This is a genomic window from Amycolatopsis bartoniae, from assembly GCF_014191255.1.
GTDB lineage: Bacteria > Actinomycetota > Actinomycetes > Mycobacteriales > Pseudonocardiaceae > Amycolatopsis_E > Amycolatopsis_E bartoniae.
The window spans coordinates 1-57671 of record NZ_JACHWH010000017.1 but is presented as its reverse complement, the minus strand read 5'-3'; the positions used below and the strand labels follow the sequence as shown (position 1 = coordinate 57671).

Annotated in this window: 21 protein-coding genes (1 of these 21 running past the window's edge); 11 read left to right on the top strand and 10 right to left on the bottom strand. The window is 72.9% G+C overall.

From position 1 onward, the window contains the following. The 4 genes from FHX82_RS35405 to FHX82_RS35390 all read left to right on the top strand — a co-directional run. Positions 1 to 1104: the 3' portion of an ABC transporter substrate-binding protein gene (locus tag FHX82_RS35405; protein ID WP_145933943.1), read on the top strand. It extends 126 nt beyond the left edge of the window; 1104 of the gene's 1230 nt are visible here — the last part of the coding sequence; its start codon lies beyond the left edge, outside the window; it ends in the stop codon at positions 1102 to 1104. Further along, positions 1101 to 2042: a carbohydrate ABC transporter permease gene (locus FHX82_RS35400; protein ID WP_229880675.1), complete on the top strand. Its 942-nt coding sequence runs from the start codon at positions 1101 to 1103 to the stop codon at positions 2040 to 2042. The genes FHX82_RS35405 and FHX82_RS35400 overlap by 4 nt, the downstream gene beginning before the upstream one ends. After that, positions 2039 to 2842 (top strand): carbohydrate ABC transporter permease, encoded by an 804-nt coding sequence (locus FHX82_RS35395; protein WP_145933945.1) that lies wholly within the window; start codon positions 2039 to 2041, stop codon positions 2840 to 2842. The genes FHX82_RS35400 and FHX82_RS35395 overlap by 4 nt, the downstream gene beginning before the upstream one ends. 186 nt (positions 2843 to 3028) lie before the next feature. Continuing rightward, positions 3029 to 5026: a glycoside hydrolase family 31 protein gene (locus tag FHX82_RS35390; protein ID WP_145933947.1), complete on the top strand. Its 1998-nt coding sequence runs from the start codon at positions 3029 to 3031 to the stop codon at positions 5024 to 5026. Between the two features lie 57 nt (positions 5027 to 5083). Here the strand turns inward: FHX82_RS35390 and FHX82_RS35385 are convergent, their stop codons facing one another. The 9 genes from FHX82_RS35385 to FHX82_RS35345 form a co-directional block, all read right to left on the bottom strand. After that, the gene (locus FHX82_RS35385; protein WP_145933948.1) at positions 5084 to 5290 is read right to left on the bottom strand and encodes an MbtH family protein; all 207 of its coding nucleotides are present in this window, start codon (positions 5288 to 5290) and stop codon (positions 5084 to 5086) included. Continuing rightward, positions 5283 to 6533 carry an MFS transporter gene (locus FHX82_RS35380; RefSeq protein WP_145933950.1) on the bottom strand — a complete coding sequence of 417 codons (1251 nt, stop codon included), beginning with the start codon at positions 6531 to 6533 and terminating at the stop codon, positions 5283 to 5285. Before FHX82_RS35380 ends, FHX82_RS35385 begins: the two co-directional genes overlap by 8 nt. Next, positions 6530 to 21439 (bottom strand): non-ribosomal peptide synthase/polyketide synthase, encoded by a 14910-nt coding sequence (locus FHX82_RS35375; RefSeq protein ID WP_145933952.1) that lies wholly within the window; start codon positions 21437 to 21439, stop codon positions 6530 to 6532. Before FHX82_RS35375 ends, FHX82_RS35380 begins: the two co-directional genes overlap by 4 nt. 11 nt (positions 21440 to 21450) lie before the next feature. After that, the gene (locus tag FHX82_RS35370) at positions 21451 to 39219 is read right to left on the bottom strand and encodes a non-ribosomal peptide synthetase (RefSeq protein ID WP_145933954.1); all 17769 of its coding nucleotides are present in this window, start codon (positions 39217 to 39219) and stop codon (positions 21451 to 21453) included. Between the two features lie 83 nt (positions 39220 to 39302). Continuing rightward, complete coding sequence (locus FHX82_RS35365; protein ID WP_221216943.1) at positions 39303 to 40547, bottom strand: serine hydrolase domain-containing protein; 1245 nt, start codon at positions 40545 to 40547, stop codon at positions 39303 to 39305. Positions 40548 to 41047: 500 nt separating this feature from the next. Next, positions 41048 to 41665, bottom strand: a complete 618-nt coding sequence (locus FHX82_RS35360; RefSeq protein WP_145933956.1) for an energy-coupling factor transporter transmembrane component T family protein — start codon at positions 41663 to 41665, stop codon at positions 41048 to 41050. Beyond that, positions 41662 to 42360 carry an energy-coupling factor ABC transporter ATP-binding protein gene (locus FHX82_RS35355; RefSeq protein WP_145933958.1) on the bottom strand — a complete coding sequence of 233 codons (699 nt, stop codon included), beginning with the start codon at positions 42358 to 42360 and terminating at the stop codon, positions 41662 to 41664. The genes FHX82_RS35360 and FHX82_RS35355 overlap by 4 nt, the downstream gene beginning before the upstream one ends. Beyond that, positions 42357 to 42962, bottom strand: a complete 606-nt coding sequence (locus FHX82_RS35350; RefSeq protein WP_145933960.1) for a biotin transporter BioY — start codon at positions 42960 to 42962, stop codon at positions 42357 to 42359. The genes FHX82_RS35355 and FHX82_RS35350 overlap by 4 nt, the downstream gene beginning before the upstream one ends. Positions 42963 to 43086: 124 nt before the next feature. Further along, positions 43087 to 43650, bottom strand: coding sequence for a hypothetical protein (locus FHX82_RS35345; protein WP_145933961.1), 564 nt, complete (start codon positions 43648 to 43650; stop codon positions 43087 to 43089). Positions 43651 to 43823: 173 nt separating this feature from the next. On the opposite strand from FHX82_RS35345, the gene FHX82_RS35340 reads away from it, so the two are divergent. The 3 genes from FHX82_RS35340 to FHX82_RS35330 are packed head-to-tail and all read left to right on the top strand — an operon-like array spanning position 43824 to position 47180. Next, complete coding sequence (locus FHX82_RS35340; protein ID WP_145933963.1) at positions 43824 to 44855, top strand: amidohydrolase family protein; 1032 nt, start codon at positions 43824 to 43826, stop codon at positions 44853 to 44855. Between the two features lie 17 nt (positions 44856 to 44872). Further along, positions 44873 to 45793 (top strand): amidohydrolase family protein, encoded by a 921-nt coding sequence (locus FHX82_RS35335; RefSeq protein ID WP_145933965.1) that lies wholly within the window; start codon positions 44873 to 44875, stop codon positions 45791 to 45793. A gap of 31 nt (positions 45794 to 45824) precedes the next feature. Beyond that, on the top strand, positions 45825 to 47180 hold the full coding sequence (locus tag FHX82_RS35330; RefSeq protein WP_145933966.1) for an MFS transporter: 1356 nt from the start codon (positions 45825 to 45827) through the stop codon (positions 47178 to 47180). Between the two features lie 79 nt (positions 47181 to 47259). On the opposite strand, the gene FHX82_RS35325 is transcribed toward FHX82_RS35330, so the two are convergent. Continuing rightward, complete coding sequence (locus FHX82_RS35325) at positions 47260 to 52728, bottom strand: ATP-binding protein (RefSeq protein ID WP_145933968.1); 5469 nt, start codon at positions 52726 to 52728, stop codon at positions 47260 to 47262. A 325-nt stretch (positions 52729 to 53053) separates the two neighbouring features. Between FHX82_RS35325 and FHX82_RS35320 the strand changes: the two genes are divergently transcribed. From FHX82_RS35320 to FHX82_RS35305, 4 genes are all read left to right on the top strand, one after another. Further along, the gene (locus FHX82_RS35320; RefSeq protein ID WP_229880674.1) at positions 53054 to 54343 is read left to right on the top strand and encodes an SWIM zinc finger family protein; all 1290 of its coding nucleotides are present in this window, start codon (positions 53054 to 53056) and stop codon (positions 54341 to 54343) included. A 120-nt stretch (positions 54344 to 54463) separates the two neighbouring features. After that, a complete protein-coding gene (locus FHX82_RS35315; RefSeq protein ID WP_145933970.1) occupies positions 54464 to 55861 on the top strand; it encodes a DUF5691 domain-containing protein in 1398 nt (465 codons plus the stop codon). After that, the gene (locus FHX82_RS35310; protein ID WP_145933973.1) at positions 55858 to 56937 is read left to right on the top strand and encodes an ATP-binding protein; all 1080 of its coding nucleotides are present in this window, start codon (positions 55858 to 55860) and stop codon (positions 56935 to 56937) included. The genes FHX82_RS35315 and FHX82_RS35310 overlap by 4 nt, the downstream gene beginning before the upstream one ends. After that, positions 56934 to 57671: DUF5682 family protein (locus tag FHX82_RS35305; RefSeq protein WP_311733438.1), on the top strand; the 738-nt coding region annotated here is incomplete at its 3' end. The genes FHX82_RS35310 and FHX82_RS35305, both read left to right, overlap by 4 nt.

The following is a 57671-nucleotide window of genomic DNA, read 5'->3' as shown; positions in this document are numbered from 1 at the left end:
GACTACTACACCGACCAGGAGGGCTCGGCCGCCTGGCAGCGCAACCTCGACAGCTGCGCGCAGCAGACCGGGGTCAAGATCGACCGCCAGAGCGTGCCGACCAGCCAGCTGCTGCCGAAGGTGCTGCAGGGCGCCGCGTCCCGCACGCTGCCGAACCTGCTGTTCACCGACAACCCGACGGTGCAGCAGGTGGCCGCCACCGGGGCGCTCACGCCGGTGACCGACTACGGCATCAGCACCGACGGCTACTACGACAGCATCGTCAAGGCCGGGACCTATCAGGGGAAGGTGTACGGGCTCGCGCCCGGCGTCAACGGACTGGCCCTGTTCTACAACAAGGACCTCCTCGCCGCGGCCGGCGTGCAGCCACCGTCCACTTGGGACGAACTGAAGGCGGCCGCCGCGAAGCTGACGAAGGACGGCAAGTACGGGCTCGCGTTCTCCGCCATCCCGTCCGAGGAAGGCACGTGGCAGTACCTGCCGTTCTTCTGGAGCAACGGGGCCGATCTGTCCAAGGTGGACTCCCCGCAGGCGGTGCAGGCGCTGCAGTTCGTGACCGACCTGGTGTCGGCGGGCTCGGCGTCGAAGTCCGTGCTGAACTGGAACCAGAACGACGTGGCCGACCAGTTCGCCGCGGGCAACGCGGCGATGATGATCAACGGCTCGTGGAACCTCAACAAGCTCGACGCCGACACCGCGCTGCACTACGGCATCGTGCCGATCCCGGTGCCGCAGGCCGGGGGCAAGCCCGTCGTCGCGCTCGGTGGGGAGATCGGCACGATCCCGGTGACGAGCGGCGACGCGCAGGCCGCCGCGGGCAAGGTGCTGAACTGCCTGCTGTCGGAGCAGAACATGCTGCAGTGGGACAAGGACCACTCGCTGGTGCCGGCGAAACAGGACGTCGCCGCGAAGTACGTGCAGCAGTACCCGGCGATGAAGTCGTTCGCCGACGAGGTCGCCACCGCGCGTTCGCGGACGGCCGAGCTGGGCGACAAGTACCAGCCGTTGTCCACCGCGCTCGGCAACGCGATCCAGGCCGCGCTGGCCGGGCAGAAGAGCCCGGCGCAGGCGCTGCAGGAGGCGCAGCAGGCGGCCGGGTCGTGACCTGGGTGGCCACGGGCGGGGCCGTCTCGGCGGCCCCGCCCCGTTCCCGCCGGCGGCGGCGCCCGCACTGGGCCGCACTCGGGTTCCTCGCCCCCGCACTGGTCTACCTCGTCGTGTTCTTCGGGTATCCGCTGGTGAACAACGTGTCGATGAGCCTGCGCGAGTTCACCGTGAAGTCGTTCTACACCGGCGAAGCGCCGTTCACCGGCTTCGCGAACTACGCGGCGGTGCTGCGCAACCCGCTGTTCGGCACGGCGGTGCTCAACACCGTGCTGTTCACCGTGGGCTCCATCGTCTTCCAGTTCGGCATCGGGCTCGCGCTCGCGTTGTTCTTCAACCGCCGCTTCCCCGGCGGGAACGTGCTGCGCGCGCTGCTCCTGCTGCCGTGGCTGCTGCCGCTGGTGGTGAGCGGCGCGGTGTGGCGGTGGATGTTCGACCAGGACCACGGCATCCTCAACGCCGCGCTGCGCGCCGTGCACCTGCCCGGCGTGCCGTGGCTGACGAGCACGAGCTGGGCGCTGCCCGCGGTGATCCTGACCAACATCTGGATCGGCGTGCCGTTCAACCTCGTGCTGCTGCACGGCGGGCTGCGGGCGATTCCGGATTCGCTGTACGAGGCGGCCGCGCTGGACGGGGCGAACGCGTGGCAGCGCTTCCGGTACGTCACGTGGCCCCTGCTGCGGCCGGTCACCGGCGTGGTACTGATGCTCGGGCTGGTCTACACCGTCAAGGTCTTCGACGTGATCATGGTGATGACCGGCGGCGGACCGGCGAACGCGACCCAGACGCTCACCACGTGGTCCTACAGCCTGTCGTTCTCCAGCTTCTCGTTCGGCCAGGGCGCGGCGGTGGGCAACATCCTCATCCTCGTGGCGACGGCGTTCGGCCTGCTCTACCTGCGTTCGGCGCGGGAAAGCCTGGCTGAGGTGGCGGCATGAGGAGCCGGACCGTGTTGGGCGTGCTGATCGTCGTCGTGCTGCTGTTTCCGTTGTACTGGATGGTCAACGCCTCGTTCCAGCCCAGCGGCGCGCTGTTGCGGCCCTCCCCCGAGCTGTTCCCGTTCTCCGGCACCCTCTCCGGCTACCGGCAGGCGCTCGCGTCGCAGGGCCCGCACCTGGTGTCGAGCCTGATCGTCGCGCTCGGCACGGTGGTGGTGTCGCTCGCGATCGCCATGCCCGCGGCGTACGCGCTGGCGCAGCTGCGGATGCGCGCGCGGCCCGCGGTCGTGTTCGCGCTGCTGATCGTGCAGATGATCCCCGGCATCGTGATGGCGAACTCGCTGTACGCGGTGTTCTCCAGCCTGGGGCTGATCGACAGCTACGTCGGGCTGGTGCTGGCGGACGCGACCGCGACGGTCCCGTTCGCGGTGCTGGTGCTGCGGGCGTTCATGCTCGCGATCCCGAAGGAGCTGACCGAGGCGGCGCGCGTCGAGGGCGCCGGGTACTGGCGGACGTTCACCGCGATCATCGTGCCGCTGAGCCGCAACGCGATGATCACCGCCGGGCTGTTCTCGTTCCTGTTCGCGTGGGCGGACTTCCTGTTCGCGGTCACCCTGACCACGGGCCAGTCGTTCCAGCCGGTCACGGTCGGCATCTACCGCTTCGTCGGCAACAACACCGCGGACTGGAACAGCGTGCTCGCCACGGCGGTGCTCGCCTCGATCCCCGCGGCGATTCTCCTCGTGCTCGCCCAGCGTTACGTCGTCGCCGGTATGACCAGCGGCGCGGTCAAGGACTAGGAAATGACCACTGGAATCAGCCTGCTTGCCGGTGCGAGTAGCGGAACCTGAGGCGGCCCCTGGCTGTGGGATCGCCTCCTCATGAACGCCGGTTCACCACGTCGGCGCTGTCCTCGCCAGGAGCCACCTCAGAACCCGCAGCGGTGCGAGCTGACGGCCCACCCGTACGTAGAGAGGAATTCAAGCGTGATCACCATTCGTGAGGACGGCCGGGTGCTCGAAGTGACCGTGCAGCACGAGGTGCTGCGCGTCGAGCCGTGGGGCCCCGACAGCGTGCGCGTGCGTGCCGGGCAGCACACCATCCTCGACGACGTGCCGGGCGCGCTCGTCCCGCCCAAGCCCACCGACGTCACCGTCACCACCGAGGAGCGGGAGGGGCGGCTGGTGAACGGCGGCCTCACGGCGATCGTGGAGATCGCCGAGTCCGACACGGGCGACTCCGCGCTCCTGCGGTTCGTGCGCACCTGCAGCGGCGAGGAGCTGCTCGCCGAGGAGCGGGCGCACTTCTGGTGGCCCGGCGCGCGCCTGTTCTCCGCCACGGGCAACGGTTACGCGCGCCTGGAGCAGCGGTTCGCGGCGTACGAGGGCGAGCGGCTCTACGGTCTCGGGCAGCACACGCACGGACGGCTGGACCAGAAGGGCCTGGTCCTGGACCTGGTGCAGCGCAACGCGGAGGTGTCGATCCCGTTCCTGCTCTCCAGCCGCGGCTACGGCTTCTTGTGGAATCTGCCCGCCGTCGGCCGGGTGGAGCTGGCGGAGAACGGCACGCGCTGGGTGGCCGACAGCGCGCGCCAGATCGACTACTGGGTCACCGCGGCCGCCACCCCGGCGGGCATCCTGTCCCGCTACGCCGACGCCACCGGGCACGCGCCGATGCTGCCCGAGTGGGCCGCCGGGTTCTGGCAGTCGAAGTTGCGTTACCGCACGCAGGAAGAGTTGCTCGCCGTCGCACGCGAGCACAAGCGGCGCGGCCTGCCGCTGTCGGTCATCGTCACGGACTTCTTCCACTGGACCCACCTGGGCGACTGGCGGTTCGACCCGGCGGAGTGGCCCGACCCGGACGCCATGATCGCCGAGCTGGACGAGCTGGGCGTCAAGCTGATGGTGTCGGTCTGGCCGTCGGTGAGCCCGCTGTCGGAGAACTACCCGCACCTGCTGAACGAGGGCCTGCTCGCGGGCACCGAACAGGGCGTGCCGTTCCACGCGCCGTGGAAGGACAAGGGGTTCGACACGAAGCTGCCCGTCGCGTTCTACGACCCCACCAACCCCGCGGCGCGGGAGTTCCTGTGGCGCACGGTGAAGCGGAACTACTACGACAAGGGTGTGCGCGTGTGGTGGCTCGACGCGTGCGAGCCGGAGATCCAGCCCGGGCATCCGCAGAACCTGCGCTTTCACGCCGGGCCCGGCTCGGAGGTGTTCAACCTCTACCCGATGGCGCACGCGCGCGCGTTCGCCGAGGGCCTGCACGGCGAGGGCGACGACGAGGTGGTGCTGCTGTGCCGGTCGGCGTGGGCGGGCAGCCAGCGCTACGGCGCCGCGCTGTGGTCCGGTGACATCCCGGCGACGTGGGAGTCGCTGCGGGCGCAGGTGCGGGCGGGGCTGAACGTGGCGCTGTCCGGAATTCCGTGGTGGACCACGGACATCGGCGGTTTCCACGGCGGCGACCCCGGCTCGCCGGAGTACCGCGAGCTGATGGTGCGCTGGTTCCAGTACGGCGTGTTCTGCCCGCTGTTCCGGCTGCACGGCTACCGCGACCCGCGCACCCCGTTCGGCCCGGAGATGGAGGGCGGGCCGAACGAGGTGTGGTCCTACGGCGAGGAGGCCTACGAGCTGATCGCCAACTGCCTGCGCCTGCGCGAGCGGCTGCGCCCGTACCTGATGACGCAGCTGCGCGCCGCGCACGAGCAGGGCCTGCCCCCGCTGCGGCCGGTGTTCCTCCAGTTCCCCGCCGACGCGCGCGCGTGGGAGGTCGACGACGAGTTCCTGCTGGGGCCGGACATCCTGGTGGCCCCGGTCCTCGCGCCCGGGGCGACCGCGCGGGAGGTGTACCTGCCGGCGGGCGCGGAGTGGGTCGACGCGTGGACCGGAACCACTCACGGTGGCGGGGAGACCGTGAGCGTCCCGGTGGTGCGCGAGCACATCCCGGTGTTCCTGCGCGCCGGGGCTGACGTGCGGCTCCGGTGAGCGAATGGCTTCAGGGACCAAGCACCGAAGCCACCCACCCCCAGCCGGTCCGCGAACTCAGCCCTGGTGCTCGGCTGCCATCCGCTCCCGGAGGCTCCGCGGGCGCATGTCGGTCCACACCCGGTCGACGTGGTCCATGCACTCCTGCCGCGTGCCGCGCGTGCCGTCGGGCCGCCAGCCCGCCGGGACCTCCTTGTCCGCGGGCCACAGCGAGTACTGCTCCTCGTCGTTGACCAGTACCTGGAAGGTGCCGTCCTCATCCATCGGGATTTCCTTTCCTGTCGGCGAACTCCGGTTCGGGTTCGAGGGTCCGGGGGAAGCGGCGGAGCACGGGGTGGCAGGTCGCCAGCAGGGTGACGACCGTGATCGCCCCGGCGCACACCAGCACGGCGGTGGTGCCGGGCAGCGCGTCGACCAGCCAGCCGCCGAGCGCGGGTCCGGCCGCGGCCGCCACCCCGCCGGCGACGCCGAGGACTCCGCCGAGCCTGCCACGCATCCCGTCCGGGGTGAGCAGCAGCTGGTAGGTGCTGATCGTCGTGTTGGCCGCGGGCGGCAGGAACGCCATCGCCGCGAACAGCACGCCCATCAGGTAGCCACTCCTGACGAACACGGCGAGCGGGGTGAGCACGGTCAGCGCCCAGAACACGCCGATGATCAGCGTGTACGGGCTGAACCTGCGGTGCAGGTACGGCGCCGCCAGCGCGCCGAGGATGCCTCCGCCGCCGAGCATGGCCGCCATCACGCCGATCTCGCCCGAGGGCACGCCGCGCGTGGCCGCGAGCACGATGATCACCAGGTAGTAGGCGCTGAAGAACAGGTTCAGGCTGATCGCGCACAGCGCGGTGACCCGCACCTGCGGCTGGTGCCACACCCACCGCAGCCCGGCGAGGATCTCGCGGCCCAGGTGCCGGGCGGGGGCCCGTTCGGTCACCGCCACCGGCAGCCGGACGAACAGCAGCGCGAAGAACGCCACCACGTGGGTGAGCACGTCGAAGACGAACGGTATCGCCCGGCCGAGCGCGAAGAGGAACCCGCCGAGCGCGGTGCCCGACAGCTGGCCGGCGTTGGACCGCGCCGCGTTCATCGCCACCGCCGAGGGCACCTGTTCGACGGTGACCAGGCGCGGCAGGCTGGCTTCTTCGGCGGGTTCGAACAGCGCGCGGCACAGGCCCATCACCGCGGCGACGGCGACCAGTTGCAGCACGCTCGCCACGCCCCACCACAACGCGGCGAGCAGGGAGGCCGCCGCGAGCGCCTGCACCGCCTCGCAGACCAGCATGATCCGCTTGCGGTTCCAGCGGTCCACCAGCGCCCCGGCGGGCAGCCCGGCCACCAGCTGGGCCACCGCGACGGCGCCGAGCACCAGGCCGGACTGCGCCGCCGACCCGGTGACGGCCAGCACCAGCAGCGGGAACGCGATCATGGACGTGCTGAACCCGGTCTCGGAGAACACCTGCCCGCCCCACAGCAGGCGGTAGTCGCGGTTGCGCGAAAGCAACGTGGTCATCGGCCCTCACCCCGGCAGTCCCGCGCCATCCGGTGCAGCGCCTCGGCGAAGTCCCCCGCGACTCGCTCCACTGTGGACCGATCGTGCAGGTCGGGCCGGTGGAACCAGGAGAAGCCGAGCCGCCCGTGCTGGACGCCGCCCACCACCTCCAGCAGGTGGCCCGGCGGGTTCGCGGGATCCTGTTCGCGGCCCGCCGTCGGCAGGGCGCCGCGGTAGAGGCCGGCCGGGGTGGCGTCGTCGCCCTGGCCGAGGTAGTTGAACGCGATTCCCGGGGTCCGCCCGCCGAGCTCGGGGAACCGGAACCACCGCAGGGCGCCGAAGCCGAACCCGTTGCCGGGTACCGCTCTCAGCTGTCTGCGCACGGACTTCACGAGATCCCGCCAGCTCGCTTCGGGCGGTACTTCGAGCGCCAGCGGGAACAGCGTGGTGAACCAGCCGACGGTGCGGGTGAGGTCGACGCCGTCGAACAGCTCCTCACGCCCGTGCCCCTCCAGGTCGATCGCGACGGTGGGCTCGCCGGTCCAGCGGGCGAGCGCCCACGCGAGCGCCGCCAGCAGCACGTCGTTGACCCGCGTGCGGTAGGCGGCGGGCGCGGACCGCAGCAGCGCGCCGGTGTCCTCCGCGTTCACCTCCACGGTCACCGCTTCGACCGGCGTACCCGGGACCGGGGTGGCCCGGTCCACGGGCAGCTCGCACCCGGGCAGCGCGCGCGCCCAGTGCTCCCGTTCGTGGTCGAGGCCCCCGGCTTCGACGAACTCCCGCAGCCGGACCGCCCAGTCGCGGAACGACGTGGTCTTCGTCCCGAGGTCGGCGGCGGCGCCCCGGGCGGTCTGCCGGTAGGCCTGGTCGAGGTCCTCCAGCAGGATCCGCCACGACACGGTGTCGATCACCAGGTGGTGCGCGGCCAGGAACAGCAGCGGCCCCTCCGCGCGCTCGAACAGGACTGCCCTGAGCAGGGGCGGCGAGGACAGGTCGAACCCGGCCTGGACCTCGTCCGCGACCCGTTCCAGGTGCCCCGCCGGTGCCCGGGTGAGCATGCGCACCGGTTCGACGGGAGCGTTGTCCTGGTGCCACTCGCCGTCGCGCTGCTCGAACCGCAGCCGCAGCGCGTCGTGGTGCGCCACGATCGCTTCGAGCGCGCGTTCCAGCGCGTCCGGGTCCACCGCGGGGTCCAGTTCCAGGAGCACGGACTGGTTGAAGTGCCGCGGGTTCACGGTGTGCACGTCGAAGAACCACCGCTGGATCGGCGTCAGCGGCACCGGTCCGGTCACCGGTTCCCGCTCCACCGGCCGCGTTTCGGCGGGCGTCACCACCTTCGCCAGCTCCGCGACGGTCTGGTGGGAGAACAGCGCCTTCGACGTCAGGCGCAGCCCGGCCTGGCGGGCCCGGTGCACCACCTGGATGCTCAGGATCGAGTCCCCGCCGAGCTCGAAGAAGTTGTCGCGGGCGCCGATCCGCTCGCGGCCGAGCACCCGCGCCCAGATCCCGGCGAGCGTCGTCTCCACCGGGCCGTCCGGCGGGACGAAACCCTCGCCGGGGGCCGGCGCGTCCGGCGCGGGCAGGGCTCGGCGGTCGAGCTTTCCGTTGCGGTTGAGCGGAAGCGCGTCGAGGACCACGAAGTCCGGCGGCACCAGGTACTCGGGCAGCGCGGCGCCGAGGAACTGCCGCAGCGCACCGCTGTCCGGGGCTTCGCCCCGGGGTACCAGGTAGGCGGCCAGCCGCCGGTGCCCGTCGTCCTCCCGCGCCACCACGGCGGCCTCGGCGACCGCGGGATGGCGCCGCAGCACGGCTTCGACCTCGCCCGGCTCGATCCGGAACCCGCGGATCTTGACCTGGTCGTCGGCCCGTCCGAGGTAGACCAGCTCGCCGTCATCCCGGCGGAGCACCCTGTCGCCGGTGCGGTACATGCGGCCCGGGCCGAACGGGCAGGCGAGGAAGGCCGCGGCGGTGAGGCCCGGGCGGGCGAGGTATCCGCGGGCGAGCCCGTCCCCGGCGACGTACAGCTGCCCGGGCACGCCGGGCGGCACCGGGTTCAGCGCGCCGTCGAGCACGTAGAGCCGGGTGTTCCAGATGGGGTGGCCGATGGGCACCGGCCCGTCGGCGACGGGCGTGCCGGGCTCGATCCGGTACTCCATGCAGCCGACCGTGGTCTCGGTCGGGCCGTACTCGTTGATCACCGTCGCGCCCGGGTGCCCGGCGCGCCAGCCGTTCACGACGTCGCCGAGCAGCTGTTCCCCGCCCACGACGAGCTCGCCGGTGGGTGAGAGGTCCTCGGGCAGCACGCCGAGCATCGGCAGGTGGCCCGGGGTGGCCTTGAGGAACTCGCACTGCGCGCCCGGCGGGTGCTCGGCCAGCTCGGCCACCCGGATCCGCCCGCCGGCCAGGAGCGGGCCGAAGAGCGTGGTCACCGTGAGGTCGAACGCCGCCGAGGAATGCAGCACCGCGACCCCGCCCAGCGAGGGGTAGGCGTGCGCCACCCAGCGCAGGTAGTTCAGCGCGGCGCGGTGGGTCGTCACCACGCCCTTGGGCCGTCCGGTGGAGCCGGAGGTGTAGATGACGTACGCCGGGTGGTCCGGCCGCAGCGGCACGACCGGCTCGTGTTCCGGCAGCCCATCGGTGTCCATAATGGACTCACGACTGTCGAGCACCACCTTCGGCTTGGCGTCTTCGAGCAGGTACGCGATGCGGTCCGGCGGGTAGGCCGGGTCCACCGGCACGAAGGCGGCGCCGGACTTGAGCACCGCCAGCAGCGCCACCAGCAGCTCGGCGGAGTTCGGCAGGAGCACGGCCACTCGTTCCTCCGGTCCGGCGCCCCGCGCCACGAGCCGGTGGGCCAGGCGGTTGGCGCGCCGGTCCAGTTCGCCGTAGGTGAGCGTGGTGTCCCCGTCGAGCACCGCGACCGCGCCGGGGTCGGCACCACGCAGCAGGCGCGGCAGCACGGTCTCTTCGAGCGGGTGCGCGGTGTCGTTGAGCGTGTGGAGCACGTGGTGGCGCTCGCCGCCGGTCAGCAGGGACAGCTCGGCCAGCGGCCGGTCGGGGTCGGCCGCGACGGCTTCGAGCACCAGCCGCAGCCAGCCGGCCACCCGCTCGATCGTGGCGCGGTCGAACAGCCCGGTGTTGTAGTTGATCGCGCCACGCAGGCCGCCGTCGTGCTCCTCGAACTGCACCAGCAGGTCGAAGGCGGCGGTCACCGCGGGCAGGGGCAGTTCCTCGGCGTCCAGCAGCCCGCCGGAGTCCTGGCCACCGATGTTCTGCAGCGCGACCATCACCTGGAACAGCGGGGTGCGGCTGGGGTCGCGCACCGGCTGCACGGCGTCCACGACGCGTTCGAACGGCACGTCCTGGTGGGCGAAGGCATCCAGCACGGTCTCCCGCACGCGGGAGAGGAACTCGCGGAACGACAGCGCACCGTCCACAGTGGACCGCAGTACCAGCGTGTTGACGAAGAACCCGATCAGCCGCTCCAGCTCCGGGCGCTCGCGGCCGGAGGTGACCGTGCCGACCGCGACGTCGTCCTGCCCGGACCAGCGGCTGAGCAGGACCTGGCAGGCGGCGGCGAGCGTCATGAACAGCGTGCCGTCCTGGCTGCCCGCCAGCTCCCGGAGCCCCTCGGCGACCGGCGCCGGGACGTCGAAGTCGAGCCAGTCGCCGCCGGTGGTGCGGGTGGCGGGGCGGGGCCGGTCGGTGGGCAGCTCCAGCGGGGGCACGTCCGACAGCTGCTCGCGCCAGTAGCCCAGCTGGTCCTCCAGCAGGTCGCCGTCGAGGACTTCCCGTTGCCACACGGCGAAATCGGCGTACTGGATCGGCAGTTCCGGCAGCTCGGCCCCGGCGTAGAGGGCGCTCAGCTCGTCCACCAGGACGCCGGCGGACCAGCCGTCGGTGACGATGTGGTGCAGCACCAGCGTGAGCACGTGCTCGTCCGGCGCGAGCCGGAAGAGCCGCGCCCGCAGCAGCGGGCCCGTGCGCAGGTCGAACGGCCGCAGCACCTCCTCCCGCAGGGCCGCGTCCAGTTCCTGGGCACCGAGGTCGGTCACCGGGACGTGGACCTGGTAGGGCTCGCCGATCACCTGGACCCCGCGGCCGTCGACCGCGTCGAAGGTGGTTCGCAGCGACTCGTGCCGGGCGACCAGCGCGGTCAGCGCGGCGTCGAGCGCGCCGGTGTCGAGCGCGCCGCGCAGCCGCAACGCGGTCGGCGACACGTATTCGGTGCTGCCGGGCTCGAACTCGTCGAGGAACCACAACCGCTGCTGGGCGAACGAAAGCGGTAGCGGGCCGCCCCGCGGCGCGGCCGGGATCGTCGGCCCGGTGACGTGGTCCGGCAGCGCGGCGGCGAAGTCGCCGAGGACCGGCGTGCTGAACACCGCGCGCGGCGACACGTGCACGCCGAAGACCTCCCGCACCCGCGACACGATCCGCATGCTGAGGATCGAGTCGCCGCCCAGCTCGAAGAAGTTGTCCGCCACCCCGGCGCGGCGCACGCCGAGCACGTCGGCCCAGATCGCGGCGACCTCCCGTTCCGCGGCCGTCCGCGGTGGCGCGTAGGGGGTACCTTCCGGTCTGCCCTCGGGCGCCGGAAGCGCGCGGCGGTCGAGTTTGCCGTTGCGGGTCAGCGGCAGCCGGCCGAGCACCACGAACGCCGAGGGCACGAGGTGCGCGGGCAGCGAGCGGCGCAGCCAGGCACGCAGTGCGGCCGGTTCCGGCGCCGCGCCGTCCGGTACGACGTAGGCGACGAGCCGCCGGTCGCCCGGCTGGTCCTCGCGGGCGACGACCGCCGCCTCGGCGACCGCGGGATGGCCGAGCAGGACCGCTTCGATCTCCCCCGGCTCCACGCGGAAACCGCGGATCTTGACCTGGTCGTCGGTCCGGCCGAGGTAGTCCAGCCGCCCGTCCGCGGTCCAGCGGACGCGGTCGCCGGTGCGGTAAAGCCGCGAACCCGGCTCGCCGAAGGGGTTCGCGAGGAACCGGTCGGCGGTCAGGCCGGGACGCCCGAGGTAGCCGCGGGCCAGCTGGACCCCGGCGAGGTGCAGCTCGCCGGGCACCCCGGGCGGCACCGGCGACAGCGTCTCGTCCAGCACGTACGCCTGGACGTTCGCCAGCGGCCTGCCGATGAGCGGGCGGTCGCCCGTCACCGGGCAGCCGACGGCGTCGACGGTGACCTCGGTGGGGCCGTAGTAGTTGTGGACGGCGATGCCGGGCAACGCGCTCAGCTCGCGCCACAACGCCTCGCCGGTCGCTTCGCCGCCGACCAGCAGCGTGCCCGGCCGGTGCGTGCCGTCGAGCAGCCCGGCGGGCAGCAGCTGCCGCAGGTACGACGGGGTCACGTCGAGCAGGTCGATCCGTTGCTCGTCCACAGTGGACGCGACGGCACGGGGATCGAGGCGGGTGTCGTCGTCGAGCAGGTGCAGCTCGTGACCCGCGAGCCCGAGCAGCAGCGCCTCCCACGACGTGTCGAACGACAGCGTCGCGGTCAGCGCCACCCGCAGCCGGGTGTCCGCGGGGTCGGGGATGAACGTGCGGCGGTGGTCGGCCAGCAGGTTCGCCAGCCCCCGGTGTTCGATCACGACGCCCTTCGGGGTCCCGGTGGAACCCGAGGTGTAGATGACGTACGCGGCCTGGTCGGGACTGGCGCCGCTCAGTGCCACCTCCGGTCCGGGCCGGGCGCACCACTCGCGGACCTCGGCGAGGTCGTCGAGCACCACGGCGGCGCCCGCGTCGCGCAGCAGCCAGTCGAGGCGTTCGGCGGGCAGCCCGGGGTCGACCGGCAGGTGTGCCGCGCCGGTCTTGAAGATCGCGAGGATCGCGACGACGGCCTCCACCGAGCGGGGCAGCACCACCGCGACGACGCGTTCCGGCCCGGCGCCACGCGCGGCGAGGTGCCGGGCCAGCCGGTCCGCCCGCGCGTCCAGTTCCGCGAAGTCCAGGACGGTGTCGCGGCACACCAGCGCGGTCTCGTGTGGACTGCGGGCCACCGTGTCCTCGAACACGTCCAGCACGGTCGTCGCGGGTACGTCGAGCGCGGAGTCGTTCCACTCCCGCAGCACCTGGTGCCGCTCGTCCTCCGACAGCAGCGACAGCTCGGCCACCCGCCGGTCCGGGTTCGCGGTGATCTGCCGGACGAGTGCCGTCAGCTGCCCGGCCAGGCGCCGCGCCGTGGCCGCGTCGAACAGCCGCGGGTCGTACGCCAACTCCAGCACCAGGTGGTCGTGCAGGTACGCGGTCAGGTTCAGCGGGTAGCTGGTGGTGTCGAGGGAGCTCACGTCGCGGACCTCGATGGCGCCCGCCCCGGTCGTCTCGTCGACCGGGTAGTTCTCGAACACCACCACGCTGTCGAACAGCGCGCTGCCCGGTGCCACCGCACTGAGGCTTTGCACCTGTGCCAGCGACAGGAAGTCGAACCGGCGCGACTCGGCCTGCGCCGCCTGCGTCTCCCGCAGCCACGAGGCCACGTCCTGCCGCGGGTGCACCTCCAGCCGGGTGGGCACGGTGTTGATGAACATGCCGATCATCGACTCGACCCCGGCGAGTTCTTCGGGCCTGCCGGACACTGTCGTGCCGAACACCACGTCGGAGTCGCCGCTGTAGCGCGACAGCAGCAACGCCCACGCGCCCTGCACGACCGTGTGCACGGTGAGGGCGTTGCGCTTCGCCATCACGTGCAGCTGCCGCGACTCCTGCGGCGACAGCTCGGCCAGCACCATCTCGCCCGACTCGGCGCGGTGCGCTTCCAGCGGCGGCCGGTCGTACGGCAGGGGCGTCGGGGCGGCGAAGTCGCCGAGGACGCGGCGCCAGTACCGTTCGGCCTCCTGCCGGTCCTGCTCCGCCAGCCAGGCCAGGTAGTCGCGGAACGGCCGCCGCGACGGCACTTCCGGCGCGCGCCCGGCCGCCAGCGCGGAATACCGCTCGCACACCTCGCCGATCACCTGGGCGACGCTCCAGCCGTCGAGCAGCACGTGGTGCGAGGTCCACACCACCTGCACCTCGTCGTCGGCCAGGCGCACGAGCGCCAGCCGCATCAGCGGCGGGGTGGTCAGGTCCAGGCCTTCGGCCAGGTCGGCCGCGAGCAGCTCCGCCAGTGCCCGCTCCTGGTCCGCCCGCCCGCGCCAGTCGAAGTGGCGCACGGGCACCCGCACGCGGTGCACGACCTGCAGCGGCTCGGCGACGCCCTCCCACACGACGCTGCTGCGCAGGACCGGCGTGCGGTCCACGACCTGCTGCCACGCCCGCGCGAGCAGTTCCGGGTCGGACACGCCCCGCAGGCGCAGGCGGAACTGGTCGAAGTAGGCGGTCGAGGTGGTGTCGACGAGGCTGTGGAACACCATCCCGGCCTGCAGCGGGGTCAGCGGGTAGATCTCCTCGACGGTGCGGCCGTCGCCCGCGATCCGGTCGACCGCCGCCTGGTCGAGGCGCGCCAGCGGGAAGTCCGAGGGCGTGCGGCCCCCGGTGCCCGGTTCCGCGCAGTGCGCGACGATCTCGCGCAGCGCGCCCGCGGTGCGCTCGGCGAGCCCGCGGACCGTGGTCTCCTCGTGCACGTCCGCCGAGTACTCCCACGTCAGCCGCAGCTGCCCGGCTTCGACGACGCCGATGACGTCGAGCAGGTAGGTCCGCTCGTTGCCGGGCGCGGAGTCGTGCCCGAGGCTCTCGTGGCGTTCGCGGAACAGCCCGTGCCCGCCGGGCGCGACATCCCACTGCCCGTGGTAGTTGAAGGAGATCCGCGGCGACGGGTCGTCCCGCAGGAGGGTGCCGGACGAGCCTTCGCGGCTGAGGTAGCGCAGCGCCTCGTAGCCCACGCCCTTGTGCGGGACCGCACGCAGCTGTTCCTTGACGGACTTGAGCTCCTCGCCCCAGCCCGCGTCCGGGCGCAGCCCGAGCGCGACCGGGTACTGCGCGGTGAACCAGCCGATGGTGCGGGACACGTCGAGCCCCTCGACCAGGTCCTCCCGCCCGTGCCCCTCCATCGCGACGAGCACCCGGTCGCGGCCGGTCCACTCGGCCAGCACTCGGCCGAGCGCGCCCAGCAGGACGTCGTTGACCTGTGTGCGGTACGCGGCGGGCACGTCGTGCAGCAGCGCGCTGGTCTCCTCGCGGCTCAGGCTCACCGAGACCGTGCGCGCCGAGGCAGCCGTGTTCGGTCCCGGCCGGTCCACGGGAAGCTCCGGCTGCGTGCCGCCGAACACCGCCTTCCAGTGTTCGAGGTCTTCGTCGAGGTGTCCCGAGCGCACGTGCTCGGCCAAGGACCGCGCCCAGTGCGGGAACGACGTGCCCACCGGGGCGAGCTCCCCGCCCCGGTAAGCGGTTTCCAGGTCGTCGAGCAGGATGCGCCACGACACGCCGTCCATCACCAGGTGGTGCACGGTGAGGAACAGCCGCGGCGGCGCCGTCCTGGGCCGGAACAGGATCGCGCGCCACAGCGGCCCGGCGGTGATGTCCAGGGATTGCTGTGCCCGCAACGCCTCTGCCTGCAGCACATCCTCGTCGAGGTCGTCCAGCTCGACGACCCGCAGCTCGTTCTCCTCGGCGGGCGCCGGTTCCTGCAACCACTCCCCCGCCGCACGGGTGAACCGCATCCGCAGGGCGTCGTGCCGCCGGGTCACCGCGGCCAGCGCCGCGCGCAGTGCGGGAACGTCGACCTCCGGGTCGAGTCCGATGTGGACGGACATCGTGAAGTGGTCGCGGTCCAGCCCGCTTTCGGTGAACCACGACTGGATCGGGCCCAGCGGCGCGGGTCCGGCCGGTTCGGCGGGCGCCACGGGCGCGGGCGCCGTGCCGGCCGAGACGACCGCCGCCAGCTCGGCGAGCGTCTGGTGCAGGAAGATGTCCTTCGACGACAGGGCCAGGCCCGCCTGCCGGGCCTTCGACACGACCTGGATGCTCAGGATCGAGTCGCCCCCGAGGCCGAAGAAGTTGTCCTCCGCGCCGACCTGCTCGACGCCGAGCACCTGCGACCAGATGCCCGCCAGCTCGCGTTCCGCGGCTGTGCGCGGCGGGACGAACCGGCTGCCCGGTTCGCTCGCGGCGCCCGGCTCCGGCAGCGCCTTGCGGTCGAGCTTCCCGTTGGGCGTCAAGGGGAGCGACTCCAGCCCGACGAACACCGCGGGCACCAGGTGGGCGGGCAGCGACCGGCCGAGGAACTCCCGCAGCACGCTGGTGCCCGGCACGGCCGAGCCCGGCGCGGGCACCAGGTACGCGACGAGCCGCCGCGTGCCGCCCGCCTCGTGCGCCAGCACGACGGACTCGGCGAGGTCCGGGTGCGCGACGAGCGCGGCCTCGATCTCGCCGGGCTCGATGCGGAACCCGCGGATCTTCACCTGCGCGTCCGCGCGGCCAAGATATTCCAGTACTCCAGTCAAGTTCCACCGGACGAGGTCGCCGGTGCGGTACATCCGGCTGCCCGGCTCGCCGAACGGGTCGGCCAGGAACCGCGCCGCCGTCAGGCCCGGGCGGCCGAGGTAGCCGCGGGCCAGTCCCGCGCCCGCCACGTACAACTCGCCGGTGACTCCCGCCGGAACCGGGGAGAGCGTGTGGTCGAGCACATAGGTCCGCAGGTCCGGAATGGGCACGCCGATGGGGCTGCCGGCCGCGCCGCTGGGGCCGAGCAGCTGGTACGTCACGTGCACGGTGGTCTCGGTGATCCCGTACATGTTGATCAGGGCCGGGCGCTCCGGATGCCGTTCGTACCAGGGCGCCAGGCGGCCGGGGTCGAGCGCCTCGCCGCCGAAGACCACGTACCGCAGCGCCAGCTCGGGCCGGTGTTCGCGGTCGGCCTGCACCAGCTGGTAGAACGCGGACGGCGTCTGGTTGAGGACGGTGACCTTCTGCTCGGCGAGCAGGGCGAGGAAGTCCTCGGGCGAGCGCACGACGTCCTGGCCGACGACGACCAGCCGGCCGCCGTGCAGCAGCGCGCCCCACATCTCCCACACGGAGAAGTCGAAGGCGTAGGAGTGGAACAGCGTCCACACGTCGCGGTCGCCGAAGCCGAACCAGTCCTTTGTGGACGAGAACAGCCGCGTCACGTTGCGGTGCGGGATCAGCACCCCCTTGGGTTTGCCGGTCGAGCCGGAGGTGTAGATGACGTACGCGACGTTGTCCGGGGCCGCACCGCCGGACGGGTCGGTCGACGGCTGGTTTTCGTTGTCCCGCACGGCTTCCAGGCTGTCGAGCACGAGGACGGGCTGGGCATCGGCAAGCACGCCCTGGATGCGCGCCTCGGGATACGCCGGGTCGAGCGGCAGGTAGCCGGCGCCGGACTTGAGCACCGCCAGCACGGCCACGAGCAGCTCGGGCGAGCGTGGCAGCACGAGCGCGACGAGGCGCTCCGGTCCCGCTCCCCGCTCGATCAGCCGGTGCGCGAGGCGGTTGGCGCGCTCGTTGAGCTCCCGGTAGGTCAGCTCGGTCCGGCCGCAGGTGACCGCGACGGCCTCCGGGGTCCGGCGCGCCTGCGCCTCGAACAGCGACGGCAGCGTGCCCGCGGGCTCGGGTGTTCCGTGCCCGTTCCACTCCCGCAGCACCTGTTCGCGCTCGGGGCCGGTGAGCCACGGCAGCCGTGCCAGCGGCCGGTCGGCGGCCGCGGCGACGCCGTCGAGCAGGACGCGCAGCCAGCCCGCCATCCGCGCCACGGTGGTGGCGTCGAACAGGTCGGTGTTGTAGTTCACCACCACGTCGAGCCGCCCGCCCGCCTCCTGGAACTGGATCATCAGGTCGAAGGCCGCGGTCACCAGTGGCGGCGCCAGCTCCTCGACGGCGAGGCCGGGCAGCGCGGGTTCGGCGCCGGGGGTGTTGTGCAGCACCACCATCACCTGGCACAGCGGGGTGCGGCTGGTGTCGCGGACCGGCTGCAGGTCGTCGACGACGCGGTCGAACGGGACGTCCTGGTGTGCGAACGCGTCGAGCGTCGTCTCACGCACCTCGGCGAGGAACTCCCCGAACGTCCGTGCGGTGTCCACTGTGGAGCGCAGCACGAGGGTGTTGACGAAGAACCCGACGAGCCCTTCCAGCTCGGTCCGCTCGCGCCCGGACACGACCGTGCCCACGGCGATGTCGTCCTGCCCGGACCAGCGGGACAGCAGCAGCTGGCAGGCGGCGAGCAGCGTCATGAACAGCGTGCCGTCGGACCGGCGGGACAGCTCCTTGAGCCGTGCGGTGGTCGCGGCCGGGATGGGGAACTCCAGCAGGGCGCCGGAGTTGGTGCGCACGGCGGGCCGGGGCCGGTCGGTGGGCAGTTCGAGCGGCGGCACGTCTTCGAGGCGGCGGCGCCAGTAGGCGAGCTGCTCGTCGAGCACGGCGCCGGTCAGCCGCTCGCGCTGCCACACCGCGAAGTCGGCGTACTGGATCGGCAGTTCCGGCAGCCCGGCCCCGGCGTAGAGTGCGCTCAGCTCGCTCACCAGGATGCCGGTGGACCAGCCGTCGGTGACGATGTGGTGCAGCACCAGCGTGAGCACGTGGTCGTCGGGCGCCAGGCGGACGAGCCGGGTGCGCAGCAGCGGACCGGCGCGCAGGTCGAACGGCTCGGTCGCCACCTCGGCGAGCACGGCTTCCAGCGAACGTCCATTCAGGACGGTCAGCGGAACGCGGACCTCGTACGGCGGGTGGACGATCTGCACGCCGTGCCCGTCGACGGCGTCGAAGGTGGTGCGCAGGGACTCGTGCCGCGCGACGAGCGCGGTCAGCGCCGAGTTCAGCGCCTCGACGTCCAGGTCGCCGCGCAGCCGCAACGCGGTCGGCGAGACGTACTCCGTGCTGCCGGGCTCGAACTCGTCGAGGAACCACAACCGCTGCTGGGCGAACGACAACGGCGCGGTCAGCCCGCCGTTTTCGCGCGCCAGCACCGGAATGGCCTCCACGACGCCCGCCTGGGGCAGGGCGGCGGCGAGCCGTTCCGGCGTCGGCGCGGTGAACAGCAGCCGCGCGGGCACATCGGCACCGAGCGCGGCGCGCAGGCGGGAGATCACCCGGATGCCGAGCAGCGAGTCGCCGCCGAGGTCGAAGAAGTTGTCCTCGACGCCCACGCGCTCGACACCGAGCACGTCGGCCCACACCGCCGTCACGAGACGCTCGTTGTCCGTCCGTGGGGCCACATACGAGCCACGCGCGGAGAAGTCCGGTTCGGGCAGCGCGGCCTGGTCGAGTTTGCCGCTGCGGGTGAGGGGCAGCCGGGGCAGCGTCACGAACGCCGAAGGCACGAGGTAGGCGGGCAGCGACGCGCTCAGGAACTCCCGCAGCTCCCCGGCGGCGGGCTCCTCCCCGGCGGGCACGCAGTAGGCCACCAGCCGACCCGCGCGGGCCACCACCGCGGCCCCGGCCACTGCGGGATGGCGCAGCAGCGCGGTTTCGACCTCGCCCGGTTCGATGCGGAACCCGCGGATCTTGACCTGCTCGTCGAGGCGGCCGCGGTAGTCCAGCCGGCCGTCGGCGGTCTCCCGGACGAGGTCGCCGGTCGCGTACATCCGGCTGCCGGGCTCGCCGAACGGATCGGGCGGGAAGCGGTCGGCGGTCAGCCCGGGCTTGCCGAGGTAGCCGCGCGCGAGCTGCGCGCCACCCAGGTACAGCTGTCCTGGCACGCCGGCCGGCACCGGGGACAGCGACGCGTCGAGCACGTAGGCGCTGAGGTTGCCCAGCGGGCGCCCGATGGTCGGGTGGTCCCCGGTCACCGTGGTACCAACGGCGTCCACTGTGGACTCGGTGGGGCCGTAATAGTTGTAGGCGGTGGTGCCGGGCAGGTCACGCACCTCGTGCCACAGCGCCTCGCCCAGCGCCTCCCCGCCGAGCATCAGGTGCTTCGGGCCGTTGTCCAGGATCCCGGCGGGCAGCAGCTGCTGGAGGTAGGACGGCGTGACGTCGAGGAAGTCGATGCGGTGCTCGCGGACGTACCGAGTCAGCGCCATGGGGTCGAGCCGGGTGTCGTCGTCGATCAAGTGCAGCTCATGACCGTCGGCCATCAGCAGCGGCCCCTCCCACGAGGTGTCGAACGACAGCGCCGCCGTCAACGCCACCCGCAGCCGCTTCCCGCCGAACACCCGGCGGTGGTTGATCACCAGGTTGGTCAGGGCGCGGTGCTCGACCACCACGCCCTTGGGCGTTCCGGTCGAGCCGGAGGTGTAGATGATGTACGCGGCCTGGTCCGGCCGTGGTCCGGGAAGCTCCGCCGGAGCCTCGGCGATCTCCCGCAGCACCACGGCGGGATCCGCGTCCCGCAGCACGGTCCGGATGCGCTCCCCGGGCAGTTCCGGGTCCACCGGCAGGTAGACCGCGCCCGCCTTGAGGACCGCGAACAACGCCACCACGGACTCGGCCGACCGCGGCAGCAGGACCGCGACCACCCGCTCCGGGCCGGCGCCCCGCCGCACCAGCTCCCCGGCCAGCCCGTGCACGCGCCGGACCAGCTCCGCGTAGGTCAGCGACTCGCCGCGGAAGACCAGCGCGGTGTCGTGCGGCCAGGCTTCGGCCCGCGCTTCGAGCAGGTCCACCACCGTGGTGTCCGGCACGTCGAGCGACGGTCCGCGGAGGCCGCGTTCCTCGCCGGCGGTCAGCGGCAGGTCCGCGAGGCGGCGGTCCGGTTCGGCGGCGACGGACTCCAGCAGCACCGAGAGGTGCGCCACCAGGCGGTCGATGGTGTCCGCGTCGAACAGGGCAGTGCTGTACTCGACGCTCCCGGCGAGTGTCCCGTCGCGTTCCTCGAACTCCAGGCTCAGGTCGAAGTTCGACGACCTGCGCGCGACCGTGACGTCCTCGGTGTCCAGTCCGGCGAAGGCGGGCTGCTCGCCCGAAGCGCCGTGCAGCAGCACCATCACGTCGAACAGCGGGTTGCGGCTCGGGTCGCGGTCGGCGTGCACGGCGTCGACCAGCCGCTCGAACGGGACGTCGTGCGCGAACGCGTCGAGCACCGTCTCCCGGACGGCGGCGAGCAGCTCGCGGAACGTGCCCCGCGTGTCCACAGTGGAGCGGAGCACGACGGTGTTGACGAAGAATCCCACCACGCGCCGCACCTCGGGTCTCTCCCGGCCCTGCACCACCGTGCCCACGGCCACGTCCTCCTGCCCCGAGTAGCGGGCCAGCAGCACCTGGCAGGCCGCGAGGACGACGGTGAACAGGGTGGTGCCGCCCTCGCGGGCCAGCTCGGCCAGCCGCGCCGCGGTGCCGCCGGGCAGGGTGAACTCCCGGACCGCGCCCTCGGTGGTGCGCTCCGGCGGCCGGGGCCGATCGGTGGGCAGCTCCAGCGGTCGCAGGTCCGCGAGCTTCGCGCGCCAGTAGTCCAGATGGTCCGTGCCGTCGCCGCGTTCGCGTTGCCACGCCGCGAAGTCGGCGTACTGGACCGGCAGCGGCGGCAGCTCAGCGGCCTCGCCGGAGTTGTAGAGCGCGGCCAGTTCCTCGGTGAGTACGCCCATCGACCCGCCGTCGGTGACGATGTGGTGCACGCACAGCAGCAGGACGTGCTCTCGCGGCCCGACCCGCGCCAGCAGCGCCCGCACCAGCGGCCCGCGCCGCAGGTCGAACGGGCGTGAGTACTCCTCGGCCAGCACGGCGTCGAGGTCCTCGGCGGGGGTGTCCACCACGGGCAGCGGCACGCCGAACGGCGGGTGGACGAGCTGCACGCCTTCGCCGTCCACCTCGTCGAAGGTGGTGCGCAGCGATTCGTGCCGCGCCACCAGCGCCGCCAGCGCCGCGGCGAGCGCGGGCACGTCGAGCTCGCCGCGCAGCCGCAGGGCCAGCGCGCTGTTGTACTCGGGGTCGCCGGGGTTGAGCCTGCTGAGGAACCACAGCCGCCGCTGGGAGAACGACAGCGGAAGCGGGCGGCCGCGTTCGGCCACCGGGATCGCCTCGCTCCGCCCGGCCGCGCCCGCCAGCCTGCTGCGCAGCTTCTCCCGCAGTTCGGCGGGCAGTGCCGCGATTCGGTCCTGTCTGGATGAGGTCATGACGGAGGTCCTCACAGTTCTGCGTTCGGGTCACCGGCGGCGAGGAGCTCGAGATCACGCAGGATCGTCTCCTCGACGGTTTCGGCGAAGGTGGCCACGGTCCGGGCGGTCAGCACGTCCCGCGGGGTGAGCCGGATGTCGAACACCGCGCTCGCCTGGGACGCGATCTGGACGCCGCGGAGGGAGTCGCCGCCCAGGTCGAAGAAGTCGTCGTCGACACCAACCCGCGCGACTCCGAGCACGTCGGCCCAGATGCGCGCGACGGTGCGCTCGGTGTCGGTCCGCGGCTCGGCGTAGGCCGGGCGCGCGGCGGTGAGGCCGGGCGCGGGCAACGCCTGCCGGTCGAGCTTTCCATTGCCGCTCAAGGGCAACCGGTCGAGCACCACGTACGCGGACGGCACGAGGTAGTCCGGCAGGGTACGGCTGAGGAACGCTTTCAGCTCGTCCGCGCCGGGTGCCTGCCCGTCCGCCACCAGGTAGGCGGCGAGCAGTTTCGCGCCGGGCTGGTCCTCGCGGACCACGACGGCCGCCTGCGCCACCCGCGGGTGCGCGGCCAGCGCCGCCTCGACCTCGCCCGGTTCGATCCGGAAACCACGCAGCTTGACCTGCTCGTCGAGGCGGCCGAGGAACCGCACCTCGCCGTCGGCCGTCCACGCCGCGAGGTCGCCGGTGCGGTACAGGCGTTCCCCTGGCCGGCAGGGATCGGCGACGAACCGTTCCGCGGTCAGCCCGGGCGCGCCGGAGTAGCCGCGGGCGAGCCCGGCGCCGGCGAGGCACAGCTCCCCGGCCACGCCGGGCGGCACCGGGGCCAGGTCCGGGCCGAGCACCTGGACGCGGACGCCGTCGAGCGGGCGGCCGATCGGCACCACGGCGGGCACGGCGTCCGGATCCGCCATCGGCCGCGACGTGGCGAAGGTGGTCGTCTCGGTCGGGCCGTAGCCGTCCACGACCCGCAGCCCGGGACAGCTGCGCAGCACGCGCCGCACGGCGTCGGCGGGCACCACGTCACCGCCGGTCCACAGCTCACGCAGACCCGCGAAGCAGTCCGGCGACTCCTGGGCGAGCACCCGGAACAGGCCGGCGGTGAGCCAGAGCGCGGTCACGCCCTCGCCGGTGACGGCCTGGCGCACGAGCGCGGCGTCCACGTCTCCCGGCGGCGCGACGACCACCCGGCCGCCGCCCAGCAGCGGAACCCAGACCTCGTAGGTGGTGGCGTCGAACGCGAGCGGCGAGTGCAGCAGCACCCGTTCGTGCGCGCCGCCGGCGAACCGGCTGTCGGCCGCGAGCGCGGCGACGTCGCGGTGCCGGACCGCCACGCCCTTCGGCACGCCCGTGGAGCCCGACGTGTACATGACGTAGGCCAGCTGGTCGGGGTCCACCCGCACCCCGGGGTCGCGTGGCGGTTCGCCCCGCACCCGGGACTCGGTGAGTATCCGTCCACTGTGGATTTGTTCGAGCGTGCTCAGCCAGGTCTCGTCGGTGATCGCGAACGGGACGCCCGCCAGGAGCAGGCGCAGCCGGCCCACCGGCGCCCGGGTGTCCAGCGGCACGGAGACCCCGCCGGCCTTCGCGACGGCCAGCTCGGCCACCACCACGGCGGCGGAGCGTTCGAGCGCGAGGCCGACCCGGTCCTCCGGCCGCAGCCCGAGCGCCAGCAGCCGGGCGGCCAGGCGGTTCGCCCGCCGGTTTAGCTCGGCGTAGCTCACCCGCTCGTGCCCGGCCACCACCGCGACCGCGTCCGGCTGCGCCCGGACCCGTTCGGCGAACAGCCCGGGCAGCGACCGCGCCGCCGGTTCGGGGGCGGTGGTCTGCCAGTCCCGTAGCTGCCGCCGTTCGGTGTCGCTGAGCAGCGGCACCTCGCCCAGCGGCCGTTCGCCGTCCGCGGACAGCTCGGCCAGCAGGCGAAGCAGGCGCGCGGCCAGCGCTTCGACCGTGGCGGGCTCGAACAGCTCCGGGTCGTAGCCGACCTCGACCGACAGGCGGCGGCCCGGCGAGGCGACGACGGTGACCGGGAAGTTGGTGGTCTCGGCCGCCGCGAGGTCGCGGATCCGCAGCCCGTGCCCGGCCGCCGCCTCGTCGCGGATCGGGTAGTTCTCGAACACCACCAGGCTGTCGAACAGGTTCACCCCGCCCGGGACGTCCGTCCACGTCTGCAGCCGCGCGAGCGGGACGAAGTCGAACCCGCGTGCCTCGGCCTGCGCTTCCTGCAGGGTCTTGAGCCAGCGGGCGACGCGCGCGGTCCGGTCGAGGCGCACCCGCACCGGCAGGGTGTTGATGAAGATGCCGAGGATCTCGTCGACTCCGGGCAGTTCGGCGGGCCTGCCCGAGACGGTCGCGCCGAACACCACATCGCGGCGTCCACTGTAGACCGACAGCAGCAGCGCCCACGCGCCCTGGAGCACGACGTTGAGCGTGAGCCCGTGCCGCCGGGCGAACTCCTCCAGCCGGGCGGTCTCCTCCTCGCCGAGCGAGCACGGCAGCCAAGTCGCGGAGCACGTCGTGTGGTTCTCCGCCGGCGCCCGGTCGTACGGCAGCGGGACCGGGTCGGCGAACCCGTCGAGGGTGCGCCGCCAGAACCGTTCGGCCTCGGCTTCGTCGCGCCCGTCGAGCCAGGCCAGGTAGTCGCGGAAGGGGCGGCGCTCGGGCAGCGGGCCGCCGGCCTGCGCGGCGCACAGGTCGGCCAGGACCCCGAACACGCTCCAGCCGTCGAGCAGCACGTGGTGGAAGGTCCACAGCACCTGGACCTCGGTCGCCGAGAGCCGGGCCAGTGCGACGCGCATCAGCGGCGCGACGGTGAGGTCCAGGCCCCGCGCCCGGTCCTCGGCCAGCAGCTGCCGCAGGTGCGCGGCCCGCTCGGCGTCGCCGAGGCCGGTCCAGTCGAGGTGGCGGACCGGCAGGGCGACGTCGCGGTGCACGACCTGCACCGGTTCCGGCACGCCGTCCCACACGAAGGCGGTGCGCAGGACCGGGGTCCGGTCGAGCACCCGCTGCCACGCGCGGCCCAGCTCCGCCGGATCGGTGACGCCGTCGAGCACGAACGTGGCCTGCTCGAAGTACAGGCCCCGGTCGGCCTGGGACAGACCGTGGAACACCATCCCGCCCTGCATGGGCGTGAGCGGGTAGAGGTCCTCCACGCCGCGGCCGTCGCCCGCCAACCGGTCCACTTGCGACTGGTCCAGGCGCACGAGCGGGAAGTCCGACGGCGTCCGGCCGCCCGCGCCCGGCTCGGCGCAGTGGTGCAGGATCTCGCCGAGCGCGTCGAGGAACGCCACGGCGAGACGCTCCACAGTGGACCGATCGTGCAGGTTCGCCGAGTACGACCAGGAGATCTCCAGCGCCTCCTGCTCGACCCTGGCGACGACGTCGAGGACGTGCGGCCGGGCCGCGGCCGGGTCCACATCGGCATCGAGGCCGTGGTTGGCCCGGTAGAGCCCGCCGAGCTGCCAGTCGAAGCGGCCCAGGTAGTTGAAGCTCACCGGCGAGTCGAGGCCGGGCACCGAGCCGGCGAGGTAGCGCAGGGCGCCGTAGCCCACGCCGCGCCGCGGGATGGCGCGCAGCCGTTCCTTGACGGACTTCAGCGCGGCGCCCCACTCCCGCGGCACCTCCAGCGCCACCGGGAACACGCTGGTGAACCAGCCCACCGTGCGGGAGGTGTCCACGTCGTCGAACAGGTCCTCGCGCCCGTGGCCTTCGAGGTCGACCACCACCTGCTCGTGGCCCGTCCAGTCGCCGAGCACCCGGCCGAGCGCGGCGAGCAGCACGTCGTTGACCTGCGTCCGGTAGACCTCCGGCACGTCCTGCAGCAGTGCCTTCGTCCGCCCGGGGTCGAGCCGGACGGTGACCTCCTCCGTCGAGCCGATCGTGTTGTCGCCTTGGCGATCCAGCGGAAGCGGGGCCGGGCGCGGCACGGCTCGCCAGTGCGGCAGCTCGTCGTCGAACCCGCCGGCCGCGGTGTGGTCGGCGAGCCGCAGCGCCCACGACCGGAACGACGTCGTCTTCGGCCCGAGATCGCCGCCCCGGTACGCGGTTTCGAGGTCCTCCAACAGGATCCGCCACGACACCCCGTCGACGACGAGGTGGTGCGCGGTCAGGCGCAGCCGCGTGCCGGACAGGGTCGCGGCCAGCAGCGGGCCGGTGCGCAGGTCGAAGTCGCGGTTGCCCAGGACGTCCACCGGCGTGACGGGCGCGTTGTCCTGGGTCCACTCGCCGCCGGAGTCGTCGAAGCGCATCCGCAGGGCGTCGTGGTGTGCCAGCACCGCGGCCAGCGCGGCCCGCAGGGCGTCCTCGTCGACGTCCTCGGCCAGCTCCACCAGCACCGACTGGTCGAACCGCCGGGGCGGATCGGTGAAGAACCAGCGCTGGATGGGGGTCAGCGGCACCGGTCCGGTCACCGGGCCCTGCTCGGCGAGCGGGCCGGCCGGCCCCTCGGCCGCCGCGGCGAGCGGGCCGAGCGTGGGATGGCGGAACAGGTCCCGCGGCAGCAGGTGCAGCCCCGCCTGGCGGGCGCGGGAGACGACCTGGATGCTGACGATCGAGTCCCCGCCGAGGGCGAAGAAGTCGGACTCGGTGCCGACCTCGGGCACGCCGAGCACGTCGGTCCAGATCGCGGCCAGCGTGCGCTCGGCGTCGGTGCGCGGCGGGGTCAGCTCGCCGGTGACCCGCGTGAAGTCCGGTGCGGGTAGCGCGGCCTGGTCGAGCTTGCCGTTGACCGTGAGCGGAAACCGGTCGAGCGGCACAAACGCGGCGGGCACCAGATAGTCGGGCAGGTCCCGGCTCAGCGCTTCCCGCAGCTGCGCCGGTTCGGCACCGCCGACCACGTAGGCGACGAGCCGTTTGACGCCATCGTCCTCACGCGCGACCACGGCCGCCTGCGTGCAGTACTGCCCGAGTGCTGCCTCGATCTCGCTGGGCTCGATGCGGAAGCCGCGGATCTTGACCTGCTCGTCGACGCGGCCGACGAACTCCAACTGTCCCTCGGGGTTCCACCGCACGAGGTCGCCCGTGCGGTACATGCGCTCCCCCGGCTCGAAGGGGTCGGCGACGAACCGGTCAGCGGTCAGCCCCGGGCTGTTCAGGTAACCCCGGGCCAGCCCTTCCCCGGCGAGGTGCAGCTCTCCCGGCACCCCCGGCGGGACCAGCCGCAGCGCAGTGTCGAGGACGTAGGCGCGCATGTTGTCCAGCGGCGCCCCGATCGGCACCACCTCCGGCACCTCACCGGTCATCACCCGCACGGTCGCGAAGGTCGTCGTCTCCGTCGGCCCGTACACGTCGGCCACCGCGATACCCGGGCACGCCTCCAGTACCCGGCGCAACGCCGTCGCGGGCACGGCGTCGCCACCGGTCCAGACCTCTCGCAGGCCGGTGAACGCCGCCGGGTTCTCCTGGGACACCAGCCGGAACAGGCCCGTGGTGAGGAAGGCCGCGGTGACCCGGTGTTCCGCGATCACCCGCGCGAGGGTCTCCACGTCGAGTTCGCCGGGCGGGGCCACGACCACGCAGCCGCCGGACAGCAACGGCACCCACATCTCGTAGGTGTTGGCGTCGAACGAATGCGGCGAGTGCAGCAGGATTCGGTCGTGGGCGTGGAACCGGCGCTCGTGCGCCAGCGCCACCACATCGCGTTGCCGCACCGCCACGCCCTTCGGCGTCCCCGTCGAACCCGACGTGTACATGACGTACGCCAGGTTGTCGCGGTGCACCGCGGGGAACGGCCGGGTGGGCGCGGAAGGACCGTCGGCCAGCAGGATCGGTCCACTGTGGACCCGCCGGGCGACGGGCTCCCACTTCCGGTCGGTGATCAGCGCGCGGGTTCCGGCCAGCAGGGTCTTCAACCGGGGTTCCGGCGCCCGCAGGTCCAGCGGCAGGTACGCCCCGCCGGCCTTGACGATTGCCAGCTCCGCGACGAGCAGGTCGGGCGAGCGGTCCATCAGCACCGCGACCAGGTCCTCGGCGTCGAGGTCCAGCCGCCGCGCCAGCTGCTCGGCGCGGGCGTCGAGCTCGGCGTAGCTCAGCCGGACGCCGTCGGCGACCACCGCGGGCGCGTCCGGAGTCCGCCGCACCTGGTCGGCGAACAGCTCGGCGAGCGTGCCGTCCGGTACCGGCGAGGCGGTGTCGTTCCACTCGGTGAGCACCTGGTGCCGCTCGGCGGCGGTGAGCAGGTCGATCTCCCCGAGCGGCCGGGCGGGCTCCTCGCCGAGGCTCCGCAGCACGTCGGTGAGCTGCCTGGCGATCCGGCGGGCGGTGGTCCCGTCGAACAGGTCCGGGTCGTAGCCGACGTCGACCGACAGCCGCTCCCCCGGTGACGCGACCACGCTGAGCGGGTAGTTCGTCGTCTCGACCGCGTCGAGCGCCCGCAGCCGCAGGCCGTGGGCGGTGGCGGCTTCGTCGTTGATCGGATAGTTCTCGAACACCACGATGCTGTCGAACAGGTTCGTTCCGGACGGCACACCGCTCCAGCCCTGCAGCCGCGTCAGCGGCAGGTGCCCGAACCGCCGCGACTCCACCTGCCCGGCCTGCAACTCCCGCAGCCACTCGCCGCGCGAACGGGAGTCGTCCACGGAAACGCGCACGGGCAGGGTGTTGATGAAGATGCCCGCGATGTCGTCGGCGCCGGGCAGGTCCGCCGGACGCCCGGAAACCGTGGTGCCGAAGCAGATGTCCCGCTCTCCGGTGGACCGCGCGAGCAGGACCGCCCACGCGCCTTGCAGCAGCGTGTTGAGCGTCAGGCCCGAGGCACGCGCGCTGTCACGCAGCCGCGCGGTCTCGCGCTCGTCCAGCTCCACGGTCAGCCAGTCCGCCGACCGGCTGGTGTGCGCCTGCGCGGGCGGGCGGTCGAACGGCAGCCGCGCGGGGGCGGTGAGGTCGCCGAGCACGGTCCGCCAGTGCCGTTCGGCCTGCCGGTCGTCCTGCCGCGCCAACCAGGCCGCGTAGTCGCGGAACGGCCTGCGCCGCGGTGGCGCCTGCCCGGCGTGGGCGGCGAAGACGTCGGACAGCACGGCGAACACGCTCCAGCCGTCGAGCAGCACGTGGTGGAACGTCCACAGCACACGCACCTCGGTGCCGGACAGCCGGGCGAACACCAGGCGCAGCAACGGCGTGGCCGTGAGGTCGAGCCCGGCGGCCCGGTCGCGGTCGAGGACCTCGCGCCACGCGGCGTCCTGCTCGTCCTCCGGCAGCGAACGCCAGTCGTGCTGGGTCACCGGCACGACGACGTCGCGCCGCACCACCTGCACGGGTTCCGGCACGCCTTCCCACACGATCCGGCTGCGCAGCACCGGCGTGCGGTCGACCACCCGCTGCCAGGCCGCCGCGAGCGCCCCGGGATCGGTGACGCCGTCGAGGGTGAACGCGACCTGCTGGAAGTACACGCGTTCCTCGCCCTGCGACAGCGAGTGGAAGACCATGCCGGACTGCATCGGCGTGAGCGGGTAGATGTCCTCCACCACCGGGTCGGCCAGACTGTCCACAGTGTCCTGGTCGAGCCGGGCGAGCGGGAAGTCCGACGGGGTGCGGCCCCACGACTCCGGGCGGGCGCAGTGCTCGATGATCTCCCGGAGCACACCGGCCAGTGCCTCGGCCAACGCGGCGACGGTGGCCTCCCGGTGCACGCCTTCGGCGTAGTACCAGGTCAGTTCCAGCTCGTCGTCCTCAACGCGGCCGACGACGTCCAGCAGGTGCGCGCGGGCCGAGAGCGGGCTGTCGTCCGACTCCAGGCCGCCGGACTCGAAGCGCCCCAGGTAGTTCAGGGCGACCTGCGGCGTGATCTCGGGTGCGGTTCCCGCGAGGTAGCGCAGCGCGCTGTAGCCGACGCCGCGCCGGGGCACCGCGCGCACCTGTTCCTTGACCGCCTTGAGCGCGTCTCCCCAGTCGCCGGGCACCGCGAGCGAGACGGGGAAGACGCTGGTGAACCAGCCGATGGTGCGGGAGAGGTCGACCCCGTCGAACAGCTCCTCGCGCCCGTGCCCTTCGAGGTCCACCAGCACCCGCTCGTGGCCCGTCCAGTCGCGCAGCACGCGGCCGAGCGCAGTCAGCAGCACGTCGTTGACCTGCGTGCGGTAGGCGTCCGGCACTTCCCTCAACAGGGCGGCGGTCTCCTCGCGGGTCAGCCGTACGGTGACCGAGCGCAGCGACTCCACGATGTTCGGCCCGTCCCCGTCGGTGGGGATGCCCACGTGCCCGGTGGTGGCCCGCCAGTGATCCAGCTCGTCGTCGAACCCGCCTTCGGCGGTGTGGGCGACCAACCTGCGTGCCCAGTCCTGGAACGACGTGGTGCGCGGGCCGAGGTCCACCGGTTCTCCGCGCAGCGCCTGGGAGTACGCCTTGTCGAAGTCCTCCAGCAGGATCCGCCACGACACGCCGTCCACGACGAGGTGGTGCACGGTCAATGTCAACTCGTCCTCAGTGGACAGTTCGGCGTGCAGCAACGGCCCGTTCGTGAGGTCCAGCGGTGCCCGCAGCAGGTCGGCCCGCTCCTCGGCGGCGTTCTCCTGCCGCCACCCGTCGGCGGTGGGCGTGAACCGCATCCGCAGGGCGTCGTGGTGTGCGACGAGGGCGGCCAGCGCGGTGCGCAGGGCCGCCGGGTCGGCCGGACCGGGCAGCCGCACCCGCATCCGCTGCGTGAAGTGGTCCGGTTCCCGGGTCTGCGTCTCGAAGAACCAGCGCTGGATCGGGGTGAGCGGCACCTCGCCGCTGACCGGTCCCCGCTCCGGCGCCGGCTCGGTGGTCCTCGTCGCGGCGGCCAGCTCGGCGACGGTGGGATGGGTGAACAGGTCGCCGGGTGTCAGGTCCAGTCCCGCCCGCCGGGCGCGGGAGACGACCTGGATGCTGAGGATCGAGTCCCCGCCGAGGGCGAAGAAGTCGTCCTCGGCACCGACCTCGGGCACGCCGAGCACCTCGGCCCAGATCTCCGCGAGCACCGTCTCCGGTCCGGGCCGCGGTGCCACGTACTCGCGGGTGCCGAACTCGGGCGCGGGCAGGGACTGCCGGTCGACCTTGCCGTTGACCGTGAGCGGCAGCCGGTCGAGGGCGACGAAGGCCGCGGGCACCAGATAGTCGGGCAGGTCCCGGCTCAGTGCCTCCCGCAGCTGGGCCGGGTCGGCCCCGCCCACCACGTAGGCGACGAGCCGTTTCACGCCGTCGTCCTCACGCGCGACCACGGCCGCCTGCGTGCAGTACTGGCCGAGCGCCGCCTCGACCTCGCTCAGTTCGACGCGGAAGCCGCGGATCTTGACCTGCTCGTCCACCCGGCCGACGAACTCCAGCTGTCCTTCGGCGTTCCACCGCACGACGTCGCCCGTGCGGTACATGCGCTCCCCCGGCTCGAAGGGGTCGGCGACGAACCGGTCGGCGGTGAGCCCCGGGCTGTTCAGGTAGCCGCGTGCGAGGCCCTCGCCCGCGAGGTGCAGTTCGCCGGGCACACCGGGCGGCACCAGGCGCAGGGTGTCGTCGAGGACGTAGGCGCGCACGTTGTCCAGCGGCGCCCCGATCGGCACCACCTCCGGCACCTCGTCGGTCATCACCCGCACCGTGGCGAAGGTTGTCGTCTCCGTCGGCCCGTACACGTCGGCCACCGCGATACCCGGGCACGCTTCGAGCACCCGGCGCAACGCCGTGGCGGGCACCGCGTCGCCGCCCGTCCACACCTCCCGCAGCCCGGTGAACGCTTCCGGGGCCTCCTGGGAGACCAGGCGGAACAACCCGGAGGTGACGAACGCTCCCGTGACGCCGTATTCGGCGATCATCCGGGCGACCGTGTCGACGGCCAGTTCCCCGGGCGGGGCCACGACCACACAGCCGCCGGACAGCAACGGCACCCACATCTCGTAGGTGTTGGCATCGAACGAGTGCGGCGAATGCAACAGAATCCGGTCGTGCGCGCTGAACCGGTGCTCCCACGCCAGCGCCACCACGTCCCGCTGCCGCACCGCCACGCCCTTCGGTGTCCCCGTCGAACCCGACGTGTAGGTGACGTAGGCCAGCTGGTCGGGATCGACCCGCACGTCCGGGGCGGTGTCCGGTCCCTCTGCGGCCACCTCCACGACGAGTCCGTGGTGGACGGTTCGCGCAACGTCTCGCCATGCGTGGTCGGTGACGAGGATTCGCGCCCCGGCTCCGGCGATCAGGGACTTCAACCGGGATTCCGGCGCCCGCAGATCCAGCGGCAGATACGCGCCGCCGGCCTTGACGATCGCCAGCTCCGCGACGACGAGATCGATCGACCGGTCCATCAGCACCGCGACTCGTTCCTCGGCGCGAATTCCGTGCCGCAGCACCAGGTGTGCGAGCCGGTTGGCGCGGACGTCGAGCTCCGCGTAGGTGACCGACTCGCCGTCGGTGACCAGTGCGACCGCGTCCGGGGTGCGGCGGACCTGGGCGCCGAACAGGTCCGGCAGCGCGGCCCGGGGCAGCTCGGTGCTCGTCTCGTTCCACTTCCGCAGGACGAGGTCCTCCTCGGCGGGGGTGAGCATCGGCACGCCCGACACCGGCCCGTTTTCGGTCAGCCCGCGCAGGAGGACGCCGAAGTGCGCGGCGAGCCGCTCGGCGGTCGGCGCGTCGAAGAGGTCCGGGTCGTAGCCGAGCACGAACGACACCGTGCGGCCCGGGTACGCCAGGAGGTGCAGCGGATAGTTCGTCCGTTCCGCCGCCTCCAGGTCCCGCACCCGCATGCCGCCGCCGAGCTCGCCGACCGGGTAGTTCTCGAACACCACAATGCTGTCGAACAGGTTCGTTCCGGCGGGCACCCCGCTCCAGCCCTGCAGCCGCGTCAGCGGCAGGTGCCCGAACCGCCGCGACCCCACCTGCCCGGCCTGCAGCTGCCGCAACCAGCCGGCCACCTCCGCGCCGCCGACCGGCACCCGCACCGGGACGGTGTTGATGAAGATGCCCGGGATCTCGTCCACTCCGGACAGTTCCGGTGGGCGACCGGAAACCGTCGCTCCGAAGCAGACTTCGCGATCTCCGCTGTACCGGGACAGCAGCAACGCCCACGCGCCCTGCACCACGGCGTTCACCGTCAGGCGGTGACGTTTCGCGAACTCGTACAGCCGCTGCGAGTCCGCCTCGTCCAGCTCTGTCGTGACGCGCTCGGCGGAGGCGGAGCGGTGGCTGTGAGCAGGCACCCGGTCATACGGCAACGGGGTCGGTGCGGACAGTCCCGCCAGCTCCGCCCGCCAGTGCGCCTCGGCGAGGCCGTCGTCCTGCCGCGCCAGCCAGGCCAAGTAGTCGCGGAAGGGCCGCCGTTCGGGCACCGCGTCACCCCGCGTGAGCGCGGCGACGTCGGACAGGACCTGGAAGACGCTCCAGCCGTCGAGGAGGACGTGGTGGAACGTCCACACGACACGGAAGCACGAGTCCGGCAGGCCGACCAGCCTGAGCCGCAGCAAGGGTGCGCGATCGAGCCGGAAGGTTTCTTCGTCGTCCGGTTCCTCGGAGAGGCTGATCGGAAGCGTCACGTGCCGTTCGACGACCTGGAGCGGCTCGGACACGCCCTCCCACACGATGCGGGTCCGCAGCACCGGAGTCCGGTCGACCACGCGTTGCCAGGCTTCGGCGAACGCCCGAATGTCCTCGACGCCTTCGACCACGAAGCTCAGCTGCTCGAAGTACAGGCGGCTGTCCCGCTCAGCGAGGCCGTGGAAGACCATGCCGGTCTGCATCGGCGTCAGCGGGTAGATGTCCTCAACGTTCCGCCCGTTCCCGACGATGGTGTCCACTTGGGACTGGGTGAGCGTCGCCAGCGGGAAGTCCGAGGGTGTCCGGCCGCCCGCGCCCGGTTCGGCGCAGTGGTGGAGGATGCCGCGCAGCGCGTCGAGCATCGCGCCGGCAAGCGCGGTGACCGTGCTCTCGTGGTGCACGCCGTCGGCGAAGAACCAGCCGAACTCCAGCGCGCCGTCCTCGATCCGGCCGACGACGTCGAGCAGGTGCGGCCGGGTCTCCGCCGGGTCGGCGTCCAGCGCCAGCTCGCTCGGCGGCCCCGCGTACAGGCGGCTTGCGGGAGCGTCGAACCGGCCGAGGTAGTTGAAGCTGACCGCCGGGGACAGCTCGGGTGCCGTGCCGGTGAGGTAGCGCAGCGCGCCGTAACCCACCCCGCGCCGGGGCACCGCCCGCAGCGTCTCCTTGACCGCCTTCAGTGCCAGGCCCCACTCGCGCGGAACTTCCAGCGCCACCGGGAAGAGACTGGTGAACCAGCCCACCGTACGCGAGGTGTCGACGCCGTCGAACAGGTCCTCGCGCCCGTGGCCTTCGAGGTCCACCAGCACGCGCTCGTGGCCCGTCCAGTCGGACAGGACCCGGCCGAGGGCGGTGAGCAGCACGTCGTTGACCTGCGTCCGGTACACGCCGGGCACGTCACGCAGGAGCGCGTTCGTTTCTTCCGGACTCAGCCGCGCGGTGACCGTACGGGTCGCACCGACGGTGTTCGCGCCGTTCCCGTCCACGGGGATCAAGGCGTGGCCGGTGACCGCTCGCCAGTGCTCCAGCTCGTCGTCGAACCTGCCCGCCGCGGCGCATTCGCTCAGGCGGCGGGACCAGTCGAGGAAGGACGTCGTCCGGGGCTGCAGTGCCTCCCGCCGGTAGGCCACTTCCAGGTCCTCCAGCAGGATCCGCCATGACACGCCGTCCACGACGAGGTGGTGCGCCGCCATTTCGAGCGTTCTGCGTCCATCCTTTTCGGACAATCGTGCTCGCAGGAGCGGACCGTGCGCGAGGTCCGCTTGTCCATCGAGGACAACCGGACCGACGGGCGCGTTCTCCTGCCGCCACTCGCCGTCCCTGCGCTCGTACCGCATCCGCAGCGCGTCGTGGTGCTCCACGAGCGTGGCCAGCGCGGCACGCAGCGCGTCCTCGTCCACGTCGTCGGCCAGCTGGACCGACAGCGTCTGGTCGAACCGCTCGGGACGGGTGTGCGTGGCGAAGAACCAGTGCTGGATCGGCGTGAGCGGCGCTTCCCCGGACACCGGCCCTGCGGCGGCCCTCTCCTGGGCCACGGCGGCACCGGCGGCGAGCGAGGCGATCGTCTGGCGCTCGAACAGGTCGCCGGTGCTGAGATCCAGCCCGGCGCGGCGGGCGCGGGCGGCGACCTGGATGCTGAGGATCGAGTCGCCGCCGAGCTCGAAGAAGTTGTCCTCGGCCCCGACCCCGGGCAGGCCCAGCACGTCCGCCCAGATCCCGGCGAGCACGCGTTCGGCGTCGGTGCGCGGGGCCGTCCGGCGGGCCGGGGCGTCGAACCGCGGTTGCGGCAGCGCATGCCGGTCGACCTTTCCGTTGGCGCTCAACGGCAAAGACGGCAGCACGATGACCGCCGCGGGCACGAGGTAGTCGGGCAGCACCCCGGCCAGCGACGCCCGGAGCGCGGCCGGGTCGGCCACCGCGCCCGGTTCCGCGACGACGTAGGCCACCAGCCGCTTGTGCCCGGAGTCCGTGCGGGCCAGCACGACGGCCTCGGCCACCGCGGGGTGCGCGGTGAGCGCGGCCTCGACCTCGGCCGGTTCCACGCGGAAACCGCGGATCTTGACCTGGTCGTCGGCGCGGCCGGCGAACTCGAGCGTGCCGCCGGAACGCCACCGCACGAGATCCCCGGTCCGGTACATGCGGCCTTCGCCGAACGGGTTCGCCAGGAACCGTTCGGCCGTGGCGCCGGGACGGTCCCAGTAGCCGCGCGCGAGGCCCGCGCCCGCCAGGTACAGCTCCCCCACCGCGCCCGGCGGCACCGGCCGCAGCCGGGCGTCCAGGACGAAGGCGCGCATCCCGTCGAGCGGCGTGCCGATGGGCACGTTCTCCGGCACCTCGGCCGCCATCCGGTGGCAGGTCGCGAACGTCGTGGTCTCGGTCGGCCCGTAGCCGTCGACCACCACCAGCCCGGGACAGCGGTCGAGGACCCGGCGCACCGCGGCGGCCGGCACCACGTCGCCCCCGGTCCAGACCTCCCGGACCCCCGCCAAGCATTCGGGCGCCTCCTGCGCCACCAGCCGGAACAGGCCCGCGGTGAGCCAGAGCGAGGTCACGCCGTGCCGGGTGATCAGCTCGCGCAGCCGGTCGGGGTCGAGGTCCCCGGGCGGGGCGACGACCACCTCGCCGCCGTTGAGCAGCGGCACCCACAGCTCGTAGGTGGACGCGTCGAAGGCCAGCGGGCTGTGCAGCAGCACCCGCCGGTGTCCCTCGAAACGGCTGTCCGACGCCAGTGCGACGACGTCACTGTGCTGGACGGCGACGCCCTTCGGCTCGCCCGTGGAGCCGGAGGTGTACTCGACGTACGCCAGGTTCTCCGGATCGAGGCGCACCGGCGGCGCCTCTGCGGCGAAGTCCGTCACCACCACCGCGTTCGGATGCACGTCCTCCGCCACGGTCTGCCAGCGCGCGTCGGTGAGCAACAACGTCGAGCCCGTCAGCAGGCGCCGCATCCGCCCGGCCGGGGCCCGCAGGTCCAGGGGCAGGTAGGCCGCACCGGCCCACAGCACCGCGAGCACGGCGACGACCAGGTCCGGGGAGCGGTCCATCAGGATCCCGACCCGGTCCTCGGGCCGCACGCCGAGCGCGAGCAGCCGGGCCGCGAGTCCGGCGGCCCGGGCCCGCAGTTCGCGGTAGGTCAGCGTGGTATCGCCGCAACGCACGGCGGTGGCGTCGGGAGTGCGGGCGGCCTGTTCGGCGAAGCGCGCGGGAACTGTCGCGTTCGGACGGATGCTGGAAGCGCTTTCCTGAAGCACGAAACGCCGGTCCTCCGCGGTGAGCAGCGGCAGGTCGCCGAGGCTCGTCGCGGGGTCGTCGGCGATGCCGGTGAGCAGCACTTCGAGCTGCCGCGTAAGGCGTTCGACGGTGGTCACGTCGAACAGGTCGGTGTTGTACTCGACGGCGACCTCGAAGGTGCCCTCCCGCGGCCAGAACTCCACCACCAGGTCGAACCGGGCGGACGGGCGCGGCAGGTCCTGTTCGGACACCCGCAGCCCGGCGGCCTCCCGCGGGCGCACCAACGGGTTCTGCAGTACGACGACGGCCTGGACCAGCGGCGTGCGGGACGGGTCGCGTGGCGGCCGCACCGCGTCGACAACGCGGTCGAACGGCGCCGCGGCGTGGGCGAACGCCTCCAGCACGGTCTCCCGGAAACCGTCGAGGAACCCGGCGAACGGCTGCTCGTCCGGTATCCGCGAGCGCAGCACGACGGTGTTGACGAAGAAGCCGGTCAGGTCCGCCAGCTCGGCCCGGTCGCGCCCGGAAACCGCCGTGCCGAGCGCGATGTCGTCCTGCCCGGCGTGGCGCGCCAGCAGGACGCCGACCGCGGCCGTCAGTGTCATGAACAGCGTGGCGCCGTGCCGGTGGCCGAGTTCGGTGAGCCTGCCGGGCAGCGGTTCCGGCAGGCGGTGCCGGTGCACCGCACCGGCGGTGGTGCGCCGCGGCGGTCGCGGGCGGTCGGTCGGCAGCGCGAGCGGTTCGAGGCCGCCGAGCTTCTGCCGCCAGTACTCCAGGTGCGGCCGCAGTTCCGCGTCCCCCGTGTGCTCGCGGTGCCAGACGGCGAAGTCCGTGTACCGCAGGGGAAGGGCGGGCAGGTCTTCTCCGGCGTAGAGGGCCATCAGCTCGCCGGTGAGCACGGCCACCGACCGGCCGTCGGTGACGATGTGGTGCTGGCACACCACGAGCAGGTGTTCCTCGGTGTCCACCTGGAACACCGTCGCGCGGGTCAGTGGTCCCCGCCGCAGTTCGAAGGGGCGGGCCAGCTCCCGCGCGATCTCGTCGTCGAGATCGTCCACTCCAGACACTGATCGCAGGAGAATCGGTGGGGTGCCGGTGGTGCGCTGCACCGCCTGCCCGTCAACGACGTCGAAGACGGTCCGCAGTGAGTCGTGCCGCGCCTGGAGCTCGCCGAGCGCGCCGGCGAGACGGTCGAGGTCGAGCGGGCCGGAGAGGCGCAGCCCGACGCCGGTGTTGTACTCGGCGGCGGCGCGGCCGGACAGTTCGTCGAGGAACCACAGTCGTTGCTGCGCCGGGGAAAGCGGCACTGTCGTCTCGGAGGCCCGGGGGATCGGCGCCGCGGGAGGGGCTTCCGGCTCCCCGTCGATCACCCGGGCGAGCTTCGCGGGCGTCGGCGCGTCGAACACCGTCCTGGGCGAAAGATCCGCGCCGAAAGCCTTGCGCAGCCGGAAAAGCGCCTGCACGCCGAGGATGGAGTCCCCGCCGAGACGGAAGAAGTCGTCCTCGGCGCCCACCCGCTCGACGCCCAGCACACCGGCCCAGATCTCCGCGATCCGCCGTTCGGTCTCCGTGCGTGGTTCGACGTGCTCGTGTTCCTCCGGCGGCCGGGGCAGCGCGTGCCGGTCGACCTTGCCGTTGGCGTTCAAGGGAAACCGGTTGACGACCACGAAGGCCGACGGCACGAGGTAGCCGGGCAGCGCGGCGGTGGCCAGGTCCCGCAGCTCCGCCGGGCTCAGCGCGGTGACCGCGTAGGCCACCAGCCGCTTGACGCCCGGCTGGTCCTCGCGCGTCACCACCACGGCGTCGGACACCCGCGGGTGCCGGCGCAGCACCGCCTCGACCTCCCCGGGCTCCACGCGGAAACCCCGGATCTTGACCTGGTCGTCGAGGCGGCCGAGGAACTCCAGCTCACCCGCGGCATTGCGGCGCACGACATCCCCGGTGCGGTACATGCGTTCCCCGGCCGGGCCGGCCGGATCGGCGACGAACCGGTCCGCGGTCAGCCCGGGCCGTCCCCAGTACCCGCGCGAGAGCCCGGCGCCCGCGAGGTGCAGCTCCCCCGGCTCACCGTCGGGCACCGGGTCCAGCGCCGCGTCGAGCACGTGCGCCCACATCCCGGCCAGCTCCCGCCCGATCGGCAGCGGGTCCGGCACGTCCGCGAGCGACTCGACGCGGTGCGTGCTGGCGAACGTCGTGGTCTCGGTTGGCCCGTAGCCGTCGACGACGGCCAGGCCGGGGCAGTACTCCAGCACCCGGCGGACGGCCGCGGGCGGTACGACGTCTCCCCCGGTCCAGACCTCCGCGGCGCCGCGGAAGCAGCCCGGCGCCTCCTGCGCGACCACCCGGAACAGCCCCGCGGTCAGCCACAGCGCCGTCACGTGGTGGTTCCGGATCACCTCACGCAGCTCGGCGACCCCGAGCTCACCCGGTGGCGCGACCACCACGGTGCCGCCGCGCAGCAGCGGCACCCAGAGCTCGTACGTCGAGGCGTCGAACGCCGTGGCCGAGTGCAGCAGCACGCGGCGGTGCGCCGGCCCGGCGAAGCGTGGGTCCGTCGCCAGCGCGGCGACATCGCGGTGACGCACCGCGACGCCCTTCGGTGCCCCGGTCGAGCCCGACGTGTACATCACGTACGCCAGCTGGTCACCGAAGATCGGCACCGCGGGTGTCGTCGACGGCTCGTCCACGGGATCGCCCGCCGTCAGCCGGGTGACGTCCGGCACCGCCAGGTCCCGGTCGCTGACCAGCACCCGGACCCCGGCCTCGGCCAGCAGGTGACGCAGCCGCCCGGCGGGTGCGCGGTCGTCGAGCGGGACGTACCCGCCACCGGCCTTGACGATCGCCAGCTCGGCGACGACGAGCTCGGCCGAACGTGCCAGTAGCAGCCCGACCCGGTCCTCGGGCCGCACCCCGAGGCGCAGCAACCGGTGCGCGAGCCGGTTGGCGCGCAGGTCCAGCTCCCGGTAGGTCAGTGCCGTGGTGTCCCCGGTGACCGCGACGGCGTGCGGGGTCCGTGCCGCCTGCCGGGTGAACAGGTCCGCCAGTGAGGGGCTTTCGCCCGCCGCCGGACGCGGGCGTCTGTCGGTGTCCTGGAGTGTCATGGGTCGTCGAACCTTTCGGGCGCGCGTCGGAGACCGCCGCGCCCAGCCGAGCGAGCGGAAAGGGATGTCCGTGCGGGAAGTGCTCAGGCGCGCCGGGCCAGCCGGCCGCCGATCTGCAGTGCCGTCACCTCGCCGGTGCCGGGATCGCGGACGATCCGGCCGCAGTCGGTGTGCCTGCCGGTGACCGGGTCGGGCACGGAGAGCGTGCCGCAGTCGTAGAGCACGAGGTCGTGGTGGACTTCGCCGTCGACGGTGAGGCACACCTCGCCGTCGCCGCGTGCCACGACGTACTCCAGTGCCCCGTTGCGGTAGGCGCCGAAGCAGTCGTCCGGCACCGGAACCCGCTGCGCGCGCTGGCCGTGCGCCCGGTAGTCCGGCAGGTGCAGGCCGAGCTTCCGCAGGTCCGCCTGCAGCGCGCGCCACAGCGCGGCGCCCCCGGCGGCGTTGGTGGTCAGCGCGACGACGGTCTGGCCGGTCTTGTCGATGCGCAGGTGGCAGGAGGTGCCGTCGGCGGTGCCGTCGTGGCCGAGCCATTCGGTGTTCCACCCGCGGAAGCACGCCAGTCCCAGCGCCCACGCGTCGGCGAGCCCGAACGGTTCGGCGTCGCCCGCGGTGTGCATCTCCGCGGCCGTGACGACGTCGAGCAGCCCCGGTTTGCCCAGGTGGGCCTCCCCGAAGGCGACCAGGTCGCGGGCGCTCAGCGCGAGCCCGCCCACGGGGGCGAGCACCGGCGGCAGCACCTGCTCGACGACCCGCGGCCCGGCTCCTGGCACGCCAGCGTGCCCCGCCGCGGTGGGCGCGGGGCCGGGACCGCCGACGAACGCCGCGTCCACGCCCAGCGGGCGCAGCACGATGCCGTCCACGGCCTCCCGCCACGACAGGCCCGTGACCTCTTCGACGATCATGCCGAGGAGCGCGTAGCCGACGTTGGAGTAGGAGAACGCGGTTCCGGGGGCGCAGACCGGCACCGCGTGGCGCAGCTCGGCGAGCAGGTCGCGGGGATGCGCGCAGTGCTCGCCCGGGTCCGACGGGAGTCCCCCGGTGTGCCGCAGCATCATGCGCGGGGTCACCGACGCGCCCACGGCGGTGCCGCGCAGTCCGGGGACCAGGTCCGCGACCGGCGCGTCCAGGTCGAGGTCGCCCTCGGCCACGAGGACCATGGCCAGCGTCGCGGTGACGGCCTTGGTGATGGAGCCGACGGGAACGGTCGAGGTGGTGCGCATGGGCCGGCGGAGCGGGTGGTGCTCCAGCCCGGCTTCGGCGGCGACGAGCGTGCCGCGGTGCCGCACGGCCAGCTGTGCACCGGGGACCGGGAACCGCCGGATCAACGAAAGGAGTTCCTGCCGGAGGAACTCGGGCCAGTGATCGGTGCTCTCGCTCTCGCCACGAGCCCATCCTCCGGGCAGTACGGCAAGGCGAAAGTCCGTTGCTGACGAGGACAAGGATCAGCCTTCCAGACTCGCTGGACCTGCAACGGGAATTGCTCACTTACCGACGGCACCCGGGTCACCGGGCACTCATCCGCGCCAAGAGAGCCCTAACGTTGCCCGCCGGAACCGGCCGTCGATACCGCCGAAAGGACTAAACCCGGGGCGGTGTTTCCTTGCGTTCAGAAAGCATTGAAACGAGGAGAAATCCGCTGGCCAGAGGTCAATTCCAGCCATCGGACGACGAGTGGCGAGACCGGAAAAGAGGCACTATTCTTGCGCACCCGCGATGCCGATTCGGAAATTGCGGTGAACGAATCCGGACAGTTCCGGAACGGCGCGCCGGAAAGGTCCCACGATGTGAACACCGGCGCTGCGCGAGCACCTCGCGCTGCCACCGCTCACCCGCGCCGGACCCCGTCGTCGTCGACACCGCGGGCGGTGATCGCGTCACCGAGGGACTCGGCCGAGCGCAGCAGGCGGACGATCACCGGGACGACCACGCGCCACGAGCCGCGGCGCAGGCCGCGTGCGCGGTAGGCGTCGCTGGACGCCTGCCACGCCTGCGCGACCATCGGGATGCAGCGCATCGTCAGCGCCAGCGTCAGCGCGATGCGCTGCGAGCTGACCCCCACCCGGTCCAGCGGGCGGGCGAGCTTCTCGAACAGCGCGAGCATGGCGCTCACGCGGGTGGTGACGGTGACGAGCCCGGCGAGCAGCACCGAGACCAGCAGCTGCCCGCCGATGACCACGGCGCGTTCCCAGCCCGCGGTCAGCAGCTGGAACCCGGCGACCAGCACCAGGAACGGCAGCAGCACCCGGGTGTGCTGCCACAGGATCCGCCACGGCACGCGCGCCGCCGGGTACAGGGCCGCGGTCACCGCCAGCTCGGCGGCGATGCCGGCCGGCACCGAGGTCAGCAGCACGCCCGTGATCGCCAGCAGCAGCCCCAGCAGTTTCGGGCCGGCCGGGGTGCGGTGCAGCCAGGAGCCGCCGGGCAGGTACAGGCCGACGGTCACCGCGCGTCGCCCGCGAGCTCGTCGTCCAGCAGGGCCTGGTAGTGCTCGATGGCCGGGCGCGGGGCGCCGTCGAAGACGACCCGGCCCGCGTCCAGCACCAGCACCCGGTCGAAGCCGTGCAGCATCTCCAGGTGGTGGGTGAGCAGGACGACCTGCTGCGGCAGCGCTTCGAGCGCGCGCACCACGGTGCGGACGTTGCGCAGGTCCAGCAGCGTGGTGGGCTCGTCGCAGACCAGGATGTCCGGCTCGGTCACCAGCACCGACGCGAGCGCGAGCATCTGCTTCTGGCCACCGGAGAGCAGGTGCGCCGGGTGGTCGCGGTGCTCCGCGAGCCCGTGACGCGCCAGCACCTCGTCGACGCGGCGGGCGATCTCGGCCTTCGGCAGGTTCCGGCGGGACAGTCCGATCGCGACGTCCTCGGCCACCGTGGGCATGATGATCTGCGTGTCGGCGTCGGAGAACACGAACCCGACCCGCTGCCGGACCCGGCGCCCGTCCTTGCGCGTGTCCAGCCCGTCGACCAGCACCCGGCCCCGTTTCGGCAGCACCAGCCCGTTGAACATCCGGGCCAGGGTGGACTTGCCGGACCCGTTGGCGCCGATGATGCCGATCCGGTGCTCGCCCAGCTCCAGGTCGATCTCGTGCAGCACGGGACGGTCGCCGTAGGAGTGGGAGACACCGGCGACGGTGATCATTCCTCGCCCCGCCGCCTGCCCGCCTCCGGCACCGGGTACGCCCGGTACACGGCGGCGGTGATCAGGGCGCTGACGACGACCTTGATCGCGTCGCCCGGCAGGTACTGCACGGCCGAGACGACGGTGGCGACCAGGCCGCTGCCGACGCGCCACGCGGTGACCGGGATGCCGATGAGGTAGATCGCCACGATGCCGCCGAGCACGTTCGCCACGATCAGCCACGGCAGTTTCCGCCGCCGGGTCACCTTCGTGACCAGCCAGCCCGTGACGAACGCGCCGAGCAGCCAGCCGACCAGGTAGCCCGCGGAGGCCCCGGCGAACACCGCGACGCCGCCGCGGCCGCCCGGGAGCAACGGCAGCCCGGCGGCGACGAGCACGAGGAACGTCAGCACGGCGAGCGTGCCGCGCCGGGCGCCGAGGACGCTGCCGGCGAGCATCACGCCGAGGCTCTGCGCGGTGATCGGCACGGCGGCGCCGAACAGGGCGAAGCTGCCGGGCAGCCCGAGCACCGCGATGAGCGCCGCGAACAGGGCGATGAGCGCGAGGTCGCGCGGCAGCAGGCCACCCCGCGGCGGCGTGGTCTCGCTGATGGGACTGGACATTCGCTCTCCTGGGACGGAAACGACGGAAGCGGGCCGGCCCCGCCTGCCGGTCGACCATTCTCCCAGGCGGCACCCCCGGACGGATGCGGCGCCGCTCACCTCGGCGGTGGTGGGTGGAGGTGTGTCAGCGGTTCCGGAACCGGGCCGCGCGGAGATCATCGCCGCGCAACACCACCAGTTCGATGTGCGTGGGATAGGAGGTCTCGTCGTCGTAGAGCAGGCGGCCGAAGAAGAACGCACCGGGTACCGCGGCCAGACGTTCGAGGGTGCGGTACGCCCGCCCCTCGGGCGACCAGCCACGGTTCAGCGCGCGATCCTGCCGGAAGATGTTCGGCCCGAACAGCCCGCCCGACCGGTGCGGCACCAGGTGACCCCGGTCGACCGGCGCCTCGTCCGGTGTCGGCGGCATCGGATACATCCGCTGGTAGGCAGTGTCGCGAGCCCTTGCTCCGGCCGGCGAAACCGCCCAGGCGGCCACCGTGCGCTCTTCCTGGTCCTCCTCGCTCGCGAGGTCGAACAGGTAGGTCGCACCGGCCTGGTCGAACTCCACCAGGCTCGCGCCGGGCCGGCTCAGCCGGTACTCCTGCGCGGCGAGCTCGAATAGCGTCGCACCCACCATCGGCGGCTCCCGCGGCTTCGGCAACGTCCGCAACAGCCGCGTGTACCGCTCGACCGGGTCATCTTCCACGTCCCAAGCCTCCCACCAGGGGGCTGATCTCACTCTCCGTGGCCGTACGACTTCTGTCGTAGATATTGTCAACAATTTCTTCGACGATTACTGTGCGCTGGAGACGGTAAGGGAGAGCGACGGTGCGGGTCCCGTGCGCGCATCGCCCCCATCCAGCACGAAGAGGACCAGCCTTGATCATCGACTGCCACGGTCACTACACCACCGCCCCGCCCGCGCTCGAAGCCTGGCGCAAGCAGCAGGTCGCCGCCCTGTCGGACGACACCGCCGCCGCGCCCGTGCGCGCCGACCTGCGCATCAGCGACGACGAGCTGCGCGAGACGATCGAGGCGAACCAGCTGCGCCTGATGGACGAGCGGGGCATCGACCTCACCATCTTCTCCCCCCGCGCGTCGTTCATGGCCCACCACGTCGGCGGCTTCGAGACGTCGTCGGAGTGGGCGTCGATCTGCAACGAGCTGTGCTACCGCATCAGCACGCTCTACCCGGAGCGCTTCGCCCCGGCCGCGATGCTCCCCCAGTCCCCCGGCGTCGACCCGGCCACCTGCATCCCGGAGCTGACCCGCTGCGTGGAGGAGTACGGCGCCGTCGCGCTGAACCTCAACCCCGACCCCAGCGGCGGCCACTGGACGGCCCCGCCGCTGACCGACCGCTCGTGGTACCCCCTCTACGAGAAGATGGTCGAGTACGACGTCCCGGCCATGGTGCACGTCAGCACCAGCGTCAACCCCGCGTTCCACACCACCGGCGCGCACTACCTCAACGCCGACACCACCGTGTTCATGCAGCTGGTGCAGGGCGACCTGTTCACCGACTTCCCCACGCTGAAGCTGGTCATCCCGCACGGCGGCGGCGCGGTGCCCTACCACTGGGGCCGCTTCCGGGGTCTCGCCATGGCGCTGGGCAAGCCGGAGCTGGAAGAGCACGTACTGAACAACGTCTTCTTCGACACCTGCGTGTACCACCAGCCCGGCTCGGACCTGCTGTTCGACGTCATCCCGGCCCGCAACATCCTCTTCGCCTCGGAGATGATCGGCGCCGTCCGCAGCGTCGACCCGCGCACCGGCCACTACTTCGACGACACCCGCCGCTACGCCGAAGCGTCGGAGAAGCTCACCACGGATGACTGGGCCGCGATCCGGGAAACCAACGCCCGCACCGTCTACCCGCGACTGGACGCCCTGCTGAAGCGCCAGGGCCGTTGAACACCCCGAAGGACCCCATGAGCACGCTCGCCCCCAAGACACCCGGCTGGCTGGACTGGTACCCGAACCCGTCGAAGCCGCGGTTCACCCTGCCCGCGGGCACCGTCGACGCGCACTGCCACGTCTTCGGCCCGCAGGCCGAGTTCCCGTTCGCGCCGGAGCGCAAGTACACCCCCTGCGACGCGAGCAAGGACCAGCTGTTCGCGCTGCGCGACCACCTCGGCGTCACCCGCACCGTGATCGTGCAGGCCACCTGTCACGGCGCGGACAACTCCGCGATGCTCGACGCCGTCCAGGCGGCGGGCGGCCGCGCACGCGGCGTCGCGACCGTCCGGCCCGACGTCAGCGACGCGGAGCTGCGCAGGCTCGACGAGGCGGGGGTGCGCGGCGTCCGGTTCAACTTCGTGCGCCGGCTCGTCGACGCCGCGCCGCACGACGCGCTGCGCACGATCGCGAAGAAGATCGCCCCGCTCGGCTGGCACATCGTGCTCTACTTCGAGGCCGCCGACCTGCCCGAGCTGGCGGACTTCTTCGGCGCGCTGCCCGCGCCGCTCGTGATCGACCACATGGGACGGCCCGACGTCACGAAACCCGTGGACGGCCCGGAGTTCGGCGGGTTCCTGCGGTTCGTCGCGAACAACGACGTGTGGGTGAAGGTCAGTTGCCCCGAGCGCCTGACGGTGAGCGGGCCGCCCGCGCTGGACGGCGAGCAGCACGCGTACACCGACGTCGTGCCGTTCGCCCGCCGCGTCGTCGAGGAGTTCCCCGACCGGGTGCTCTGGGGCAGCGACTGGCCGCACCCGAACCTCAAGAGCCACATGCCCGACGACGGGCTGCTGGTCGACTACGTCCCGCAGATCGCCGTCACCGCGGAAGAGCAGCGCAAGCTGCTGGTCGACAACCCGATGCGCCTCTACTGGCCCGGCGAAACCGCCTGAACGCCTCCACTCCCCTCACGAAGGGCATGCAATGCAGCACGCCAACTCACTGAACCGGCTGAACAGACTGCCGATCTCCCGGTTCCACAAGCTGACCCTGCTCGCGGTGTCGTTCGCGTACTTCTTCGAGTTCGCCGACATCAACAGCTTCTCCACCACCGCGCCCAAGCTGATCAAGCTGTGGGGCGTGACAGTCAACCAGGTCGCGTACGTGACCTCGCTGTCGTTCGTGGGGATGTTCTTCGGCTCGGTGGTCGCGAGCACGCTCGCCGACCGGTTCGGCCGCAAGCGGGCCCTGATGTGGACCACGGTGTGGTTCGGGTTCTTCTCGCTCGCGGCCGTGTTCTCGTGGGACCTCTGGTCGCTGGGCGTGTTCCGCGTCCTGACCTCCGCGGGCCTGTCGGCGATGACGGTCGTGGCGGTCATCTACGTCAACGAGCTGTACCCGGCCGCGACGCGCGGCAAGTACCAGGCGTACGCGATCGTGATCGGCATCTGCGGCACGCCGGTCACCAACCTGATCGCGAGCGCGGTGGTCGACCTCACCAGCTGGACGTGGCGGCTGGTGTACCTGTGGGGCGCGCTCGGGGTGCTGCTCGTGCTGTTCACGCGGCAGCTGAAGGAGTCGCCACGCTGGTACGAAAGCCGCGGTGAGCACGAGAAGGCCGACGCGGTGCTGCGGGAGATCGAGGCGCGGGTCGCCGCGGAGAAGGGCCCGCTGCCCGAGCCCGCGCCGCCGATCGAGGAGGCGCCCGCGGGCAAGGCCCCGCTGCGGATGCTGCTGCAGAAGAAGTACCTGTTCCCCACGCTGCTGCTCACCGTCGTGTGGGTGACGCAGACGATCGGGTTCTTCGGCTACTCGACGTGGGCGCCGACGCTGCTGGCCAAGGAGGGTTTCAGCGTCGAGAAGTCGGTGTTCTACGTCGCGCTCACCACGGTCGGCGCGCCGCTGGGGTCGTACCTGGCGGCGGTGGTCACCGACCGGTTCGAGCGCAAGTGGTGCCTGGTCGGCTTCGGCACGGTGATCGCACTGTGTGGTCTGCTCTACGGGCTCACGTTCGCGCCGGTGCTGATCGTGGTGTTCGGGTTCCTGGTGAACCTGTTCGAGCGCGGCTACACGGCGCTGGGGTACGCGTACTCGCCGGAGCTGTTCGACACCCGCGGCCGGTCCCTCGGCACGGGCGTGTCCTACGGTCTCGGCCGCCTGTCAAACGCCGCGGGCCCCCTGATCGTCGCCGCGCTGTACAACGGCAGCGGGTACCAGAGCGTGTTCTACTTCATCGCGGGCACCTGGCTGGTGGGCGCGATCGTGCTGGGGATCTTCGGCCCCCGCACCCGCCAGTCGAGGCTCGACGCCACGGCGGCCACCACCACGGCGGGGGTCTGAGAGCTCAGCCGGAGGTGCGGCGGCAATACGAACGAAAAGGCCGGGAATCCACAATGGACTCCCGGCCTTTTCGGTGCCGCTACCCCGCCAGCCCGCGCTCCACGGCGGCGATGATCTGCGGCCGCAGCTCCTCCGGGCGGATGATCGCGTCCACCGAGCCCACGCGCTGCGCCCGCTGGATCGAGTGCACGCCGTCGAACTCGGCGGCCACCTCGCCCAGCTTCTCGGCCCGCACCGAGGCCCGCACGTCCGCCAGGCGGGTCACCAGCGCGCCCCGTTCGGCGCCCTCCGCCGAGGCGATTCGCTCCTCCAGCTCCGTCACCCGCGGGTCACGCGCGGTGCGGGTGTTGACGTCGCGGGCGAACACCACCGCCGCGGCCGGGGCGCCGCCCAGCACCGACGCGTACGAGCCGTCCACGGCCAGCACCGTCATGTTCGGGTTGAGCGTCTTGGAGAACACCACGAACGCCCCGCCGTGGTAGCGCGAAATGACGCAGAACACGATGGGCCCGCGGAAGTTCACGATCGCGCGCCCGATCTCCGCGCCGTACTCCAGCTGCAGCTTGCGCATCGACTCGGGTGACCCGTCGAACCCGGACAGGTTCGCCAGCACCACCAGCGGCCGGTTCCCGCTCGCCCCGTTGATCGCCCGCGCGACCTTCTTCGACGAGCGCGGGAACAGCGTGCCCGCGGTGTAGGCGTCCGGGCCGTCGGTGGGCGGGAACCCGCGCCGCGGCACCGACCGCGACTCGATGCCCACCAGGCACACCGGAATCCCGCCCAGGTGCACGTCCTGCACCACCGCGGTCTCCGCGTCGGCCATGCCCGCCCAGCGTTCCAGCACCGCGTGGTCCTGGTCCGCCAGCGCCCGCATCACCGTGCGGATGTCGAACGGCTTCTTGCGGTCCGGGTTGGTCTCCCGCGAGAAGATCTCCCCGACCGTGGTGAAGTCGCTGCCCACCACCGCGTGCGGGAAGTCCGAGACGTCGCGGTCCACCGGGTCGGTGGTCGCCGCGCGCCGCGGCCCCTGCTCGCCCGGCAGCACGTACGTGTGGTCGTAGTGGGCCAGCAGCACGCCGTGCGCGGCCCGCAGGTCCGGCGCCCAGTACTGCGCCTGCCCGTTCGGCCCCATCACGCGGTCGTAGCCGCCGATGCCGAAGTTGTCCTCGGCCGAGACGCCACCGGAGAAGTCGAGCGACTCCTTGCCGGTCAGCACCATCGCCGAGTCCGGGGTCATCACGAGGATCCCCTTGGTGTGCATGAGCATCGTGGCCTCGGCGTTCCAGTACGGCTGGGCGCCGACGTTGATGCCCGCCACCACGATGTTGATCTCACCGCCGTCCTGGGTGAAGTGCACGATCCGGCGCAGCGCGGCGGCGATCCAGTCCATGTTCTCGGTGCCCGAGTCCATCGCGATGCGCGCTCCCGCCGACAGCGCGTACCACTCCACCGGCACCCGCAGCCGGTCCGCGAGGTCCAGCGCGGCGATGATCCGGGCGCACTCCGGTTCGGACAGCGCGCCCAGCGCCTTCGTCGGATCACCCAGCAGCACCACCCGGGTCATGCCCTCCGGGTACCGCCCGGTCGGCGTGGTCGCCACGCCCGCGACGATCCCGGCCTTGTTGAGCCCCTTCGGCCGGTCCACCGGCGCCAGCGCGCCGGAGTCGTCGAGGTCGTACTCGGTGAAGCTCCCGCCGGGCCCGGCCAACATCCCGGTCAGCTCGTACGGGTACACCGTGCCGCGCTTGCTCGCGCGCAGCACCTTCTGCCGGTAGTCGTCCAGCGGCTCGACCGGCTCGTCCGACGGCTCGCCGACGATCAGCTCCGCGTTCCCGGTCGCGTCGAAGGAGATCCGCACGGCGGTCTTCACCAGCTCACCGGTCCGCGGGTCGCGCTGCCGCGCGATGAACAGGATCTCCTCCAGCCCGGCCCCGGCGGTGGTGGGCAGCACCCGCTCGGTGATCGTCTCCAGCTCGGCGCGGGTGATCTCGCTCGCCGGCCAGACGTAGACCACGATCCGGTTGGTGGTGGCGCGGTTCTTCGACGGCCTGCGGGCCTGCGCGCCGCGGATCGAGTCGAGGCAGGCGGCCACGGCGTCCTCGGCGGTCGGCAACGCGACCAGCCTGCCGTCGTGCTCGCGCAGCTCGACCAGGTCACGCACCTGGGTGAACGCCACGAGGCGCTCGTCGGAGGGGTTCTCCCGCGCCACGCACTGGAACAGGTAGACCTCCTCGTCCGACGACGGCAGCCGCGTGAGGTCGAACCGGCTGAGCCGCTCCAGCTGCATCCGCTCGGCGATGAACGGGTGCAGCCCGCGGATCAGCCGTTCCTCGGCCATGCCCGCGGGCGACGGGCGGAACGTGAAGTGGTGGTGCATCACCGCGCCGCCGCGGCCCGCGACCGTGGCGGTGACGCGGCGGACCCCGGCGGGCAGGGCCTGCGCGCGCAGGGCCTCCTGCAGCGCGGCGGCGGCCTCGTCGGAGTCCTCGGGCTGGTTCTCCCAGGCGAGGTAGATGTCGGCGTCGACGCCGGTGTCCCGGCCCTCCGCCAGCTCCGCGAGCCCGCGCAGGGCGCCGCCCAGCTCCTCGAACCGCACCGCGGCGGAGGCGATGGCCGACCCGGCGCGCCCGGCCACCACGAAGGAGCAGCCGGCCGCCTCGACGGCGCGGACCTCGGTGAGCCCCTTGTTGCCGTAGTACCGCCGGGTCAGCACCTCCAGCATGATCGTGTTGTCCAGGTCGGCCCGCACGAGCCGCTGGCCGAGCAGCCGCACCAGCGGCTCGGTGCTGCGCACCATCTCGGCCATCCGCTCGGCGCGGTCCGGGGCGTCCGGGTGCGCGTCGAGGTGGCGCAGGTGGTCCCGGACCTTGGCGTAGACGCGGGCCCGGGTGCGCCGCAGCAGCGGCTGGGCGAACCAGCGGAACACCAGGCTGCGCGCGAGGTCCCCGATCACCGGGAAGCGCAGCTGGGTGGCCACGACCAGGCGTTCCAGCGCCTGCCCGACCGGGTCGCGCAGCTCGCCGCCGGGCGGGGCCTCGGTGAGCCACTGCTGCAGCAGCGCGGTGACCACGGCGGCGTCGGAGGTGGCGCGCTGCTGCGCGAGGAAGATCCGGAACAGCGCCTCTTCCAGCTCGGGCGTGCGGTCCAGCCCGTCGACGCCGTAGTGGCCGAGCACGCGGGTGAGGCGGTCCTGGAAGGCTTCCGGCAGCCCGGCGCGCTCGGCGTCGAGGGTCTGCAGGTAGGCGTGGAAGTGCTCGCGCGGGCTGTGCACCCGCGTCTCGGCCCTGGTCTCCTCGCCGCCGGGCTTGTTGCGGGACAGCTCGGACAGGTCGGCGAAGACGTCCAGCAGCCCGACCTCCTCGGCCAGCGGCCGCCGCGGCAGCTCGGCGCGCGCGGCGAGGTACCCGGCGAGGGTGCGCCCGCCGTCGTGCGGGTCGATGTCGAAGCCGAGCAGCATGCTGCGCAGGTCCGCCAGCCCCCGGCGCACCCGGTCCGCGGCGGACAGCCCGGCGGGCTCGGCGGGCAGGTCCAGCTCCACCGCGTCGGCGCCGGGCGCGGCCTCGGCGTCCGCGTCGCCCAGCGGTTCCAGGCGCAGCAGGGGCGCGCCCGTCCCGACCTGGCTGCCGACCGAGACCACGCATTCACGCAGCAGCGCGCGGAACGGCGCCCGCAGCACGGTCTCCATCTTCATGCTCTCCAGCACCAGCACCGGCGCGCCGGCCTCGACCTCGTCGCCGGGCGCGACCGGGGTGGCGACCACCAGCGCGGGCGCCGGGGAGCGCAGGACCCCGCCCTCGTCCCGGCTGACGCGGTGGGTGACCCCGTCGACCTCGACCAGGTGGATCGGCCCGGAGGTGCCGGTGACCAGGCGGAAGCGGTGACCGTTGAGGTGGATCTGCCCGGTGTGCTCGTCGTAGCGCTCCAGCACCGCCTCGACGGTGTGGGCGGCTTCGCCGGTGAGGAACCCGACGCGGTAGCGGCCGGGGCCGGTCTCGGCGACGGTGAGCCGGTAGGACGCGCCGCGGAGCTTGAGGTCGATCGGCCGGCCGCTCTCGTGCTGCACCTGCGGGCGCCCGCCGTGCGCGGTGGACAGCAGCCGCTGCAGCTCGACCCGCTTCTCGTCCTGGTACGCCTCGATCGCGGCGGCCGCCAGCGCCACCCCGGAGTGCTGCTGCGACACCAGGCGGCCTTCGGCGCGCACGCGGTCGATCCAGCCGGTGTCAGCGCTGCCGTCGATCACCTCGCGCTGGGCGAGCAGGTCGAGCACGAAGGACTTGTTGGTGGTGCCGCCGTCGATGAGGACGGTGGTCTCGCGCATCGCGCGGCGCAGCCGGGACAGCGCCTCGTCGCGGTCGCGGCCGTAGGCGATGATCTTGGCGATCATCGAGTCGAAGTCGGCGGGGATGGTGTCGCCCTGGCTCACGCCGGTGTCGACGCGGATGCCGGGGCCCGCGGGCAGGTCGAGCAGCACGATGCGGCCCGGGGCGGGCGCGAAGTCGCGGTCGGGGTCCTCGGCGTTGAGCCGGGCCTCGATCGCGTGCCCCAGCTCCGGGGGCGGGGTGCCGGTCAGCTTGCCGCCGGCGGCGACGTGCAACTGGGCCTTGACCAGGTCCATGCCCGTGGTGGCCTCGGTGATCGGGTGCTCGACCTGCAGGCGGGTGTTGACCTCCAGGAACGCGAACAGCCGGTCCTTCGGGTGGTAGAGGAACTCCACGGTCGCCGCGCCGCGGTAGCCGACGGCGACGGCGAGGCGCTCGGCCGACGCCTTCAGCTCGGCCGCCTGCTCCGGCTCCAGCACCGGCGAGGACGACTCCTCGATGATCTTCTGGTTGCGCCGCTGCACCGAGCAGTCGCGCACGCCCAGCGCCCACGCGGTGCCCTGGCCGTCGGCGATCACCTGGACCTCGACGTGCCGGGCGCCGGTGACCAGACGCTCCAGGAACACGACGCCGCTGCCGAAGGCGCGCTCGGCCTCCAGGCTGGTGCGCTCGTAGGCGTCGGTCAGCTCCTCCGGGGAGGTGACGACGCGGATGCCGCGGCCACCGCCGCCCGCGGTGGCCTTGAGCATCAGCGGGTAGCCGATCCGCTCGGCCGCGCTCAGCGCCGCGTCGAGGGTCTCGACGGGGCCGCGGCTCCACGGCGCGACCGGGACGCCGACCTCCTCGGCGATGAGCTTGGCGCCGATCTTGTCGCCCAGCTTCCGCATCGCCTCCGGGTCCGGGCCGATGAAGGTGATGCCCAGCTTCTCGCACAGCTGGGCGAACGCCGGGTCCTCGGCGACGAAGCCCCAGCCGACCCACGCGGCGTCGGCACCGGTCTCGACCAGTGCGCGCTCCAGGACGGCCAGGTCCAGGTACGGGCGGGCCGAGGCCGGGCCCAGGTCGTAGGTGTAGTCGGCCTCCCGCACGAACGTGGCCGTCGCGTCGGCGTCGGTGTAGAGGGCGACGGTTTCGATCCGTGGCCCGCCCTCGGCATTGAGCTCACCGACGGCGTGGATGAGCCGCATCGCGGCCTCTCCCCGGTTGACGATCGCGACACGACTGAACAACGGAACGAGCCTCACAAACTCGGCGACAGACGAACGCGGCCCCTTGGCCGCTTCCCCAGCATCCCGCTTACCGGCCGGTAGGTGATGGGCGGGGACGTAGCGTGCCTGGGCGCGTTTTTTGTGGGAACCCTCCAAAGGGGGAGGCTGACCGGCCACTTTGCCGCGTCCCCCAGGGCAAGGCGGATGAGAGGCTGGTCACTGCGGGCCCGGTTCCGGGTCCCGGAGCCCCCGGCGGCCGCCGTTGTGGGAGGTGGCCAAGTGCGCGGGACTGTCGGTGCCCCCCGCTAGGCTCGCCTGACGCGCGGCGGTGAGAAGGGACACGGGTGTGGGATCGCGGTGGACGGTGGCGCAGGTGCTCGCGCTCGCGCCCGACGCCTCCTCCGGCAAGGCCGCGCGCGGCCTGGCGAACCCGCGCACGTGGTCCGACCTCGGCAGCACCGCTACGCTGGTCTGGGGCAAGTGCCAGGGCAGCGCCCGTGAGCCGTACCAGGTGACCGTCGACCTCACCGGGCCCGCGTTCCGCTGCACGTGCCCCAGCCGCAAGTTCCCCTGCAAGCACGGGCTCGCGCTCCTGCTGCTGTGGGCCGCGCACGACGGGGCGGTGGCGGACCTGGAGTCGGCCGAGCCCTTCGCCGCGGACTGGGCCGCCCAGCGGGCGGGCCGGAAGGCGGCGGCCGAGGGCGAGCCCGATCCCGAGGCGCAGGCGAAGCGGCAGGCGGAGCGCGAGGCGCTGATGTCGGCCGGGCTCGACGACTTCGAGCGGTGGCTGCACGACCTCGTCCGGCAGGGGCTCGCCGCCGCCCGCGGCCAGCCGCCGTCGTTCTGGGACACCGCGGCCGCGCGGCTGGTCGACGCGCAGCTGCCCGGGCTCGCCGAGCGCGTCCGCGCGATGGGGGGCGACGTGCACGCCCGGCCGGACTGGGCGGAGCACCTGCTGGGCGAGCTGGGCCGCTGGTACCTCGCGGTCCGCGCGTGGCGGCGGCGCGCGGAGCTGGACGAGGCGGCGATGGGCGACCTGCGCGCGGTGCTCGGCTGGCCGCGCCGTCGCGACGAGATCGGCGACCGGGTCGCCGACCGGTGGCAGGTGGTCGGGCTGAGCCGCGAGGAGGACGACCGGCTGCTGTCCCAGCGCACGTGGCTGCACGGCGAGCGCACCGGCGAAACGGTGGTGCTGCTGGACTTCGCGGCCGCCGGGCAGGCGCTGCGGGTCGCGCACGTGCTCGGGTCCGTTGTGGACGGTGAGCTGGCGCGGTACCCGGGCAGCCCGCCGCGGCGGGCGCTGCTCACCGGGGAGGAGCACAAAATCACCCAGGGCGACGGGCTGCCGCACGCCACCGGTGTCTCCGCCGCCCTGGCGCAGGCCGCGCGCTGGCTGGCCGGAAACCCGTGGCTGCGCCAGGTTCCGCTGGCGCTGGCGGGGGTGACGGTCGTGCCCGGGGAGCCGCCGCTGCTCGTCGACGCCGACGGCGCCGCGCTGACCCTGGCGCCGGGCACGGACCTGTGGCCGCTGCTCGCGCTGTCCGGCGGCCGTCCGGTGTCGGTGTTCGGGGAGTGGCTCGACGAGCGCCTGCGCCCGCTGAGCGTGGCGGTCGACGACCGGCTGGTGGCGCTGTGAGCGAGCTTGCTGCCTTCGGTGAGGAGGTCGCATGAGGACTGCTTGCAGGTCCGAATCATTCAACGCCATGCTGGCCGATGACGCCGTCGCGGCTTGCCGCGTCCTTGAAGGTAGGGCCGCATGACCGACTGGGACCACCTGCTGGCCACCGCGCTCGTGGGCACCGGCCGCCGCCCCTTCCGCCTCGACCAGCTGACGATCGAAGGCGCCGACCGGGTGGAAGCCGCCACCGCCGAAGCCGCGGTCCTGTCCGCGGCCGCGCTCGCCGCGGGCTACCGGCGGGCGGGCTGGATCCCGCCCGCGTGGCGGGGCACCCCGCCGAGGCCTGCCGATCCCGACGAGCGTCCCGAGTGCACCGCGGCCGCCACCCAGCTGCTGGAGCTCCTGCTCGCCCGCCGCGTCGAGGGCAGCGCCGAGCGGCTCGCCGCGCACTGGTTCGCCGCGGCGCGCGACAGCGGCCGCCGCCCGCCTTTCCGGCTGCTGCCCGACCTGTTGCGGTTCGGCACCGCCAACCCGGACGAGCGCGCCGTGGTCAAGGAGGTGCTCGGCCCGCGTGGCGCCTGGCTGGCCGGGCACAACCCGTCGTGGCACTGGGCCACCAGGCCGCGGGACGTGGCCGGGCGGTTCGCCACCGGCACCCGCGCCGAGCGGCTGGCGCTGCTGGGCGAGCTGCGTGCCACCGACCCGGCGGCCGCCCGCGCCCTCGTCGAGGACACCTGGGCGAAGGAACCCGCGGCCCTGCGCGCCGCGCTCCTCGACACCCTCCACATCGGACTGTCGAAGGACGACGAACCGTTGCTGGAACGGGCGCTCGACGACAGGGCCGCCTCCGTGCGCGCCGCCGCGGCCGCGCTGCTCGACTCCCTGCCCGCCTCCGCCCGGGCACGGCGCATGGCCGAACGCGCCCGGGCCCTGTGGCAGCGGGACGCCACGTTCGACCTGCCCGGCGAGCCCGACGAGGCGGCCCGCCGCGACGGGATCACCGACACCCGCGAGCCCGGGCAGGGCCGCGCCACGTCGTGGCTGATCCAGCTCCTCGCCGCCACCCCACTGTCCACTTGGGACACCCGGCAGATCGGGAAGGCGGACAAGGCGGTGCTCACCGGCTGGACCAGGGCCGCACTGCGCCAGCGCGACCAGGAGTGGCTCGTCGCGCTCGCCCGCCACCAGCCCACTCCCGAGCTGGTCGCCGCGCTCACGCCCGAGGCGGCCGCCGACGTGCTCAGCCGGGAGCAGAAGGTGGACACCCGGTTCGGGCACCTGCTCGCCGCCGCGCCCGGCCCGTGGGCCGCCCGGTTCTCCGAGGAGCTCGTCGACCGGCTGTGGGCGGCCAAGAAGGACGACGTGCTGCGGCTCGCCTCCGGCGCGCTCGCCGAGCACCTGCACCCCGCCACGCTCGGCAGCGTCGAGGCGTGGCTCACCAGCCTCGCCCCCACCCGCAAGGTCGCCCACCGCGCCCTGCGGGGCGTGGCCCACGCACTGACCATCCGCGCAACGATCCTGCAGGAGTTCTCATGACCGACGTGCTGAGGGCACACGCCGAGCAGCAGTACGCCGACGAGCTGGCGGCGCTGGCCAAGGGCGACGAACGGCCGAAACCACCCAGCTGGAAGCTGTCGCCGTGGGCGGTCGCCACATACGTCCTGGGCGGTGAGGCCCCGGACGGCACGCCCATCTCGGCGAAGTACCTCGGCTCGCGCCGCCTCGTCGAGGTCGCGATCGCCACGCTGGCCACCGACCGCGCGCTGCTCCTGCTGGGCGTGCCGGGCACGGCGAAGACGTGGTTGTCCGAGCACCTGGCCGCCGCGATCTCCGGCGACTCGACGCAGCTGGTGCAGGGCACGTCCGGCACCGCCGAGGAGGCCATCCGCTACGGCTGGAACTACGCGCGGCTGCTCGCGGAGGGCCCGTCGGAGCGGGCGCTGGTCGCGAGCCCGGTCCTGCGCGCCATGGAGACCGGCGGCATCGCGCGGATCGAGGAGCTGACGCGCATCCCGTCGGACGTGCAGGACGCGCTGATCACGATCCTGTCCGAGAAGACGCTGCCGATTCCCGAGCTGGACAGCGAGGTCCAGGCGCGCGCCGGGTTCAACGTCATCGCGACCGCCAACGACCGCGACCGCGGCGTCAACGACCTGTCCGCCGCCCTCAAGCGCCGGTTCAACGTGGTGGTCCTGCCGCTGCCCGACGACGCCGAGAGCGAGGTGGAGATCGTGCGGCTGCGGGTGCAGCAGCTCGGCCGGTCGCTGAGCCTGCCCGCCGATCTGGAGGACCTCGACGAGATCCGCCGCGTCGTCACGGTGTTCCGCGAGCTGCGCTCCGGCGTCACCGGGGACGGCCGCACGAAGCTCAAGTCCCCGTCCGGCACGCTGTCCACCGCGGAGGCGATCTCGGTGGTGACGAACGGGATCGCGCTGGCCGCGCACTTCGGCGACGGCGTGGTGCGGGCCGACGACGTGGCGGCCGGGCTGCACGGCGCGGTGGTCAAGGACCCGGTGCAGGACCGGATCGTGTGGCAGGAGTACCTGGAGACCGTCGTCCGCGAGCGCCGGCCGTGGGCGGACCTCTACCGCGCTTGCCGAGAACTGGTGTGAGGGTTCACGTTCTCGGCATCCGGCACCACGGGCCCGGTTCGGCCCGTGCGGTCGCGGCCGCGCTGGCGCAGCTCGACCCGGCGGTGGTGCTGATCGAGGGGCCGCCGGAGCTGGACTCGGTGGCGCCGCAGGCCGCGCTGGAAGGCATGCGGCCGCCGGTCGCCGGGCTGGTGTACGCGGTGGACAAGCCGGCGACGGCGCACTTCTACCCGATGGCGGTGTTCTCCCCGGAGTGGGTGGCGCTGCGCTGGGCGCAGGAGCACGGCCGCGAGGTCCGGTTTCTCGACCTGCCGGCGAACGTGGCGCTCGTGCTGGACGACGAGGACGATCCGGACGCCGGGCCGCCGCTCGACCCGATCCGGACGCTCGCCGAGGCGGCCGGGTTCGACGACCCGGAGCGCTGGTGGGAGGACGCGGTCGAGCTGCGCTATCCCACGCTGGAACGGTTCGACGCCGTGCTCGACGCGATGCGCACGCTGCGCGAGGGCCACGAACCGGATCTGCGCACCCAGCGGCGCGAGGCCGCGATGCGCCGGGTGCTGCGGGCCGCGATGCGCGGCAACGACCACACCATTGCCGTGGTGTGCGGCGCCTGGCACGCCCCCGTCCTCGAACCCTCGGCGTTTCCCACCCAGGCCGAGGATTCGCGGCTGCTCAAGGGTTTGCCCACCACGAAGGTCGCGGCGACGTGGGTGCCGTGGACGTCGGCGCGGCTGGCCCGCGCAAGCGGCTAC

Excerpts from the sequence above, each read along its gene's own strand:
- FHX82_RS35355 (WP_145933958.1), bottom strand. The coding sequence starts at position 42,360 with ATGATCACCGTCGCCGGTGTCTCCCACTCCTACGGCGACCGTCCCGTG.
- FHX82_RS35335 (WP_145933965.1), top strand. The coding sequence starts at position 44,873 with ATGAGCACGCTCGCCCCCAAGACACCCGGCTGGCTGGACTGGTACCCG.
- FHX82_RS35310 (WP_145933973.1), top strand. The coding sequence starts at position 55,858 with ATGACCGACGTGCTGAGGGCACACGCCGAGCAGCAGTACGCCGACGAG.
- FHX82_RS35330 (WP_145933966.1), top strand. The coding sequence starts at position 45,825 with ATGCAGCACGCCAACTCACTGAACCGGCTGAACAGACTGCCGATCTCC.
- FHX82_RS35385 (WP_145933948.1), bottom strand. The coding sequence starts at position 5,290 with ATGGATGAGGACGGCACCTTCCAGGTACTGGTCAACGACGAGGAGCAG.
- FHX82_RS35380 (WP_145933950.1), bottom strand. The coding sequence starts at position 6,533 with ATGACCACGTTGCTTTCGCGCAACCGCGACTACCGCCTGCTGTGGGGC.
- FHX82_RS35395 (WP_145933945.1), top strand. The coding sequence starts at position 2,039 with ATGAGGAGCCGGACCGTGTTGGGCGTGCTGATCGTCGTCGTGCTGCTG.
- FHX82_RS35350 (WP_145933960.1), bottom strand. The coding sequence starts at position 42,962 with ATGTCCAGTCCCATCAGCGAGACCACGCCGCCGCGGGGTGGCCTGCTG.
- FHX82_RS35370 (WP_145933954.1), bottom strand. The coding sequence starts at position 39,219 with ATGACACTCCAGGACACCGACAGACGCCCGCGTCCGGCGGCGGGCGAA.
- FHX82_RS35315 (WP_145933970.1), top strand. The coding sequence starts at position 54,464 with ATGACCGACTGGGACCACCTGCTGGCCACCGCGCTCGTGGGCACCGGC.
- FHX82_RS35375 (WP_145933952.1), bottom strand. The coding sequence starts at position 21,439 with ATGACCTCATCCAGACAGGACCGAATCGCGGCACTGCCCGCCGAACTG.